Source organism: Oceanobacillus jordanicus, from assembly GCF_022095695.1.
Classification (GTDB): domain Bacteria; phylum Bacillota; class Bacilli; order Bacillales; family Amphibacillaceae; genus Oceanobacillus_B; species Oceanobacillus_B jordanicus.
Window position 1 is genome coordinate 173,014 of record NZ_JAIFZM010000007.1, and the last position, 43,759, is coordinate 216,772.

The window sequence follows — 43,759 nt, forward strand, 5'->3', positions numbered from 1 at the left end:
GCATACCATAGGGAAAGCAGAAAATTAAAGCAAAACAAGCTAAGTAGCCAGTACGGCTTGATGTTTCGATAAGCAGCAAGCGCGAAAGCAAAGCCAATAACAGGCAAAATAATGAGAAACTGCTCAGCCAGATCATGCGTATGTCCATACAGGAAATTTTCCAAGGTCAGTTCCATGCTTCGTTCAAAGGAGTTATGGCCAAGGTCCAGTGCATTACGATGTGACGTAAAACCGGACTCGAAAAACATAGAAAATATTAGTAAGTAATTTTTCACGATATAAATGGTAGCCATCATCGCTATGGCCGAAAAGAATACCCAATTGCTTCGCTTATTCCTAATCCAGTCAATAAGCCAAACAAGACCCATAACTGCTAGGAAAAACACAAACGACAAAACAAAGTTGGAGAAAAAGGGAATAAGACCAAGCGTTATCCAGTAATAGATCTTTGCACTTTTTCCTTCTCTCCGAATCATGAGAAAACAATGCAGCGCTAAGGGAAGTCCAGCAATTGACAGCATGCCAGAAGGCCAAAAGGGGAGTAAGGCAAATGCTAACGCGGCCCCAATGCAAACCACCTGTTGTTTATCAGAGCGAATCGCATGATGCTTTAACAAGAAGTACATACCGAAAAAAGCGGCTAGTCGCATGAGTGTTTGGCCAATTGCATAAGCTGTCATCGGATCAAATAAAGCGTACATCCATACCATTGCATCAAATCCTGAAGGCAGCGCACTTCTTGGCAGTCCGTTAATGACATTGGGCAAATGGGTGTCCGTTAGAGTGAAAATCTGGCCACTTTCAGCTAACAGTTTATACCAGACAATGTTTGAGTCCATGTTGTCGTGGACCCGAATGTGGGCATCCTCGCCAAGTAAAAAGTATGGCGCCACATAAGCAGCGATGATCAATAGTGCTATCCCTATAAGTACCTTATTTAAAATCGAAAAATTGTTGAATGGCTTTGACCACATAGGCGACGTCCTCTTCTTTTAATCCATAATATAGCGGCAAACGCAAAAGTTTTGCACTTTCAACGCTTGTGTATGTATCTTCTCCAATAAACTTGCCGTACTTATTACCAGCAACAGAGGAATGGAGCGGTACATAGTGACTGACTGCCATAATCTCCTGATCTCTTAAATAGTCCATTAGTTCATTACGTGTCGCTTCACTGTCTGCTTTTATATAAAACATATGGGCATTATGAACATGCTCGTCGGGGATATGTGGTAAAACAATTTCGCCGTCCTCCATCAGTGGCTTTAGTGCCTGATTATAATCCTCCCATCTGGCAAGGCGCTGCTCATTTATCTCTTCTGCATGGTCAAGCTGGACAGAAAGATAGGCGGCATTGAGCTCGCTCAATAGATAAGAGGACCCGACATCGCGCCATGTATATTTATCCACCTGGCCACGAATGAATTGCGAGCGGTTCGTTCCTTTTTCCTGGAGAATTTCCGCTCGCTCAATTAATTCCGAATCATTTAACAGCAGAGCCCCACCTTCTCCGCATGTGTAGTTTTTCGTTTCATGGAAGCTAATGGTTCCCATGTGACCAATTGTTCCGAGCGCTTTTCCTTTATATGTACTCATCAGCCCTTGGGCAGCATCTTCAATAAGAAAAATATCGTGTTCCTCTGCAATCTGCAAAATATGGTCCATATCACAAGCAACGCCAGCATAATGGACAACCACGATGGCTTTCGTCTTGTCGGTAATCGCTGCTTCTACTGCCACTGGGTCTATATTCATTGTAGTTGGATCAATATCAACGAAGCGAATTGTTGCTCCTCGTAATGCGAAAGCGTTCGCTGTCGAGACAAAGGTATAGGATGGCATGATGACTTCATCTCCTGGCCCAACGTTTGCCAGGATTGCTGTCATTTCTAAGGCAGCAGTACACGATGGTGTTAGCATAGCGCGCTCGCATGACAGGTTTTTTTCTAGCCAAGTACAGGATTTATTTCCGAACGACCCATTGCCGGATAGTTTTTGTGCGGTTATGGCTTGTTGGATGGCGACAGATTCTTTTCCTGTCACACATGGAATATTAAATGGAATCATTTTACATCACCTCATCACAATAATGCCTAGAATTATGAAAGAAAAACCGATGACTTTTTGCATGGAGACCGGTTCTTGAAATAGAAATGCAGAGAGAATAAATACAAGGACAAATGAAAGGCTCATAAATGGATAAGCATAACTAATATCAAATTTTGTCATGGCTGCCATCCAACATAATGCTGCTAAGAAGGCTGATAGAAAGCCGGATATGATCCATGGATTTAGCAGCAGCTGGAGCAATGTCGTGAATTTTTCCACGAAGGAGTCGGGTAATTCACCGACTTGATCCATCTTCCACTTCAAAATGAGTTGACCATATACCGTAAAGGAAATGGTGCCGAGTATATAAAGATAGCCCATATCTAGACACCTACTGGCAGTGAACCATTTAGTTTATGATAGATATCCACCGCGCCTCTCATCTTAAACCCTAGTGATAAAAAGAGATTTAAGGATGCTAGATTGGAAGGAGAAATGGAAGTTCGAATCGTTTCAAGTTCACTGAAACGGAAATGCTCCTGGACGGCAAGACTTGTAAACGCCTTTGTTAATCCTTTACCGCGAAATGCTTGATGGATACCGAGCAACAGCACCTTGTCATCCTGGTAGGCATAAAACCCCGCTAGCTCATTTTGATAATAAAGAGCAATGATCTTATCTTCGTCAATTAAGTCCTTTACCCAATTTCGGTAACGGTTATCTGCCATGAAATTTGGAATTTCCGGATCGCGGTGAAACCGTCCTCCTGAAAAAGCCTCTCCGCTTATTGCAATGACCTCATCAGTAGGAAAGGTTCTAGACAATTCAATCCCTTCCTTTTCCACTACCCGTAAATCGTCCTTTTTGCAAACTGGTTCAATTAATGTATCTACATAGTAAAAACCATACTTACGAAGATTTTCTTTGTTGGCAAGCGGATCCGTTTTTAAGGTGAAATGGCCCTCGGTTTCATTTGTCTGCTTTAACGCTTCCTCTGTTAAAGAGGTTACTTCATATGTTTCAACATGAAAATTTCGTTTATCCCATGGGGTAGGCTGCAAATAGTTTTCCATCATTTCAACTCCGTTTCCTTGTCTGTATATTTACATCTAGCTCCGAACGCCAAAAACTAGGCAACTTCCCGAAGCGCCCTGTAATAAAGAAGACTTGCCGACTGGTTATAACCAGAGGCCTAGTCGCACTTATACCCGGAGGGTGAAAGTCATCATCGATTCGTACCTCATCGTGATTCCTTTATCTCGTAAGGGGATTGCTCCATTAAAACAGCCACTTTGCGTGGCAACTTGGAGCTACCTGGCATGGCCAGGCGCAGTCGCTACGTTTTTAAGCGGCGTTCTCCGCTTTTGTTTTCAGTAGTGTCGCGTATGAGATATAGTGGTCGATCTTTTGCTTCGTTGAATACTTTCCCGATATAAAGGCCAAGGATGCCGAGATTACAGAACATTAGCCCTCCAATAAAGTAGATGGACACCATGACACTGGTCCAGCCTTGCACGGGCTCTGCTAGGAAAAAGTAGCGAAAGAACAAGTAAAGCCCATATAAAAATGAAATACTGGCAATAAAGAAGCCAAATTGAATCGATAACCGCAGCGGTTTATTTGATTGCGAGATAATACCGTCTGTAGCCAAACGGACCAGTTTTTTTATATTATAGGAGGATTTTCCCGCTTTCCGCTCATTATGTTCTACCTCAATCGAGACAGATGGGTAGCCCATCCATTGAATAAATAGCGGGAAAAAGCGGCTCTGCTCGCGCATGCTTTTAAACCCTTCTACCACCTTTTTGGAATTGATGCTGAAATTGGCCACCGTATGGTCAGATGTATGACCTGTAATATAATCATAAACCCGGTAAAAGAGTTTGGAGGACGCTTTTTTTAGCAGTCCGTCATGACGCTGAACTCTTCGTCCGAAAACGACATCATAGCCTTCAAGTGCTTTTTCATATAGCTTCGGAATTTCTTCTGGACGATCCTGTAAATCACAGTCCATCACCACTACCCAGTCACCCTTTGCATGGTCGAGTCCTGCTGTGATGGCATGGTGTTGCCCGAAATTACGTGCAAGGTCAATCCCTTTAATGTGGGGATTCTTTTCATGTAGCTCACTTATTTTCATCCACGCCCCATCAGGACTTGCATCATTTACAAAAATGATTTCATAGTCGACTGGGATTGTTGCAAAGGTCGATGCAAGCCGGCTGCTTAGTTCGTCAAGACAGGTTTTACAGCCATAGACGGGGATGACAACCGAAATCATGGCGATGCTACACTTTCCCATTGGTTCACATACCATTGAACCGTTTTACGTAATCCAGTGGACAATGCTTCCTTTGGCTCCCAGCCTAACTCTTTGCGCAGCTTGGAATCGTCCACGGCATATCTGCGATCATGACCAAGTCGATCATTTGTATGTGTAATTAAATCTTGAAAACTAGCAAGCTTTGTTTCTTTTAAAAGCTCTGGCTTTATGTCATCTAGGATACTGCAAATTTCTTTTGCAATATCGATGTTCCGTATTTCATTGCCGCCTCCAATGTTATAAGTGGAGAAGGAGGGAGCTTGATGGAAAATAAGATCTAAAGCGCGGCAATGATCGTCTACATAGAGCCAATCGCGGACATTTTTCCCGTCTCCATAAATCGGTATCTGTTCAATCTGTAGTGCTTTAGAAATAATGGTTGGTATCAACTTTTCTGTATGTTGTCTTGGCCCGTAATTATTAGAACTGCTTGAAATAACGACATTCATGTTATACGTATGACCAAAGCTCCTGACCATTAAATTTGCCCCAGCCTTAGACGCACTATAGGGATTTCGCGGATCATATGGTGTTTCTTCAGAGAATTCCCCTGTTTCACCAAGGGAGCCATAAACTTCGTCTGTTGATATTTGGTGAAAACGCTTTTCTTGTAGAACGCCCTTTTTCTCCCAATTTTGTTTAGCTGCCTGCAAGAGAACGAGAGTGCCTAGGACATTGGTCTCGACAAATTGCTTGGAATCTTCAATAGAGCGATCTACATGGGACTCTGCTGCAAAGTGAATGACACCGTGAATATCATACTGATCAAAAAGGCGTTGGACCAAGTGTTCATCCGCGATATCTCCCTCTATCAACGTGTAGGTGGGAGAGGCTTCAAGCCCATTTAGATTCGTAGTATTCCCAGCATACGTAAGTTTATCTAAGTTTAATAGATGGTAATCTGGATAGGTTTCGTGCATATAACGTATGAAATTGGAGCCAATGAATCCAGCTCCTCCCGTTATAAGCAGTACAGGTTTTTGTTTGTTCATTCGACCAGCCCCAGCATAGGATTTCGATCAATTGAATCCCAGTATTGTTGTGTGTGTTTTCGAGCGGCAATTTCTAGTAAGTATTGCCCGTAGTCATTCTTTTCCATGGACTTCCCTTTCTTATAAAGTTGCTCTTGTGAGATATATCCAAGGTAATATGCTATTTCCTCCAAGCAAGCAAGCTTAAACCCTTGACGTTGCTGGGTAATCTTCACAAATTCAGAAGCCTCGAATAGGGATTCATGTGTCCCGGCGTCCATCCAGGCAAAACCTCTCCCCAGTAGCTCCACATCTAACTGGCCACGCTTTAAGTATTCTTTATTTAAATCGGTAATCTCAAGTTCTCCTCGAGCAGAAGGCTTGAGCTTTTTCGCTAGCTGAACCGCTTTATTGTCATATATATATAGACCTGTCACAGCAAAGTCAGACTTTGGATTACTTGGCTTCTCTTCTAGCGAAATTGCTTTTTGTTTGTGATCAAACTCAACTACACCGAAACGACGAGCATCTTTAACACGGTAGCCAAAAACGGTTGCATGCCGGTGATGCTTGATTGCATTTCGTAACAGGGTTGTGAAACCTTGCCCATAAAAAATATTATCTGCAAGCATTAAGGTTACAGGGTCCTTACCAATGAATTCCTCGGCAATTGTCAAAGCCTCAGGTATCCCTTTCGGATCCTGCTGTTCCTTATATTTCAGTGTTATACCAAGGGAAGAACCATCACCAAGAAGCTCCTCAAATCGGGAAGTATCTTCAGGTGTACTGATAATCATGATTTCTTTTATTCCACCAAGCATTAAAACAGATAACGGATAATAAATCATCGGCTTGTCATATACTGCAAGCAAATGCTTATTGATGCTGTCCGTACTGGGAGATAAACGCGTCCCACTTCCTCCGGCTAAGATGATACCTTTCATGTTTTCCACCCCTTTGGCTAAATTTATATACCTGTGTTAAATGAACATAGTAAATCTTGTATACTATTACCTCTTTTGAAGAAAGTTAATCTTACAGTTAGATTGCAAATTTGTTGCAGAGGGTTGTTTACTATTTTGGAAGGGAGGGGGACGGCATCGGCTGTGGAGCCGTGAACATCAGCTTAGAGCGAGCTAACATCCCCCGAGAACTAGCAGGCATCGCTCGAGAAAGCAAAATCGCCACACCACCCATCCACAAAAAAACACCTCTGATCCGCAACGCAAACCAGAGGGGCTACAACAAAACTATTCGTTTTCTTTTATGCTTTTATCTGCCAACTGCATGATTGTCATATCATCCATTGGCGGGTTATGAAGGCCTGCTCTTACATCGCGATAATAGCGTTGCAGCGGATTTTTCCGTGAGAGACTCCTTGCGCCTGCAACACGCATTGCCAAATCAACTGCTTCAAGTGCTTTATTCACTACAGAAAGCTTTACGGCACCAAGTGTCGGTTTCATTTGGTTTCGAGTATCGTCACTAGCAGAGTCCCATTCCTGCGCCACAGCCTGTAAGAAATAAGTGCTCTCCATCAATGCTAGCTCGATGTCACCGAGTTTCTGTTTTACATTAGGCAAGTCAGAAATGGTTCCTTCTACACTATTAGGAGAATAACTAGTAGCAAATTCAATTGCATGGCGTTGAGCTGCACGTGCTATTCCTAAGTAGCAGGCAGGTATATGAAGAAGCCACCCTGCTGCAGGTTTTTTGCCTGGTGTTAGATTTTCTACCAAGTCATCCTTATTAATAGGGACATTCTCTAGAATTAAGTCGTGACTACCAGTGCCTCTCATGGCAATAGAATCCCATGTTTCCTCAACCTGAACACCAGGTAAATCACGTCTAACAAGAAAATTAGCTACCTTGTCTTGGTCCTTGATAGAAGCGCTGACCACAATATAATCCAAAACAGGGGCTAGCGTAGTGAAGGTTTTACGTCCGTTCAGTACCCAGCCATCAGCTGTCAATGTTGCAGTGGTTTCCGGCTTGCCGCCTCGAGTTGGGCTGCCTGTTGCCGGTTCAGAGGCAGCATTATTGATTAAGGCGCCAGTTTTGACGACATCTTCAGCGAAACGGCGATATGTTGCTTCGTCCCAGACATTATTTTCTCCGAGATGCTTCGTAATCCCCATATGCCACCCAACTGCAAGTGCAGTGGAGCCATCCACTTCTGCGATAAGCTGTTGAAGGGACAACAACTCAGACAACGAAATACCTGCACCACCATACTTTTGTGGAACAGTAAGTGCCGTGTAGCGTGCATTCTTGAGCTCTTGAAAATTCTCAAACGGAAAACTTGCTTCTTCATCGTGTTTGGCAGCTCTTTCTTTAAAGGGCTTAATTATCTCTAATAATGCTTTTTGGCGTGCTTCCTTTGTTTGTAAATCAAGTAAATTCAATTTATTTCCTCCTAATGTCTATAAAAATACTTGGGATTATATATATTATTCCATTCAGTGCGAAAATTTACAAAAGAAATAGCCTATTAAGAGAGAGGGGAAGAATAGTAGAGAAAATGGGGTAAAATTCACTAAAAATCGACGTATATAACGCTTTTTCTACAATACTAGCATGTTTAACTTACTAGATAAAAGTCCTCACAAATGACAGGATTCCACAAAATCTAGAAATTTATACCTAGAAATTGTATGAGAAGCTATTGCTTTTTTGGAAATATTCACTTATAATCACATATAATCTATTAAGTTTTTATTAAGAATTTATTTCTTACACATACTTTAACAACTTTTATAGATTTCAAAGGTAAATAAAACAATGCTGATTTGAAGTGAGTGAGCATATGGGATAATAAAACGTCGAGAGTACACCTTTAATGTTTTAAATTTTCAGAAGAATAGAAAAAACGGCGAAAATGGAAATATAGGCAATATAACCGTATTTTTTTACCTTAAATATTCAGAACGTTCATTCGATAACCAAAATTAGCACGAGTTACTGGCTACACCAGGCCAATATATAAAACTATAGAAATATTTGTAGGGGGATTAATTTGAGTAAAGAGTTGTTAGAAATTAAAAACCTAAAGACCTCATTTAGAATAAAAGATGACTATTATGCAGCAGTGGATGATGTAACGTTGACACTGAATAAGAATGAAGTACTCGGAATCGTAGGTGAATCTGGTTCCGGTAAAAGTGCACTTGCATTTTCAGTTATGGGATTACATAATCGCGCCAAAATTGAAGGGAATATTCATTTTAAGGATGCAGATATTGCCAATATTTCACCTGCTAAACTAAATAAGTTACGCGGTGATGACATGGCCATGATTTTCCAAGATCCCTTAACCGCATTAAACCCATTGATGCCAGTTGGAGATCAGATTGCAGAGGCAATTCTTCTCCATAAGAAAGATATGTCAACAAAACAGCGTAGAAATAAGGTAGTTGATTTACTCAATAAAGTAGGTATTCCTCGTCCGGAGCATACCTATGATCAGTTTCCACACGAGCTTTCTGGTGGAATGCGACAACGGATAATCATTGCGACCGCTATCGCCAACCAGCCGGAGCTCCTTATAGCAGACGAGCCAACAACTGCGCTAGATGTAACGATTCAAGCACAGATACTGGACTTGATTCGTGACTTAAAAGAAGACATGAATGCCGGAATTATTCTCATTACACACGATCTTGGTGTCGTTGCGGAAATGGCTGACAGGGTTGCAGTTATGTACGCAGGCCAAATCGTAGAAATTGCAGAAGTAGGGGCATTGTTTGATAACCCTCTTCACCCGTACACAAGATCGTTGTTAAATTCCATGCCATCTGAGGATGAAGCACAGGACAAATTACATGTAATTCAAGGAATTGTACCATCATTGCAAAATCTGCCACGTAAAGGCTGCCGATTTGCTGCACGTATTCCATGGGTTGAAGAATCAGCCCATGAAGAAAACCCGGAATTACATGAAGTAACGCCAGGTCACTTTGTTCGCTGTACATGTCATAACCATTTTTACTTCCCAGATGAGAGCAAGGAGGAGCAAGCAAATGGCGTTTCTTAAAGTAGAAGATTTAAAAGTACATTTCCCTATCAAAGGTGGACTATTTAATCGCACAATTGGTGCAATCAAAGCTGTTGATGGTGTGTCCTTTGAAATCGAGCAAGGTAAAACGTATGGTCTAGTTGGTGAATCCGGATCAGGGAAAACGACAACAGGTAGAGCAATTGTCGGATTAAACGAGATTACCGAAGGCAAAATCACATATGAAGGCGAAGAGTTAAATATAAAAGGAAAGGCGATTGATCCACGAAGAGACATTCAAATGATCTTTCAGGATCCATATTCTTCCTTGAATCCAAAAAAACGCGTACTCGATATCGTTGCAGAGCCATTACGAAATTATGAAAAGCTCTCAAGAAAAGAAGAACGACAACGTGTTCATGAACTATTAGAACAAGTTGGACTAAGTCCAGAGAGTATTTTGAAGTATCCACATGAGTTTTCCGGTGGGCAAAGGCAACGGATTGGGGTTGCAAGAGCAATTGCCTTGAAACCAAAACTAATCATTGCCGATGAACCAGTTTCTGCACTAGATGTTTCTGTACAAGCACAGGTACTGAACTTTATGCAGGATATACAAAAGGAACTAAATTTAACCTATTTATTTATTAGTCATGACCTAGGGATTGTAAAACATATGTGTGACGAGATCGGCATTATGTATAAAGGCCGTTATGTAGAATCAGGCACAAAGCAAGATATTTTCAACAGTCCACAACATATATACACGAAACGTTTGGTTGCTGCGATTCCGGATATTGACCCGAAAAAACGGGAAGAGAAGAAGCAATTTAGGCAGGAAGTACAAACGGAATACGAGCAATCATATAATGACTATTTTGATAACGAGGGCTTGGCTTACGGCTTACAATCCGTATCCGATACACACTTAGTAGCTTTGCCGGAGAAAGGTTGAATAGAACATGTGGAAATTCATAGTTAGACGACTTTTTATAACACTACCTCAAGTTATTCTGTTGAGTGTCTTAATATTTTTAATGGCACAAATGATGCCAGGTGATGCACTATCTGGACTTATTGATCCAAATATTGATCCTGCGGCGATTGAGCAACAAAGGGAAAACCTAGGGTTAAATAATCCATGGTATGTACAATACACAGACTGGATAACTGGAGCATTACAGGGAGATCTTGGCCAGTCATTCCGATATAAAATGCCTGTAACAGAATTAGTGGAACAACGTTTAATTAACACTTTCTGGCTCTCTGTTGCCACATTACTTATTACTTATATCATTGCTATTCCGCTAGGTATCACTAGCGGTCGGTACAATGATTCTTGGGCAGACCAAATGATAACTGGTTATACTTATATAGGATTTGCAACACCGTTATTTATCTTCGCACTTGTAATGCTATGGGTGTTTGGATATCAGTTAGGTTGGTTCCCAACGGGCGGAAGTGTAGCTCCAGGTTTAGAACCAGGATCGTTTGATTATGTACTAAGTAAATTGCAGCATCTTTTACTGCCTGCCATTTCAATGGCACTCATCACTACAGTAAACACAGTGCAATATTTGCGAAGTGAAATTATAGACACCAAACAGAAAGACTTTATTATTACAGCAAGAGCAAAAGGTGCTTCTGAATCTAGAGTCTATAATCGACATATCTTAAGAAACTCACTATTACCGATTGCAGCATTTTTCGGTTTCGAAATTACTGGGCTCATTGGTGGGACCGTGTTTGTGGAGAATATATTCGGATATCCGGGTATGGGGGATCTATTTATCCAATCCATTTTGCTACGTGACTATAGTGTAGTAACAGCAGTCGTGTTACTGTTCGGTATTGCTTCGATTTTAGGGGCATTGATCTCCGATATAATCTTAAGTCTTGTAGACCCACGTATACGTATTAAATAGAAATCGATTGACTCTGAGGTGAAAAAAATGGAATCAAAAGAAATAAAACTTGATGATACACAGCATGTGGCAACGAAAAGTCCATCTGGTTTTAGCATCATCTGGCGAGAGATTGTCCGAGACAAAATAGCATTAGTCTCCTTAATCCTATTGGTTTTAATAACAAGCTTTGTATATGGTATATCCTTATTTCTAAATCAAGACGAAATTGTAACGGTAGATTTGTTTGCAATACATGAACCACCTGGTGAAGATTTCCTTCTCGGAACCGATTATGGCGGTAGAGATATTTTCGGTCAGCTAATTATTGGGACGCGAAACTCATTATCTATTGGGATCTTAGTTACCTTGATGACAGGTGTTATCGGTGTACTATATGGTTTGGTATCAGGCTACTTCGGAGGAACGATTGATAATATCATGATGCGTATAGTTGACTTCTTCTTAATCCTGCCATTCCTAATGATTGTTATCGTATTCGTTGCAATTGTTCCTAAATATAGTGTTCTGTCTTTCTCGCTTATTATGACAGCATTTCTATGGATGGGTATTGCAAGGCTTATACGCTCAAAAGCTTTACAGGAAAAAGAATTGGATTATGCACAAGCTTCTAAAACATTGGGATCCTCCAATTTAAAAATAATGTTAACGCAAGTATTACCAAACTTGAGCTCATTAATTATTGTAACCATGACCTTAAACCTTGCAGCAAATATTGGCTTGGAATCAGGTTTATCCTTTTTAGGATTTGGCTTTCCTGAAAGCACACCGAGCTTAGGAACATTGCTAAGTTATGCTAGAAATCCACAAACGTTGGAATATCGATGGTGGATTTGGGTTCCAGCTGCTGTATTGATATTAGTTTTAATGTTAAGTGTAAACAATGTCGGGCAGGCTTTAAAACGCGCCACCGATGCAAGGCAACGAAGAGGGTAATATAGTTAGCTCTACCCTCTATGCGCAACATTTAATCATTGTTACCCGCATTTCTATGACTAAACGTAGAAATGTTGAGTATATATTGTAACGGTCCGATTTATCCTATCGGTTCTGTTACACAAAAGAAAGGCAAAAAAAGGGAGGTTATTAGGATGACGAAAGCAAGTTGGAGTAAGGCGCTATTCGCACTTATGCTTGTTTTGTTGCTTGCGCTTGCAGCGTGTAACAGTGGGGGAGATTCTGAGGAAAGCAAAGGCTCTGACTCAGAAGGAAGTAGTGAAAAAGATGGGGATAAAGAAAAGGAATCAGAAGATGGATTATACTCTATCGATGATTTTAACGCTGCTAAGACAAATGAAGGAGACGCAATTGAAGGTGGAGAACTGAACTTTGGTTTAGTTAGTGATACTGCCTTCGAAGGAACGCTAAACTGGAATTTCTATTCAGGAGCTCCTGATGCAGAAGTAATCAATTGGTTTGACGAACCAATGTTGTATAATGATGAAAACTTCCTATATACCAATGATGGTCCAGCTTCCTATGTAGTGGATGATTCAGGAAAAGTATTTACTTTTACTATTAAGGACAATGTAAACTGGCACGATGGCGAACCAGTTAAAGCTGAAGACTGGGCATACTCTTTTGAAGTAATCGGAGATGCAGCGTACACTGGCGTTCGTTATGGTTCTGATTTTACAAACATTGAAGGTATGGAAGAGTACCATGCTGGAGAAGCAGACTCTATTTCAGGTATTGAAGTTGTAGATGAAAAAACACTTAAAATCACGTTTAAAGAATCTACACCATCACTACTAACCGGTGGAATCTGGCCATATGCAATGCCTAAACATATCTTTAAAGATATCGCTGTAGCTGACATGGCTGAATCGCCAGAGGTACGCGAAAACCCAATCGGAATGGGACCATTTAAAGTAGATAGCCTCGTTCCTGGGGAGTCTGTAACATATGTGAAAAACGAAGACTATTGGCAAGGAGAAGTAAACCTTGACAAAGTTACACTAAAAGTTATTAACCCAAGTACAGTCGTTCAGGCTCTAGAAACAGGCGAAGTAGATTTAGTTGATAGTTTCCCTGTTGATCAGTTCCCTGATAATGCAGATATGTCAAATGTTGAATTTTTGGGTATGACTGATTTAGCCTACACATATATTGGATTTAAATTAGGAACATGGGATAAAGAAGCTAAGGAAGTAAAACCAGATGATAGTATGAAAATGGCAGACGTTAACTTGCGTAAAGCAATGTGGCATGCCGTTGATAATAATGCAGTAGGAGAAAAATTCTATAACGGGCTGCGCTGGAATGCAACTACATTGATTCCACCATCACATCCTGAGTTCCATGATGCTGAAAACCCTGGTGTTGAATATGATCCAGAAAAAGCGAAACAAATTCTTGATGAAGCTGGATACGAAGATGTTGATGGCGATGGCATGCGTGAAAACCCTGAAGGCGAAGAGTTAGTAATTAACTTTGCATCTATGTCAGGTGGAGACACTGCAGAACCACTAGCTAACTACTACATTCAGTCTTGGGAACAAGTTGGTTTAAATGTACAATTACTTGATGGACGTCTACAAGAGTTCAACACATTCTACGATCGTGTAGGGCAAAGTGGCGATGACGATCCAGCTGTAGATATTTTCCAAGGTGCATGGAGCGTTGGCTATGATGTGAACCCTGATGGACTTTATGGGCGTGATGCATTATTTAACTTCCCACGTTATGCCAGTGAAGAAAATGACAAATTATTGGAAGCAGGCGTATCAGCTGATTCCTTTGATGTAGAGAAACGTAAAAAAGTTTACAATGAATGGCAACAGTTAATGGTAGATGAAATTCCAGTATTCCCTACACTATATCGTTCAGTATTAGTACCGGTAAATAACCGTGTACAAAACTACTCTATTGCTGTAGACTGGTTTGACAGATACAACCTAGCTGTTACTGCTGAAGAAGCACCAACAGCTGAATAAGCATAAAAAAAGAAGATCCTTTACGGGTCTTCTTTTTTTGCACATTGAGAAAGTATAAAATTTCAGCAAGGAAGTAAAGTCGACGTAGTTGAAATTTTGGGGTACCAAGTATAAGAAAAACATACACGTTCGCTAAAGGGCGAGAGAATGCGAGTTTTTCTAAACGAATTTTTACATATTTGCATATTTCGTAACTGTATCTACATAGCATGTTAACTTAAGGGCGCGCATACTTTTTTGCCCACATGCATAGGATGGTCTGTATAGATTTTTGCAACGAGAAAGGATGACGCACTATGTGTGGGATTGCCGGCTATGTAGATTGGCATACATTTGCACGTTCAGATAAAACCATCATAGAAAATATGACAGATACCCTGTCACTTAGAGGACCGGATGATACGCAGTATTGGTTCCATCCTCACGCTGCCTTTGGACATAAACGTTTGTCTGTAGTAGATTTAGAAGGCGGCGTACAGCCGATGACCAGAAAGGCGAACGGCTACCAATTTACAATTGTTTATAATGGAGAGCTATATAATACGGAAGAATTGAGAACCGACTTAATTAAACAAGGGTATCAGTTTAAGACTACATCTGATACAGAGGTTCTACTTACGGCCTACATTGCTTGGCGAGAAAAGTGTGTAGACCACTTAAATGGAATATATGCTTTTGGGGTTTGGGATGAAGAGAAAAATCAACTTTTTATGAGTCGTGATCGTCTTGGTGTAAAACCGCTTTTTTACTATGAGGCAGAAGGGAAATTTGTGTTTGGGTCAGAATTGAAGGCTATTTTGGCACATGTTGATGTAAAACCAGAAGTAGATAATTCAGGTCTTGCAGAAGTATTTGGACTAGGACCATCACGAACACCAGGTCATGGCCTATTTAAAAGCTGTAAGGAATTGCGAGCAGGACATTCTTTGACCTATTCCAAGCAAGGATTACAGGTATGGCGCTATTGGAATGTAGCGAGTAAACAGCATACCGATTCATTGGACGAAACAGCAGAAAAAGTAAGACATTTATTCGTTGATGCAGTGCAACGTCAGCTCGTTGCAGATGTACCCGTATCAACCTTTTTATCAGGTGGGTTAGACTCCAGCGCGATTACAGCAATCGCTGCAGAGCATTTTGAAAAACTGAGACAAGAACAGCTTACAACTTTTTCAATAGATTATGAGGGAAACGACGAGCATTTTGTTGCAAGTAAGTTCCAACCATCTAGTGATCAACCGTGGATAAAGAAAATGGTTGCTTATAGTAAAACAGATCACCATGATGAAGTGATAAGCGGAAAGGAACTTGCGGACCACTTGAAGGAGTCTGTTTATTTGCGTGACCAGCCTGGTATGGCAGATATTGATTCATCAATGCTATGGTTTTGCCGGAAAATTAAAGAGCATACAACGGTGAGTTTATCAGGAGAATGTGCTGATGAGATCTTTGGTGGCTACCCATGGTTTCATAACCCTCCAAGTAGTGAAGAAGCAAGCTTTCCTTGGATGCGCTCCCTTGATTCGAGGGTGGATTTATTACTCCCAGAATGGCAGGAAAAGCTGGATCTTAAAGTATATGTAGAAAATCGCTATCAGGAAACGATCGCAGAGACCCCGCGCTTGGAGGGAGAGACGGAAGAGGATGCACGTCGTAGAGAACTCTTTTACTTGAACATGCACTGGTTCATGGCACAGCTGCTTGATCGTAAGGACAGGATGAGCATGGGCGCCAGTCTTGAGGTCCGAGTACCCTTTGCAGATCATAAGCTTGTAGAATACGTTTGGAACATTCCATGGGATATAAAAATGGTTGGAGATAGAGAAAAAGGGATCTTACGAAAAGCAATGGAGGGCATATTACCTGATGAAGTGCTATATCGCAAAAAAAGCCCATATCCTAAAACATTTCAACCAGAGTACACGAAGGCAGTCGTTACCTGGATGGAAGAAATTTTAGATGATGAAAATGCCCGGCTTTTTGAATTTATGGATAGAGAGAAAGTAAAAGCTATTTTGGAAAGTGAAGGAAAAGAATTTAAGGATCCGTGGTATGGCCAGCTTATGAAAGGGCCGCAACTCATTGCTCATTTATGCCAAATTGACTATTGGCTGCGGAAGTATAATGTGACCGTATCCGAATAAGTACCTGCAAATTGAGCAGAAATTGGCTGGTGTGAACAAGGGATTGATCCCTAACTCACGCCAGCCAATTTTGCTCTTATAATGACCTTTTTACTATGGATTATCGGATCGCAAGCTCTTGATTAGTTGCTGCCACTTAACTTCAGGTATATACTTCTATTCAATTTTCTCCTCGTTCTATTTCAACCGAAGATATCCCCGTAACTCTCACGACTTGTCCCTCTTTCAATTCAATTTCACTTTCTGTTGAGACGGACCGGCTGCCGATCATTTCAAATACCTGTGTTTCCCCATTTGGATCGAGAATAATAACATGCCCAAAACCGCCTGCAGCGCTTATCGTATAGCTACCAGGTTCAATGTCGGTTCCGACGTGCCAGATCCCAGCGTCCAGTTCAGTGGAAGTTTCCTTTTCCCATCCTAGGAAAGCAGAGGCAGTTTCCAGTCCATCAATTTTAATGGTATGAGATTCATTCACATCTGCAAAAAAACCTAATACACCAGGATATCCGATGATTTCATGAATTAGAAGCTGCCCCTCTTCATCATAGATAAAGATGTTTCCGGAGATTTCACCGGTAAACCAGTACCTTCCAGCTGGTAGTGTAAATTCTTCTTTATTCACAACATCAAAAGAATTGTCCGCTTCCATTTCCTCGTCTGTCTTGTCCCGATCGCTTATTTCAAATATCGTTTCACTTATATTCATTTCTTCCAGCATTTCTTCTTTTTCATCTCCAATAATCTCATGATTTTCCTGGTAGCTCTTTGCTTCTTCAGAAGGTGCGGCTTGGGAAACAGGAGATGTGCAGCCGGATAAAAATAGCAAACTAATGAAAAGAAACATAATTAACCATAAAACACGCAATACGTTCAAACCTCCTCCACTTTTCCTTATGCTAATAGAATCTAACTATGAAAATATTTTTCATAGTATTCGATGGTTCCAAGTGGCCCAATCGTAATTTCCCGGTTAAATGGAAGGAGCCGATTCATCCATTCTGCTTGACTATCCATGACCATATCTTTAATTGGAATACATAGTAAATGATTCGCAATGAAGTGATAATCATCAGGCAGACTGTATGTATTTTTAATATGCTGATACTGCTCCTTTTCCAGTGAAATTTTAATAAACGCATCACCGTCTCCATGAAAATGCTGTTCGTGAATAATTTTGCCGTCTTTTAAAAACAACACCCGATCCGCATATAAATCCAAGTTCTCTAACAAATGGGAAGCTACAAAAATCAATTTTTCCTTTTTTTTCAAGTCATTTAACCGTTGAGATATTAATGCCACGTTGGACAAGTCAAGTCCATTCATGACTTCATCCATAAGCATCATCGGTGTGTCAGCAGCTTCCATCATGGCAAAACACAGTCGTTGACGCATCCCGAGAGAGTACGTACGCACCTTCTTTTTTACATAACCTGTCATATGTAATGCTTCTACGATGGAAGGGACATGCTTTGTTGTTTTCTGCCACATATTTGCATACAATTTCAGATGGTCAATCCCAGATAATTCCTCAAATAAATCACTTTGATCAGGGAATGTTGCCAGCTGTTTATGAATACGTATTTCTTCTTTTTCCGATCTGTAGGAATGTTTTTCGTGAAAGCTTACCGTCCCGCTATTTGGTTTTAAAAAATTGGCAATGACATTAAACAAGGTGGTTTTCCCTGTCCCATTTGGTGCGACTAAACCGATAACTTCACCTTGCTCCGCTGTCAATGAGAGCTTATCAAGTACTTTTTTATCTTTATAAGCTACAGATACATCTTTTAATTTAAGCATGTCGCTTCTCCTCCCGTATTCTGATGCTTCCTTTATCCCGGTGCAACCGTCCATAAGACTCCCACTTCAAAACATGGGGTGAAACAGTGATGTTTAAGTGGAAGTAAACGGACGTTAACACCCCGATTCGTTCAACTAACAATCAGTGGGGGAAGAATGAACCTCCACTGATTGAAGTTTCACTTTATATGAACGCCACTGTATGAGTTTCAGAACACCAGCAATCATTATCGCGAAAACAGCGAGCCAAAGCATCGCATAGCCATAATCTATCTGTTCATTCCCGAATTGGACAGCGATATTACCTGAGAGAACCCCTGCAATATCAAGAACTTTAATCGGGTGCAACCAAACTGTATTCCATCCAATCATTAAGGATAGATCAGGGATGTAAAAAATAACTAGTGCTAGCAATACAGTGGCATACGCACTCTTGAAAATCGTATTAAAGAGGGCGGCAGTATAATAAAGTACGATGACAATAAGGGCAATTGCGAGAAGTATATACATATAATATTGCAATGCAGGTATCGCCACATAGTCATTGTTCATGAAAATCATAACAGGGTAGGATAAGTTTCCAAGACCTGCCTCCCGAGCAGCGATATAACCTCCTACTATAATCCCAGCTGTCAAAAAGACCATCATATACAAAAAGTGAATGATTACTTTTGCGTGTATTTTATTCATAAAAGAGAGTGGGAAGCCCTTCATTACGGTCTGATGTTTTTCTTCATACAAAAGTATTTCGCTGCCGCTGATCATCATAAATAATAGAAAAAACAATCCGCTAAGTATACTAAATGCATGAATGAGATAATTTGTTGCCACAAAAGGATCCGGCTCAAGCTGGATTTGATTTTCCAGCGCATATTGCAAAAATGCATTACTTTGTAAAACTTCTTCTTTCGGAATTATATATTGCGGAGGGATTCCCTGGTTGTCCAACTCATGGGTACGCAATCGTAATTCATTTAACTGGAGACCGTTTTCTATATATTCTTCATTCGTTTCATCCAACCCAACGAAGGCTAAATAGTAGAGCTGATAATTGACTAAAGAAGACTGCTCCAGGTAAATTTCATGAATCTCTGCTCCTTCAGGTGTTTCTTCCTGTGACATAGGAAATGAATCAAAAGTGGCCTCAATCATCGCCTGCTCACTTCTTTTTTCACTTTCTATTGTTTCTACTTCCGTGTCACTGTAATAAAAAAAGAAAATGGGAAAAAAGAGTGCGAGAAGCGCACCCAAAAATAAATTCTTACGGTTGCGTACCATTAATTTAGTTTCAAAAAGAAAATACTTCCAGAACATAATATTTCCATCCTTATATATGGCTTCAATGTAGGGCTAAGCGTAAAACCTACGTTTATTGATTAGCTTTGATACGAAAAACAACGTGATTTCTAGCAGAATAAGTGTGATTAATAGTACTGTAATTCCTTTTGTATACGTGATTGTATCGAGATTAAGTAGGAAGGTTTTTTCCCCTGTTACAACATTACCAAATTCAAAATAGGTTTGCGGAAAGTTGCTGACATCCATTCCGAATAGGTTTCTTGTAGATCTGGAATAGTAGAATCGCTCGGAAAATAATACAATCGTTCCGATAAACAGGACAATCCACTGATTTTTGAATAGTAGGCTAAGTAATGTGCTTAATCGAGTGAAAAGGTAAATCAGAATAACCACCAGACTACATGCTTTCAGTAAAAATTCACCGAAAGCAATAAACGCATAATTTTCCCTCATAATGTTTCCTGCGGCTGTTACAACAGGAATGGAAATGTTAAAAAAACCAACCCCGTTTATAAATGTTATGATCCCTAATCCGGTGAGCATTAATAGGAATAAGACAGCTAAAGTATACGTGAAAGAGGTAAACGATTTTACATTTAACATCCGATACCATGACATAGGAAGGCCTTGCAGCAAAGTTCTGTAACTACGATTCTGTGTTACGATATCACTGCTGAAAAAAATGACTGTAAATAAAATAAGATACGTGACTGGACTCAAAAGTGCATGTTGCAACGTTTGTACAGCTGTTTTTTGTTCAATCATAGGGTAAGTTATCCGCTCATCCTGTTCTAAATGAGCCTCATAATTAAACAATGTTTGATGAAATAAATGCATCTGGTCTTTCACTGGGGAAGGAGACATGGCAAACTGAGGTGCCACATCGTCAAGGAAGCTGCTGAAACCTGATTCATGGGAATACATGAGCAGATGTAAAAACCTTGTAAAGTCTCCATCTTCGTAGGCATGTTTCATCTTGTTATGTAAATGGTAGTTATATGCTGTTGTTGCATATATCGAATTACCGGTAAAATTACCAAACCCCGTTGAGCCTCTGGCCATCCTCGCTTCTTGCTGTATGGCCATCAGTTCTAGCTCCTGGTCTTCAAGATTGGGGTTAAAAGAATCTACGGTTTCCTGATTGGGCTGAATAATAAAACAGAAGGCAAGCAGCAATATAAATAGAAAACCAATAAAAATATTATTTTTCCTGCTTTTTAGCATGAGCATAAATTCATGTTTAAATAAAGATCGAATCATTTCATTTCCCCTTTTTATCCCGGTGCAACCGGACGTAAGACTCCCACTTCAAAACATGAAGTGAAACAGTTAGTTTTTAGTGGGAGCAAACGGACGCTAACACCCGATTCGTTCAACTAACAATCAGTAGGGGAAGAATGAAAACCCCCACTAATTGAAGTTTCACTTTATGCAAAGATATTCTCTGCTGTGCCGCACTTTAGTTTTACTTGTTCTTTCCATGAAAATGGTATTTTGCTAGGCTTTAATACTATGATGAGAAATTTTCTATGTATAATTCCCTAATATTTTCATACTATTCCTAATTTATTATATTATAGCTGTAAAGTAAACAGAAAAAAAGAATTATATTAAATTGTTCATAACTGTATTGGTAGTAATACATTAGGTTATGGTACACCGAAAAATGAATCTATCACAGAGGAAGTAAGGGGTTATTAATCAAAGTAGGCGGTCTATATTTAACAGTATGGCTAACTGTAAAACCATGTTTCATTGTTAAAATTGTATATCAAACATATAGCATTTCCAGTCGACCAAACACCGGAATGAGCAGGATTATTCTAAATTATGGCGAATAAGCTATATCATAGAGAAAATTTAATTGGGGGAATGACGGTGGAGGCACAAAGTATAGAAGTAATCCAAGAAACAAAAAAGAAAAAATGGAGAAAGCGAGTCCTGATAACTACTGGCATAATCATAATTATTCTACTTATCACCTTATTTTTTGTAAACGCATACATAAACCGTTCTCTGGCACAAGTTGATGGAGAAATTGACCTGGCAGGATTACAGAATGAGGTAACAGTCGTGACAGATGAACAAGGAGTGCCACATATTAGCGCAACCACAGAGCATGACTTATATATGGCTCAAGGATATGTGCAGGCTCAACAACGGATTTTTCAAATGGAAATGTCGCGTCGCCAAGCTTCAGGAACATTAAGTGAAATCGTAGGTACAGCAGCAGTGGACAATGATAAATACTTCCGTACTTTGGGTCTAAGAAGAGCGGCTGAGAAATCATATGAGCTATATACCGACGAATCCAAAGCTGTTCTGCAGAGCTTTGCAGATGGCGTTAATGCCTATATTAAAGAAGCAACTGAAGAAAACAGTTTACCAATTGAGTTTACGTTGATGGGGTCCAAGCCAGCTGAATGGACACCATTGGACTCCCTAACGATTGGAAAGTATATGGCATTCGATTTAGGCGGACATTGGGAAAGCCAAGCCTTTAATCACTACCTATTAGAAACATTTGAGGAGGAGAAGGCATTAGAACTTTTCCCAGCATACCCGAAAGATAAGCCGACTATTATCGGGGAAGGGGAACTGGATATTGCTAGTAGTTTTGAGAAGGCAGTCATCCCTCATACGTTTAATGGGAGCAATAACTGGGTGGTTAGCGGTGATAAAACAGCTTCAGGCATGCCCCTGCTTGCGGATGACCCGCATTTGGGATTAGCAACTCCTTCGATTTGGATTCAAATGCATTTACAAGCAGAGGAAATGAATGTAAGTGGCGTTATTTTCGCTGGAGTACCGGGAATTATTCTTGGCCATAACGAGGATATAGCCTGGGGCGTAACCAATACAGGGCCGGACGTGCAACAGCTATATGTCGAAAAGCGTAGCCCGGAAAACGACACAGCATTTCTTTATGAAGATAGCTGGGAAGAAGCAAATGTTATTGAAGAACCAATTAAAGTAAAAGATGAAGAAACAATCGATTATGACGTGATCGAAACAAGGCATGGTCCAATTATTTCCGAATTTGCTGAGGACACAGGCAAAGATACCGTTCTTTCTTTAAGATGGACAGCCTTGGATGCGACAACAGAGCTGGAAGCGATTTTGTCTATTAATAAAGCAGCTGATTGGGAGCAATTCGAAACAGGTCTAGAGAAGTTTCTTGCCCCAGCACAGAATTTTGTGTTTGCCGATAAGTATGGCACCATTGCCTATAAGGCTAACGGGAATATTCCCATTTATGAGAATGGGGAAGATGCTTTGCTTCCATTAGCTGGATGGGAAGCAGAAAATGAATGGAAAGGATTTATTCCGTTTGATGAGCTGCCTCGTGTAGTGAATCCGGAAAAAGGCTATATTGCCACAGCGAACAATAAAATTACTGGAGACAGTTATCCGTACCATATAAGCAACGTTTGGGCACAACCTTACAGGTATGAACGTATTTCTGAAGTGTTAGAAGCAGGAACAAACCTAACAGCAGAAGACATGATGGCATTACAGATGGATATTAAAAATTTACGAGCAAGAGAATTTGTCCCGCTTTTCGCAGAGACTTTAAGTGGAACAGATCTTACGGACACTGAGCAACAGGCTATCCAGCTGTTACGAAAATGGGACTATGAAGATGATGTCGAAAGTTCCCAAGCCCTCCTTTATCACCACTGGATGGAGGAGATCGAAAACCGATTATATAAAGATATACCACGCAACATGATGGGCATGTTTTCTGGTAAAGGACAAACAACAGATGAATTGTTACGAACCGCGCTTCGTGGTGATACTTCTATTTGGGTCGAGGAAGAAGGCGGGATAGAAGGGCTATTGGGAGAAACATTTAGTAAAACGATAGAGAAGCTACAGGAAGAGTATGGGGACGCGATAAATGAATGGCGATGGGGAGACTATCACCAGATTCAATTTGTCCATCCACTCTCTGGAATTAATCCTGTCCTGGCCTTTTTCTTCAATAATGAAAAGCCGATGGAAGTCGGGGGAAGTAGTGTTACACCAATGGCAGCAAGCTATGAGAAAAAGACAGGGATGGTCGATCACGGGGCATCCTGGCGATTTGTGATTGATTCCAATGACATGGAGAAAGGCTATCATATCGTCGGTCCAGGGCAATCCGGGCATTTTAAAAGTGACTGGTATGATGACCAGTTGGAGGATTGGGTGTACGGAAACTATCATGAAACAAATCTTAAGTCATTCAATGGCGAGGAACTTACTTTGAAGCCGAAATAATTCCACTTGCCATGTGGCGAGAAAAACGACAAAATAAGAGATATGCTAGAAATAGAAAGGGAGAACATAATGAATTACTATGCGGCATCGTTGCCAATGAAAGACGAGGAAAAAAGTAAAAAGTATCGTCATGACCATTTAGCCTATTTGGAAGAGATGGAGGAACAGGGAAAGGTATTTGCCAAAGGTAGATTTACAGACGGTGCTGGTGGACTTGTCATTTACCAGGCTGATAGTCTAGAAGAAGCAGAAGCATTAGTTAAAGCAGATCCGTATGTTGAAAAAGGTGCACGAAATTATGAAGTGCATGAATGGACAATGGTGCTTGTAGGGGACAAACCACAATCATAATTGCATTGACAGTGTTATGGCCAATCGATATAATATGTCAGGTAACAATGCGAGAGGTTCTTAGCTTAAACCCTCTATAAAAAACTAAGGACAGATGATGCGAATCGAGCCATGTGCCTTAGTAGGTACATGGCTTTTTTGATGTGAAAAATAGTAAGAGGAGGTAAATACGATGAAAGAACAAGATCTTTCCGAACTAACACTGCTTGGAAGTCAGGGAACAACTTATGCGTTTGACTATAATCCTGATGTGCTAGAAATCTTTGAAAACAACCATCAGGACAGAGACTACTTTGTGAAATTTAATTGTCCTGAATTTACGACGCTTTGTCCGATGACAGGACAGCCAGATTTCGCTACCTTATACATAAGCTATATTCCCGATGTGAAAATGGTAGAAAGTAAGGCTCTAAAACTGTATTTGTTTAGCTTTCGTAACCATGGTGGGTTTCATGAGGACAGTATTAATGTGATCATGAACGATTTGATTAACTTAATGGATCCTAGGTATATCGAAGTGTGGGGTAAATTCACCCCTCGTGGTGGCATCTCGATCGATCCCTATTGTAACTATGGGAAGCCTGGAACAAAGTATGAAAAAATGGCAGAGCAACGACTAATGAATCATGATCTTTATCCAGAAAAAGTAGACAATCGATAATAGAGGGTTGCTAAGTTCTTCTCATTAGAGAGGAGAGAAAAAAATGTATTTATATCTAAATGCTTTATTTGCAGGACTATTAATAGTATCTAATATTCTAGGTGTAAAACTCTTTGCAATCGGAGAGTTTATTTTACCGGCAGCGGTTATCGTATATGTAATTACTTTTATCATCACGGATGTTATTGGGGAGGTATACGGGAAGCAAGCTGCAAGGAAAACAGTTCAGGCAGGCTTTCTGACACAAATCCTCGTACTCGTTTTTGTATTTATTGCAATCGAGTTACCAGCGGCACCAGTCTTTACAGTACAGACAGAATTCGAAATCATTCTAGGTGGTAGCTTCCGTGTGATGCTAGCAAGTCTATTATCATATTTGGCCAGTCAGCACTTGGATGTCAGCTTGTTTCATCGCCTAAAAAAGAAGCATGGTAATAGTAAGCTATGGCTACGTAACAATCTCTCCACCATGACGAGTCAGCTGGTGGATACGAGCATCTTTATCACCATTGCATTCTGGGGAACAGTGCCAACTGCCGTTTTACTTGGAATGATTGCCACACAATATTGTTTTAAACTGCTTGTTGCCATTGTAGATACTCCTATTGTGTATCTTCTTGTCAGACTAGCTAAGCGTGACAAAGATAAAGCCGAAACGAGCGATTTACTTGTAAACCATTCCTAACATTGGAATGGTTTTTTTATGCCTTGGAGCATAGACAATCTAGGAAACTTGCACTACAAAACAGTTTCATTTCCCGGGAAATATATGTCGTTATTTGCGGGGAAACACCACTTAAAGCATGAGATAGCTACGGTATTATTTTTAATCTAGTTACATAAACTAATAACGCTTGTACCTTATTTGAGATAGAAGGGGGGCAATCCATGTGAGACTTTCTGCTTGTAAAGACTGGTATACGGTACAAAGGTATGAGGCTAGTAAGAAAGAAATCTAATAATCTAGGAATAATTTATTAAATTCAATTGACACCGCTTTCAGTTTGGTTTATGATGAAAGCACAAGTTAATTATGTGGCGGAGATATGGAGACCCACACTTTAATAGATATTCCTTGCTAGGAGTATGTCTGTTAAAGTGTGGGTCTTTAACCGTTGGCGATTAACTATTAATGAACATAAAGGGGTGTTTTACATGTCCGAGTTTTTAGCAGAACTTATTGGTACGATGATTTTAATCATTTTTGGTGGCGGTGTAGTAGGTGGCGTTGTCTTGAAGAAAACCAAAGCAGAAGGTGCTGGCTGGGTAGTCATTACAATAGGCTGGGGGCTTGCCGTTGCTTTAGGTGTTTATGCCGTTGGGAATTTTTCAGGAGCACATTTAAACCCTGCCGTAACGCTCGGGTTTGCCGCAATTGGTGAATTTCCGTGGGCGGACGTACCATTATACATTACAGCACAATTAATTGGTGCCATGATTGGGGCAGCAATCGTATTCTTTAATTACTTACCACATTGGAAAGAGACAGAAGATCAAGGTGCAAAGCTGGCCGTGTTTGCTACAGATCCAGCAATTCGTAGCCCATTCTCGAATCTAATTAGTGAGATGGTTGGAACCTTCGCTTTATTAATGGGACTTTTATTCATCGGTGCAAACGAATTCACAGAAGGTTTGAACCCAATTATCGTTGGTGCTCTTATCATTGCAATCGGGATGTCACTCGGTGGAGCTACAGGTTATGCGATTAACCCTGCAAGGGATTTGGGTCCACGTATCGCGCATGCGCTTCTTCCTATACCAGGAAAAGGCGGTTCTGACTGGGGGTATTCTTGGATTCCGGTTGTAGGACCAATTCTTGGAGGTATCTACGGAGCAGTATTCTATAATGCTATGTTTCTAGGAAACTTCGGTGCTCTCTTCTGGATAATGAGCGCATTGGTAGCAATCCTATTCATTGGTGCAGCGAATGCTGAATTGAAAAAAGGAAAAAGCACAGCAAATAAAGTAGAACAAAAAATTTCTTAAGGGGGAATTATAATGAGTAAAAAATATATCTTATCCATTGATCAAGGGACAACGAGTTCACGAGCCATTTTATTTAATCATGACGGAGAAATCGTAGAAACAGCACAAAAGGAATTTCAGCAGTTTTTCCCACAGCCAGGTTGGGTAGAGCATGATGCAAATGAAATCTGGACTTCCGTACTTGCCTGTATCGCGGACGTGCTTCGTAAAGCAGATGCTGAACCAACAGATATAGCTGGTATCGGAATCACGAACCAACGTGAAACAGCTGTTGTCTGGAATAAAAACACAGGGAAGCCGATTTATCAGGCGATTGTCTGGCAATCAAGACAAACAGAAGGTATTTGTCGAGAGCTAAGAGAAGCAGGACACAATGAACTTTTCAATAAGAAAACAGGTTTACTACTTGATCCATATTTCTCTGGAACAAAAGTGAAATGGATTTTGGATAATGTAGCAGGTGCAAGAGAGAAAGCAGATAATGGTGATCTGTTATTTGGAACAATTGACAGCTGGCTTGTTTACAAGCTTTCCGGTGGAAAAACACATATCACCGATTACTCTAATGCATCAAGAACCCTTATGTTTAATATCTATGATTTAAAATGGGACGATGAATTGCTTGATATTCTAACTGTACCGAAAAGCATGCTACCAGAGGTGAAGCAATCGTCTGAAGTGTACGCGAATACCGCTTCTTATCATTTCTTTGGCCATGAAGTGCCAATTGCAGGTATCGCAGGAGACCAACAGGCAGCATTATTTGGTCAGGCGTGTTTTGAAAAAGGCATGGCTAAAAACACATATGGAACTGGTTGTTTCATGCTCATGAATACTGGCGAAGAAGGCGTTAAATCTGAGCATGGATTGTTAACAACACTTGCTTGGGGTGTTGATGGAAAAGTCGAGTATGCATTAGAAGGTAGTATTTTTGTTGCCGGCTCTGCGATTCAATGGTTACGTGATGGCTTGAAAGTAATTGAAAGCGCACCACAAAGTGAGCAGCTTGCTACCAATGTAGATTCTACAGATGGTGTGTACATGGTACCGGCATTCGTTGGACTTGGCACACCGTATTGGGATAGTGATGCAAGGGGCGCTATGTTCGGGCTTACTCGTGGGACTACAAAGGACCACATTGTCCGCGCAACGTTAGAATCACTTGCATATCAAACAAAAGATGTATTGGATGCGATGATTAAAGACTCTGAAATTGATTTAAAAACCTTGCGTGTAGATGGTGGAGCTGTGAAAAATGATTTCCTTATGCAATTCCAAAGTGACATGCTAGATGTACCTGTTGAACGCCCAGTTGTCCAGGAGACAACTGCACTTGGATCTGCTTATTTAGCTGGATTGGCAGTAGGGTATTGGAAAGATAAAGAGGAAATTGCGAAACAGTGGAATATCGAAAAAACGTTTGAACCTGATATGGAAGAAGAGAAGCGTAACAGCCTTTATTCTGGTTGGGAAAAAGCAGTGGAGTCTACAAGAACGTTTAAATAGAAACCCGTAAAGGGAAAGGAAAGGGGAAGCTCCATTTATCTTTATAAACAAAGGTAAGTAGAGACTTCCTCTTTCTCATATACAATGGAAAATGACAGAGTAAAAGAAATCGAAAAGAAGCACATTAATAGCTAACGTGCATGATTGCTTGATTCATTGCAAACTTTAATGGAAGAGGAGAGAAGATAATGAAAAAAATTATTAACGATCCAAATCAAGTTGTACAAGACATGGTGCAAGGAATGGTAGCAGCCTACCCAGAAGCACTAAAGCAAGTACCTGAGACAATGGTTCTTGCTAGAAAAGATTCACCAGTCCAAGGAAAAGTAGGGATTGTCAGTGGTGGAGGAAGCGGCCATGAGCCAGCACATGCTGGCTATGTTGGAAAAGGAATGCTTGATGCTGCAGTAGCAGGTGAAGTGTTTACCTCGCCAACACCAGATCAAGTATTGGAAGCGATCAAGGCAGTAGATGGTGGGTCGGGCGTATTTCTTGTTATAAAGAATTATACAGGAGACGTTATAAACTTTGAAATGGCGGCAGAACTAGCAGAAGCTGAAGGTATTGATGTTCAGTATGTCGTCGTCAATGATGATGTTGCAGTAGAAGATAGTTCGTTTACGACTGGCCGACGAGGTATTGCAGGAACAGTCTTTGTCCATAAAATTACAGGCGCAAAAGCAGAGTCTGGTGGATCTTTAACAGAAGTGAAACAGGTTGGAGAAAAAGTGGTTGCCAACGTCCGCTCCATGGGGATGGCATTAAAACCATGTACTGTCCCGGCAGCTGGGAGTCCAAGCTTTGAATTGAAAGACGATGAAATGGAGATCGGCATTGGAATTCATGGCGAGCCTGGGATAGAGCGGAAGGAAATAGCCAGCGCAGACCAAATAGCAGAGGAATTAACCGCAAAAGTATTACAAGATCTTGATTATACTACAGGCGAAGATGTTGCTGTGATGATTAATGGTCTTGGTTCTACACCAGAAATGGAGCTGTACATTGTAAATAAACGGGTACAGGAAATACTGAAAGAGAAAGGTATTACCGTGTACAAGACATTTGTCGGAGAGTACATGACAGCACTTGAGATGACAGGATGTTCTGTCACCTTACTCAAGCTGGATGATGAGCTAAAAACATTGCTGGATGCCGATTCAGATGCTCCTGCTTTTCGTAGCTAATATTGGTCAACAAAGAAAGGAGAATTCGCAATGGGATTAGACGTACAACTCATAGTAGACTGGATGAAAAAAACAAATGAAAAAATGCAGGAAAACAAACCTTATTTAACGACATTGGATCAACCGATAGGGGACGGCGACCATGGGATTAATATGGCAAGGGGCTTTCAAGAAGTCGAAAATAAGGTAACAAAGGAAACCTATGAGACACCTGCAGATGTGCTAAAAGATGTTGCCATGACGCTCATGTCAAAAGTGGGTGGTGCGTCTGGCCCATTATTTGGAACAGCCTTTTTAAAACTCTCGACTGCCGTGAAAGGTGCCGAAACGGTCTCATATGAGGCTTTTGTTAACGGGATAGAACAGGCAGTCGCAGGGGTAAAACAACGTGGTAAGGCAGAAGCTGGAGAAAAAACCATGGTTGATGTGTGGTACCCGGTTTCCGAAGCGCTCACGGAAGAGCAAGATTTTACAGCAGAGGTTTTATCAGAGACAGCAAAGCAGGCAATGGAGAATACGAAGGATATGCTGGCCACAAAAGGGCGTGCCGCTTATTTTAAAGACAAGTCACAGGGACATATTGATCCAGGTTCTGCCTCTTCCTTCTATTTATTTGAAGCATTAAGTGATGTACTAAAGGAGCGTGCATAATCGATGAGTTCTTATGTAGGTATTGTCCTGATTTCTCATAGCCCTAAAATAGCGGAAGGTCTCAAAGATCTAATTCGTCAGGTAATGACAGACGTACCAATTGAAACAGCCGGTGGTACAGATGACGGTGAGATTGGTACTAGTATTGAGAAAATCACAAGCGCGATAGCGGAAGCAGACAAGGGAGAAGGCGTGCTGTTATTTTATGATATCGGTAGCGCCAAGATGAATGCGGAAATGGCAATCGAAATGAACGAGACAGAGAAGGCTCTCCTTGTTGAAGGTCCTTTAGTTGAAGGGGCTTATGTAGCAGCAGTGGAGTCAGGCATGGGGAAAACCTTGCAGGAAGTGCATGACGCTGTAAAGAAAGCATTTTAAAATAGAATAGAGAAACAGCCTTAGGGGAGAAAATCCTTGAGGCTGTTTTTTTGATAAGATGGTGGATTAGCGAAGGAAAAAAAGAGGATGTGAAATTCACCTTACTTCATAAACCTTCTAACCTGGATACCATTTATAACGGTTATGCTAGCCATAACTACTAGCCAAATATAGAGAAGTTTTGGGTCTAGTTCAAGCGTTTCTATCAAATATAAGATATTGGCACGAACAGGAAAATAAACCCGTTAAGGATGGCTTGTTTTCCTTGCTGTTTCATATATGCCTCTTTATCCTTTATGTTTTTTGACTTCCCGGTGATACGCCAAAGAAGCAGGTCTTCTGCTTTGTTATTCAAGTAAGCATAACCGAGGATGAATAAAAAGGTAGACATGATAATTAAAACGATGCCTAAAAGTACAAGCAAATAAAAAATCCTTTCCCAAAAATGACATGTTTCTTATTGGATCCTATCCGATTCAGGAATCTCTCTGTTTCAACACTATCGCGTGCATATTTAGATAAATTGCATAAATCCCGACTAACAGAATAATGACTTGTCAATTAGATTAATACCAAGCCAGTAATTAAATACAAATAGTAACAAAGCAGAAATTACTACAATAGCCAGCACATTTTTAAAATACTTATTCATTATTGATCCCTCTTATTTCAATTTTTTCATATACCAAGCATCCATTGCATCATGATCAGATCCCTCTAGTGCTTGATCAAGCAGCTCAAAGCCTAATTTATTGTATAAGGAATTTGCTACCTTGAGCTTGTCTAATGTTTCTAAGTAACAATATGAGTAATGTTCCTTCGCGTATGTAAGAGCCACATTCATCAGCTTTTTTGACAGTCCTATTCCTTGAACTTCTGGTGCGATGTAAAGCTTTTGAAGTTCACACACGTCTGCGGACTGTCCATATGGACCAATGCCAACACCACCGACGACCACGTCTTGTTCATTGACAGCAACCCAATAATTAGCCGTTGCCAGTTGCTGGTAAAATTGCGCCAAGCTTGCTAGTTGCGGATCAAAGTATGCTGTTCCCGGAATGTCTAAATTAAATGATTCTAATGAAAGTTTGATAATATGTTCTATTCTTTGGTTATCTTTTACTTCTATTTCTCGAATAATCATGAAAATGCTCCCCCAGCGTATGCAATTTATAGTATTATTCTATTCACTTTCTTTCTACAATTCAATTTAATTGAAGGATATCGTGTAGTTTTTCTAACAGAAGTGTATATCACCCAACCAGATACATGTTATAGGACTCGAGTTTAATAGTTAAAGATTAGGAGATAAAGGACACAACATCCAGCGGAGGAAAATTTGTAGACTCCTAGGGGAGAAAAGGCCTAGATAAGGCCCCGTAGTGCGTAAAGCACGAGGAGACTTAGCAGCCGCCCCTGGAAAGCGTAAAATTTTCCGTAGCGATGATTTAAACACTTTCCTCATCATTAGCATTTCTGGAGGATAACACTTCATCACTCATCCTCGATTCTTAGAAAAACTTTCTAATTCTCTCTCAATCTCTTCATCACTCACCTCAACTTTTTCCTCTTTTAAATCAAGATGTTTACTAATCATTGTTAGTTTTTCTTTAATAGATAGTAACTGGCTAATACCATAGAATAGCGACCCTGCGATAATGCCAAATGCAATTACGATACCAAAAACATTAAAATGGAGTAGGATATACCCTAAAATGCTACTAAAAAAGATAGCTCCAAATAATTTCATTGATTTAACTCCTCCTTAGAAAAAAATCCCTAATGCCATGATACCATTTTGTCACTGCTTGTTAAGATCGTATTTGATAATGTGATATGATAAGCTAAGAATTTATTTTACGGATGTTTAGTGAGGTGCGAGCATTGATTGATTTACTCATAACGATGCTAGAGCGAATTGGTATTTTGGTAGCAGTTGCTTTTGTGCTGACACGTTTTCGCTTTTTCCAGGACATGATTCATCAAGATCAGCTAAATAATAGAAAGCAGTTTACTGCCATTCTCTTTTTTGGGTTATTTGGCATTATGGGAACGTATTATGGTGTGGCCCTTAACACAGGGACTCTACTATTTGATAGTGTCACAATGGATCTCGCTGCAGAGGAAGCAATCGCCAATTCTCGTGTGATAGGGGTAGTCATTGCTGGCCTTTTAGGAGGCTATCGAGTAGGAATAGGAGCTGGACTTATAGCAGGGATCCACCGCCTAACGCTCGGCGGTTTTACTGCTATTTCCTGTAGTTTAGCCAGTGTCATTGCTGGCGCTATGGCTGGTTACTTCAGAAAGAAAGGGAAATATTTAAAGCTCCCAACAGCATTTTTGATTGGCGCACTTGCAGAGTCGGTTCAAATGCTCATTATCTTAATTCTTTCCAAACCATTTGAGATGGCGTGGACACTAGTACAGATCATTGGAATTCCCATGATATTGGCAAACGGCCTTGGGACAGCAATTTTCTTGTTAATTGTGCAAAATGTTGTAAAAGAAAAAGAAAATGCAAGCGCCGAGCAGGCTCAAAAAACGTTGCGCATTGCTGAGCAGACGATCGGTTACTTGAGGCAGGGGATGACCAACCAATCGGCATTAGCTGTCTGTTCGATTTTATATAAAGAAATAAATCCGAGTGCCGTTGCGATTACCGACAAGGAACTTATTTTGGCGCATGTCGGACTGGCAAGTGATCACCATGTAGCAAATACACCAATTCGCACGAAACTCACAAAAGAGGTAATTCAGCATGGGAAACTTGTCGTCGCCAATGATGAAACAATTCATTGCAGTGTGGAAGGTTGTCCGCTCGGTGCGGTCGTCATGGCGCCATTAAAAAGCCGTAATGAAGTTATCGGAACACTGAAGGTCTATTTCCAGTCGGAAAAACACATCACCAATGTAAATTTGGAGCTTATCTCTGGTCTCAGCTCCTTGTTAAGTACACAGGTAGAGCTAGCAGACACCGAAAAAGCTTACCAGTTAGCAAAAGAGGCAGAAATTAAAGCATTACAGGCGCAAATTAGCCCACATTTCCTGTTTAATTCCTTAAATATCATTGTATCCTTAATTCGTACCGATCCAAAAAAGGCACGAAAGCTTTTAATGTCTCTTTCCCATTTCTTTAGGCAAAACCTAGCTGGAACGACCGCTGAGATTGTTTCCTTAAGACAAGAACTGGAGCATGTGAAGGCATACCTGGAAATCGAATCATCGAGGTTTGTAGACAAATTACACGTCACCTATGACATCGACGAATCGGTACTTGATAACAATATTCCACCTTTAGCACTGCAGCCACTAGTCGAAAATGCGGTCAAGCATGGAATTAAGGAAATGGAAAAAGACGCACTTGTCCATATCTCCATTAAGCGAGAAAAGGACAGGATCGTCATTATAGTTGAAGACAATGGGGTAGGGATTAAAGAGAGCAAGTTAAAGAACTTAGGCGAAACACAGCTTGAATCCGAAACAGGGACAGGTATTGGTTTGTATAATGTCAACAGACGATTAACGATGACGTTTGGGTTGCGGGCAGGCATTCAAATAGATAGCAAGCCAGGTCATGGTACTAGAATTAGCTTAAATCTGCCAATTGGAATGGGGGGAATGAATGAATGAAACAAATTGATGTACTCGTTGTGGATGATGAGCGCTACGCACGCGAGGAACTAGTCCACCTGTTAGGTGACTTTGAACATATTCGCGTAGTAGGGGAGGCGGAATCGGGAGAGGATGCGATTGTGAAGAGTCTTACCTTGAAGCCAGACGTTGTTTTTCTAGATATCGAGATGCCGAAAATGAACGGGATGGAAGCGGCCAAAGTATTACAGGAATTAAAGAAAGCACCGCTCATCATTTTTGCAACAGCATACCCACAGTTTGCGGCAGACGCTTTTCGCCTTGAGGCGCTTGATTATCTATTAAAACCCTATGAAGAAGAGCAGCTACAGGAAACGATTTCCCGTGTGGAAAAGCGGTTGTTTACTGCCGATGAGCAGACCATAGTAGCGAAAGGAAAGCTGTCGATTGAAACGAATGGGGAAATTCATTATCTTAATCCAGACGATATTCTTTATTTGTCCCGTGAAGAAAAGTTTACCAAGATCTTAACAGATGATAAGGAATACCACGTTCGTACCACCTTAAAAGATTTGGAAGCAAGGCTTGCTGGCTTTGAATTTTTTCGTATACATAAAAGCTATGTGGTGAACCTTTCCTATGTAAAAATGCTGACACCATGGTTTAATGGTGCCTACCAATTAAAATTAGAAGGGAAAGAAGAAGCATTAGCGGTGAGTCGTAACTATGTCAAAGCACTTCGCAGTAAGCTGGAACTGTGAGACTAGCTCTAGCTGTGCATCTTGATTGTCCGCTAATGCATTTCAATCTCCCTTTGCAACATCTTACGCTAAATAAAGCCTTTTCATTGGTTTATGTCTTACACTGTATGTAATCGCATACATCGGAAGAGAGGGTAATATTATGTATACATTTTTAGCTGGTATTTTACTTTTAATTATAGGGTACTTCACGTATGGAAAAATAGTAGAAAAGATATTTGGAGTGAGAGAGGAGAGGGTAACACCTGCTTACACAAGTGGTGATGGTGTAGACTATATGCCAATGAGTACACCGCGAAACTCTTTGATTCAATTATTAAATATAGCTGGTGTTGGTCCGATTTTTGGTCCAATAATGGGCGCATTATACGGACCAGTTGCTTTCATATGGATCGTGGTGGGCTGTATTTTTGCCGGAGCTGTACATGATTACTTAACAGGAATGATTTCCATCCGAAACAGGGGAGCCCATTTACCTGAGCTTGCTGGAAAATTTCTAGGTAGATTTATGAAACATATTGTAAACGGTTTCGCTGTGTTGTTGCTATTATTAGTTGCTACTGTTTTTGTAACCGCACCAGCAGATTTACTTTATAATCTAATGAATGGCTGGGTTGCACTAGGATATATTATCGGCGCCATTTTTGTTTATTATTTACTGGCAACCCTGCTACCAATTGATAAAATTATCGGACGAGTTTACCCAATCTTTGGTGCCTTGCTCGTAATTAGTGCAATCGGCGTGGCAGTTGGAATGATTGTAAGAGGTGCTCCAATCCCGGAACTTACATTGGCAAATTTCCATCCGGATAATGCACCAATCTTTCCATTGTTATTCTTAACCATCTCATGTGGAGCTATCTCTGGATTCCATGCAACACAAACGCCAATCATTTCTCGTACCACAAAAGGGGAGAAGCAAGGTCGTAAAATTTTCTACGGCATGATGATCGCAGAAGGAATCATCGCCATGATTTGGGCAGCAGCAGCCATGAGTCTTTTCGACGGACCAGTTGGCCTAAACGAACTGCTTGCAAATGGCGGAACAGCAGCTGTTGTAAGTGAAGCTTCTACCTTAATGCTTGGTGCTATTGGTGGTACGTTGGCAGTACTTGGAGTTATTATCCTGCCAATCACGTCAGGAGATACAGCATTCCGCAGCGCACGTATGATTATTGCAGATTATATTCGTTTCCCACAGAAAAAAATAATCAATCGTCTGTGGATCGCACTTCCATTATTCGCTATATCGATTGCCCTTACCCAAATTGATTTTAACCTGTTATGGCGCTATTTCTCTTGGGCAAACCAGTCAACAGCAGTAATCGCCTTGTTTGTCGGATCCATGTATTTGTTCATTGCCAAGAAGAATTATTGGATTGCCTTAATTCCAGGTACGTTTATGCTAATGGCAACCATGACCTATATACTAAATGCTCCAATAGGCTTCCGCTTACCGATGAATATTTCATATATCGGCGCAACGATTATTACGATCGCACTTGTCATAACCTTCTTCTTTGCAGCAGTAAAGGCTCGGAGAAACAACATACCATTAGAAGAAGATATTACAAGCTGGAAAAAGTCAGCATAATGAAAAGGTATCAGGGAGACCTGATACCTTTTTTTAGATAAGAAAGCAATTCTCTAAAAAATTCCTCGTTCCCAGCCAATACTACCAGACTATTTTTCTTTAAAATAGTCTCTTTTCAGTACACATTTACCATGATATGATAAAGCGATTACATAGATGAATTGCAAGTAGATATAGATTCATAGAAAGGGGAATGTCTATGCCTCGGTTTTCTCTCCAAACAAAGGTCCTAGTGCTTATTACCACTTTGATTATGTTGGTCACACTTTTGTTGACCGCGATCAATGCCTATTTTGAATCCAAAGATGTGGAGGAGCAAGTAGGAGAGCGTGCGCTACAAGTTGCTACTACTCTTTCTTTTATGCCTTCCGTCAAAGCTGCATTTGCTAACGAAAACCCCGCGAACATTATCCAACCCATAGCAGAAGAAATTAGGAAGTTTATTGGGGCAGAGTTTATCGTGGTCGGGGATAAAGAAAGTGTCCGCGTCGCTCATCCTGATATCGAAAAGATTGGCAAAAAAATGGTCGGGGGCGATAATGACCGGGCCTTAATAGATGCAGAGTATTATACCTCAAAAGCAATAGGAAGTCTTGGTCCATCATTAAGGGGAAAAGCACCGATCTTTAATGACGAGGGAGAAGTTGTAGGAATTGTTTCAGTTGGCTTTATGGTGGAGGATATTCGTTCCATGATAGTTAGCAAATTGGTGAAAATAAGCGGAGCTTCTCTCTTCGTCGTTCTCATTGGTATAGGTGGAGGTATCGCGCTAGCTCGAAACATAAGAAAGGATACGCTAGGACTGGAGCCACATCAAATTGCCTCCTTGTACCGAGATAGAACTGCAATTCTTTCCAGTATTAGAGAAGGGATTATTGCAATGGATAAGACAGGGAAAATAAGCTTAATGAATGGATCAGCAAGGAAAATACTAGGTTTACAAGCAGACACGGAGAGTAGGCAAATTGAGGATGTTTTCCCAAATACCAAAATGTATGATGTGTTGCTTTCCAAGAATACGGGGCAAGATGAAGAATTTGTACTGAATAACCGGCAGGTCATTGTTAACCGCACCCCTATCATGGATGGAGATGAGGTGGTAGGAGTAGTTTCCAGTTTTCGGGATAAGACCGAATTAAATGAGATGATTAATACATTATCAGAAGTCAGACAATACTCTGAAGATCTTCGTGCGCAAACCCATGAATATACTAACAAATTATATGTTATATCAGGATTGTTACAGCTTGGTCACTACCAGGACGCAATTGAACTTATTCAAAAAGAGTCACAGCTTGCTGCAAACCAGCATAAAGTACTGCTTGACCAGATAAATGATCGTACCGTACAAGCCATAATACTTGGGAAAATTGGAAAAGCTTCAGAGAAAAAGGTAACGTTTGAAATCGATGAAAACAGTTATCTCGAACCATTGCCCGAAAAGTTGGATATTGCTAAGCTTATAACCATATTGGGAAACCTAATCGATAACGCCCTAGAGGCAGTAGCAGATCAGCCGGAAAAACACATCGTTTTCTTTGCAACCGATTTGGGAGAGGACATTGTATTTGAAATTGCGGATAATGGACCAGGTCTTCCTGAAGAAAATATAGACCGTATCTTTAAGCAGGGCTACACTACAAAAACACATCATGAACAGGCACATGGATATGGGCTAGCCATCGTAAAAGAAACAGTAGAAGACTTGGGAGGGCATTTGGAAGTGCACACGCAACCGAATGGGGGAGCGGTATTTACTGTGTTCATTCCTAGTGTTCACCATTGAAAAAAGGGGGGAGCCGTATGATACATGTACTTATTGTGGAAGATGACTACCGGATTGCCGGTATCCATGAAGAATTTTTAGAGAAAGTAGAGGGGGTACAAGTAGTCGAAAAAGTGCTAAATGGGAAAGAAGCCTTAGAAATCATAGAAAGAGAGAAAATAGATCTTGTACTGCTAGATATTTATATGCCTGATATTTTAGGGTCAGAACTGCTACAAACCATTCGATCCTTAAACAAACAATTGGACATTATTATGATTTCTGCCGCTACCGAAGCGAAAATCGTAGGGGAAGTGTTACGCAACGGGGTATTTGACTATATTATGAAACCCGTAAAACTGGAGCGATTCATGGAGACAATGGAACGGTACAAAGAAGTAAAGGGGAAACTTGCAGCACAAAAGGAGTTGGACCAGAGTTTTCTTGATGATTATTTCGGCTATGGAAGTAGCGTGTCAATTATGGAAAAGCAAACACCAAAAGGTATTGACCCTCTTACACTAGAAAAGATAAAGCAACGCATACATACTTTAAACAACGGGGTAACTGCAGAAGAAATGGGTATGGAAATTGGCACTTCCCGAACGACTGCAAGGCGCTATCTCGAATACCTTATCACCGAGGGAGAGATCAAAGCAGAATTGGAATATGGCGTAGTAGGAAGGCCAGAAAGAAAATATCATGTTAAAAAGTAGTCATTAGAAAGGAACAATCATCACGCCGAAGAATATTTACCTTACCACTCAAATTAATTAACAGTCCGTTGGAAGCTTATTATATTGGCTGGCTTAATTATGCTAACCCTAAAGCGAATACTATCGTGTTCGCTTTTTTTATGTTGCATCACAAGGACTTATTTTTCCCTCACAGACCCATGAACAAAATGACCAAAACGTATAGAAAAAACTTATTACCCATTATTTTGGAAACGGTTACATTAGGATCATCCTACTTTATAGTGAGTGGTAAGTAATAATTATGTGAATTTTTTGATTAAAAGAGGAGGAAATTTTATGAAGAAGGTTTTTATAGGCGTCGTATTTGTCGTGTTACTTATCTTTTCAGCAGCCTGTTCTGGAGGCGATGAAGAGGCAAGTGGAACAGAGGGGTCCAAAGAATGGAAACCTGAGAAGCCAATTGAGATAGTCGCACCTGCTGGGGCAGGTGGGGGCTGGGATACTACAGCCAGAATGGCAGCAAAGGTCTTTACGGAAGAAGAAATCATAGACAGTGATATTGGTGTGGTTAACAAAGCCGGTGGTGGCGGTGCAGTCGGTTGGGCTTATGTAGCTGGGCAAGAGGGAAGTCCATACAATATGTTTGTTGCTTCCCCGCCACTTCTCTTTATCCCGTTAAATGGACAATCGGAATATGGTCATGAAGACTTTACTCCGATTGCTAACGTGATAGCCGATTATGCAGCATTCGCAGTAGCGGCAGATGCCAAATGGGACAACTTAAATGAACTATTTGATGATATGAAGAAAGACCCTTCCAGTATAACAGTGGTTGGAACTTCGTCACCAGGAAGTATGGATCACATTCAGTTTGTTCAAATTGCCAAGGCAGCAGGGGTTGACGTGACAAAAATTAAATACGTATCAGATCAAGATGGAGTCGGTTTGACTCAACTTTTAAATGGAAGTGTGGATGTTTTCTCCACTGGGGTTTCTGAAACAGTAGAGCAAGTTAAAGCGGGGACAATCAAAGTTCTTGGGGTAACCTCAGAGGAAAGGCTGGAAGGTGAAGTATTGGAAGACTTCCCAACAGCTAAAGAACAGGGGATTGATGCGACGTTTGTTAACTGGCGAGGATTCTTTGGACCACCAAACATGGATGAAGAGGCGGTAGCCTACTATGAAGAAAAGTTTAAAGAATTGAGCGATTCAGAGGCCTTTGCAGATATACGCAAACAGTTCGGGTGGGACGAAATGTACATGAATAGTGAGGAATACCAGCAATTCCTTGATGAAAAAAAGGGAGAAATACAATCATTACTTGATGAATTAGGACTTGGCGAATAGCAATTCATATTAAGGGAGGTCAGTGATCATCTTTAGATCATTGACTTCTATCTATTTTACAAACCAGGTGGTGTAAGCATGTTAAAAACAGTGAATCAACGAATTAGTTTAGTTTTAATTGTCGTTGGGATTGGTTATTTGATCCTCGCATTTCAGCTTCCTTCGTATGCCTATGTGCCAGTCGATGCCGATATAGTCCCCATCACACTTGGCATTCTTTTAATCCTATTGGCATCTTGTCTCTATTTTTCGAAAGACTCGGAAACAGAAGAGCAGAAGGCGAGAAGAAAAATCCCTAAGAAAGATATTGGAGCACTACTTGCTGTCTTTTCCTTTATTTTTGTGTATATTCTTTTTTTGGAATTAATGGGATTCGTCTTAATGACAATGTTGTTTATTTTCTTTTGTTCGTGGTTTCTAGGATATAAAAAGCATCTAAGCAATGCCCTTGTGTCTATCCTATTTCCGTTATGTATGTATGGGATGTTTACAGAGTTTCTTAATATAAGTCTGCCACAAGGATTATGGCCGTTTTAAGGAGGAATCAAGATGGGTTCATTAGAAGGAATTATAGCAGGGTTTCAAGTGGCTTTCAGTTTGGAAGGCTTGTTGTTTGTTATGATTGGTGTTTTTGTAGGTACTTTTATTGGAATGATGCCGGGGTTGGGCCCCATAAGTGCCATCGCGGTCATGATCCCAATTACGTTTGGAATGGATCCAGCGCCTGCGTTAGTTATGATGGCAGGTGTATACTATGGCGCTATATTTGGCGGATCAACATCCTCGATTTTATTAAATGCCCCAGGTGTGTCTGGTGCAGTGGCAACCGCATTTGATGGTTATCCGATGGCACAACAGGGGAAAGCCGGGAAAGCATTGGCCATAGCGGCGATCAGTTCGTTTATTGGTGGTACGGTTAGTGTTATTCTGCTTATGCTACTAGCTCCCATGCTTTCAAGTGTTGCAATTTCGTTTGGTCCTCCTGCCTATTTCGCCTTAATGCTGATGGGCCTTACAGCTATTTCAAGTTTGTCTGAAGGTAGTACGATTAAAGCACTTATTTCTGCTGTGGCGGGATTTATGATTGTCACAATTGGTATTGATGCTCAAACAGGAACACAGCGGTTTACGTTTGGGAATGTAAACCTATTAGAAGGAATTGACTTTTTAGTCATTGCACTCGGACTTTTCGCACTTGCGGAAGTTTGTACGCTTATTATTAAGCGAAAAGATCTTTCACAGGAAAATGCACATAAGTTGGGAAGTATGCGTCTCAGTAAACAGGACTTCAAAGACATGAGCGGACCGGTAACACGCCATTCTTTCCTTGGATTTATTCTTGGTGTGTTGCCAGGTGCTGGTGCTACGATTGCATCTTTTATCTCTTATATTACGGAGAAAAAGCTATCAAAGAATCCTGAGGAATTTGGTAAAGGGTCCGTCAAAGGGCTGGCCGCCCCTGAGACGGCCAATAATGCGGCAACCAGTGGAGCGTTTGTTCCGTTATTGAGCTTGGGGATTCCTGGGTCTGGGACAACTGCAGTGATGCTCGGTGCCTTTCTTGTGCTAGGTGTACAGCCAGGTCCGCTGTTAATGACGGATAGGCCGGAGATTTTCTGGGGTATTATTGCAAGTATGTACATAGGGAATGTCTTCTTGCTGATCTTAAATTTGCCTCTCATTCCGTATTTCGCAAAGATATTAAAAATACCACGGCCGTTATTGATATCCCTTGTGATCATGTTTAGTATCATCGGCGTTTATGCCATTAGCTTTAATACATTTGATCTTTATATGTTATTGCTCTTTGGGGTCGTCGGCTTTGTAATGAGATTGTTTTCATTTCCGGCACCACCGTTTATTCTCGCGTTTATTCTTGGTGGCATGATGGAGCAGGCATTTAGGCAGTCCCTAACCATTTCCAATGGTAGTCTTACGGTATTCGTCCAAGATCCAATTGCGTTAACATTGTTAATTGTTGCCTTGCTTTCTTTCGTTTTTCCATTGATTCGTGTTATCCGAAGTAGAAGAGCGTAAGTATATGCGGGTACGAGAAATGCTATTGTTCAAAAATATCGTTCGTTACAGTTTGTTTTGCATCACCGCGATTGCCCTGTTCGGCTTGTGGAATGCAGGGATATGGAGAGAGTTCACCCCAGAACAACTGCGAACATTGTTACTGCTTCTGTTAGCCATTTATTTATGGGGCGCAGCTCCGATCCCGACAGGCGCCAGCAGTATCCTTATTCTCGCCATGCTACTATTACTCGGCTTGGTCGATACCATGGAAGAAGCCGTAATCGGATTTCTTTCACCTGCGCTGTATTTTATTTTCATGCTATCGTTGATCAGCAAGTCTCTTGTAAAAGTAGGAATGGATCGTGTTATTGCGGGATTTTTGTTAAAAGTCAGCAGAGGAGGGCCGGCATTTGTCATTATTGGAATGCCACTGTTCATTTCAGTTTTGCCTATTTTTCTGCCCTCAGCAGTAGCCCGCTTTAAGATGCTGCTGCCAGTAACGGTAAGCTTAAATCGCTTTTACGGATTCAGAGAAAAGAGTGTTTTCCAGAAGTATTGTATTTATGTAATAGGCATGATGAATCAGAACGCTACCATGATCATTTATACTGGTGGTGGCTTTCCAATTCTGGCCTCACAGTTAATTCGAGATTATCAAATTGCGAACCTTGGGTGGATGGACTGGTTTCTACTTATTGCACCTCCATTATGGATTGGGGCATTTATCCTTGCATTTTTAGTTTGGAACTACTTAAAGAGGGTTGGAAATACAGAAGATAAGGAACCAATACCCAAGCACGAAGAAATAGAGACCCAGGGAATTAATAGTACATTCTGGATTGTGACAGGTGCATTTGTACTTATGATCCTGACATGGATTGTAACCGATCAAAATCGAGTTCCCCTGTTACTTCCACCTATGTTGCTAATTGTGTTTTATTCGTTGCCTAGGATAGGGCTGATCACCAATCGTACAATACGAAGCTTTGATTGGGAAAATTTTTTACTACTCGGTGCTTCCTTTTCGCTGGGCTACATTCTTGAGGCAAATGGTACTGCTCAGCAGCTGGCAGGGATGCTGGTTGAACTGATTCCTGATAATGCGGGGATTGTTATAAAGGTAGTGATCATTGCACTCATTGTATTTGTACTTCGTTTTTTCTTTGTCGTCCCATCGTCTGCAGTAATTGTGATTTTCCCGATCGTCATGTCGTACTCGGAGCTGATCGGATTGCCGCCAATTCAACTTGCGTTTCTTATCATTTTAATCATTGGCAGCATGATGGTTCTGCCAATACATACGACAACAACCTATTTGGCTTATGACACAGGTATTCTTCGTAAAAAGGAACACTACACCATTAGTATATTTTCTAGCCTTTTTTTCATGGGGATCGCTATTCTTTCTACACTCTATTATTGGTAAAAAACCAGCTGAATGCTGGTTTTTTAAATGTCAGGACAGAAAGTCGCGTGTCAGCGGAGCCAAGTCGCGCACCAGCACAAGAAAGTCGCGTGAGAGCGAAGCCGAGTCGCGTACCAGTACAAGAAAGTCGCGTGAGA

The 43,759-nt window shown here is 40.8% G+C and carries 39 protein-coding genes and 1 riboswitch (1 of these 40 cut by a window edge); of the genes, 24 read left to right on the top strand and 15 right to left on the bottom strand.

The window, feature by feature from the left end; genetic code table 11:
- The 8 genes from K3T81_RS10295 to K3T81_RS10330 all read right to left on the bottom strand — a co-directional run.
- On the bottom strand, positions 1–974 hold the 5' portion of the coding sequence (locus K3T81_RS10295) for a DUF6044 family protein (protein ID WP_238019824.1). 724 nt of this gene lie to the left of the window's left edge; only the first 974 of its 1,698 coding nucleotides appear in the window; it begins with the start codon at positions 972–974; its stop codon lies beyond the left edge, outside the window.
- Positions 934–2,067: a dTDP-4-amino-4,6-dideoxygalactose transaminase gene (gene rffA / locus K3T81_RS10300; RefSeq protein ID WP_238019826.1), complete on the bottom strand. Its 1,134-nt coding sequence runs from the start codon at positions 2,065–2,067 to the stop codon at positions 934–936. Before rffA ends, K3T81_RS10295 begins: the two co-directional genes overlap by 41 nt.
- Positions 2,068–2,073: 6 nt before the next feature.
- The gene (locus tag K3T81_RS10305) at positions 2,074–2,430 is read right to left on the bottom strand and encodes an EamA family transporter (RefSeq protein ID WP_036575453.1); all 357 of its coding nucleotides are present in this window, start codon (positions 2,428–2,430) and stop codon (positions 2,074–2,076) included.
- Between the two features lie 2 nt (positions 2,431–2,432).
- Positions 2,433–3,122 (bottom strand): GNAT family N-acetyltransferase, encoded by a 690-nt coding sequence (locus K3T81_RS10310; RefSeq protein ID WP_238019828.1) that lies wholly within the window; start codon positions 3,120–3,122, stop codon positions 2,433–2,435.
- Between the two features lie 263 nt (positions 3,123–3,385).
- The gene (locus K3T81_RS10315) at positions 3,386–4,351 is read right to left on the bottom strand and encodes a glycosyltransferase family 2 protein (protein WP_238019830.1); all 966 of its coding nucleotides are present in this window, start codon (positions 4,349–4,351) and stop codon (positions 3,386–3,388) included.
- Positions 4,327–5,364 carry a dTDP-glucose 4,6-dehydratase gene (rfbB, locus tag K3T81_RS10320; RefSeq protein WP_238019831.1) on the bottom strand — a complete coding sequence of 346 codons (1,038 nt, stop codon included), beginning with the start codon at positions 5,362–5,364 and terminating at the stop codon, positions 4,327–4,329. Before rfbB ends, K3T81_RS10315 begins: the two co-directional genes overlap by 25 nt.
- A complete protein-coding gene (rfbA, locus tag K3T81_RS10325; protein WP_238019833.1) occupies positions 5,361–6,287 on the bottom strand; it encodes a glucose-1-phosphate thymidylyltransferase RfbA in 927 nt (308 codons plus the stop codon). Before rfbA ends, rfbB begins: the two co-directional genes overlap by 4 nt.
- A gap of 306 nt (positions 6,288–6,593) precedes the next feature.
- Entirely contained in the window at positions 6,594–7,748 is a 1,155-nt protein-coding gene (locus K3T81_RS10330; RefSeq protein ID WP_238019835.1) for an acyl-CoA dehydrogenase family protein, read from the bottom strand.
- Between the two features lie 611 nt (positions 7,749–8,359).
- On the opposite strand from K3T81_RS10330, the gene K3T81_RS10335 reads away from it, so the two are divergent.
- The 6 genes from K3T81_RS10335 to asnB all read left to right on the top strand — a co-directional run bounded on the left by K3T81_RS10335 (position 8,360) and on the right by asnB (position 16,342).
- Positions 8,360–9,376 carry an ABC transporter ATP-binding protein gene (locus tag K3T81_RS10335; protein ID WP_238019837.1) on the top strand — a complete coding sequence of 339 codons (1,017 nt, stop codon included), beginning with the start codon at positions 8,360–8,362 and terminating at the stop codon, positions 9,374–9,376.
- Positions 9,363–10,292 (top strand): ABC transporter ATP-binding protein, encoded by a 930-nt coding sequence (locus K3T81_RS10340; RefSeq protein ID WP_238019839.1) that lies wholly within the window; start codon positions 9,363–9,365, stop codon positions 10,290–10,292. Before K3T81_RS10335 ends, K3T81_RS10340 begins: the two co-directional genes overlap by 14 nt.
- A gap of 7 nt (positions 10,293–10,299) precedes the next feature.
- Positions 10,300–11,262 carry an oligopeptide ABC transporter permease gene (gene opp4B, locus K3T81_RS10345; RefSeq protein WP_036575438.1) on the top strand — a complete coding sequence of 321 codons (963 nt, stop codon included), beginning with the start codon at positions 10,300–10,302 and terminating at the stop codon, positions 11,260–11,262.
- Positions 11,263–11,289: 27 nt separating this feature from the next.
- On the top strand, positions 11,290–12,198 hold the full coding sequence (locus K3T81_RS10350) for an ABC transporter permease (RefSeq protein ID WP_238019841.1): 909 nt from the start codon (positions 11,290–11,292) through the stop codon (positions 12,196–12,198).
- Between the two features lie 155 nt (positions 12,199–12,353).
- Positions 12,354–14,198 carry an oligopeptide ABC transporter substrate-binding protein gene (gene opp4A, locus K3T81_RS10355; RefSeq protein WP_238019842.1) on the top strand — a complete coding sequence of 615 codons (1,845 nt, stop codon included), beginning with the start codon at positions 12,354–12,356 and terminating at the stop codon, positions 14,196–14,198.
- A 296-nt stretch (positions 14,199–14,494) separates the two neighbouring features.
- On the top strand, positions 14,495–16,342 hold the full coding sequence (gene asnB, locus K3T81_RS10360) for an asparagine synthase (glutamine-hydrolyzing) (RefSeq protein WP_238019847.1): 1,848 nt from the start codon (positions 14,495–14,497) through the stop codon (positions 16,340–16,342).
- Between the two features lie 160 nt (positions 16,343–16,502).
- On the opposite strand, the gene K3T81_RS10365 is transcribed toward asnB, so the two are convergent.
- The 4 genes from K3T81_RS10365 to K3T81_RS10380 form a co-directional block, all read right to left on the bottom strand.
- Positions 16,503–17,210, bottom strand: a complete 708-nt coding sequence (locus K3T81_RS10365; protein WP_238019855.1) for a hypothetical protein — start codon at positions 17,208–17,210, stop codon at positions 16,503–16,505.
- A gap of 41 nt (positions 17,211–17,251) precedes the next feature.
- Entirely contained in the window at positions 17,252–18,142 is an 891-nt protein-coding gene (locus K3T81_RS10370) for an ABC transporter ATP-binding protein (RefSeq protein ID WP_238019857.1), read from the bottom strand.
- Positions 18,143–18,277: 135 nt separating this feature from the next.
- Positions 18,278–19,456 carry a hypothetical protein gene (locus K3T81_RS10375; RefSeq protein ID WP_238019859.1) on the bottom strand — a complete coding sequence of 393 codons (1,179 nt, stop codon included), beginning with the start codon at positions 19,454–19,456 and terminating at the stop codon, positions 18,278–18,280.
- Between the two features lie 36 nt (positions 19,457–19,492).
- A complete protein-coding gene (locus tag K3T81_RS10380) occupies positions 19,493–20,701 on the bottom strand; it encodes a hypothetical protein (protein WP_238019861.1) in 1,209 nt (402 codons plus the stop codon).
- Positions 20,702–21,271: 570 nt separating this feature from the next.
- On the opposite strand from K3T81_RS10380, the gene K3T81_RS10385 reads away from it, so the two are divergent.
- The 9 genes from K3T81_RS10385 (at position 21,272) to dhaM (ending at position 30,421) form a co-directional block, all read left to right on the top strand.
- Positions 21,272–23,704 (top strand): penicillin acylase family protein, encoded by a 2,433-nt coding sequence (locus tag K3T81_RS10385; protein ID WP_420830821.1) that lies wholly within the window; start codon positions 21,272–21,274, stop codon positions 23,702–23,704.
- A 69-nt stretch (positions 23,705–23,773) separates the two neighbouring features.
- Entirely contained in the window at positions 23,774–24,055 is a 282-nt protein-coding gene (locus K3T81_RS10390; RefSeq protein WP_238019864.1) for a YciI family protein, read from the top strand.
- A gap of 47 nt (positions 24,056–24,102) precedes the next feature.
- Positions 24,103–24,149: riboswitch (PreQ1 riboswitch) on the top strand.
- Positions 24,150–24,227: 78 nt separating this feature from the next.
- Positions 24,228–24,716 (top strand): preQ(1) synthase, encoded by a 489-nt coding sequence (gene queF / locus K3T81_RS10395; protein WP_238019872.1) that lies wholly within the window; start codon positions 24,228–24,230, stop codon positions 24,714–24,716.
- 43 nt (positions 24,717–24,759) lie between these two features.
- Positions 24,760–25,401, top strand: a complete 642-nt coding sequence (locus tag K3T81_RS10400; RefSeq protein WP_238019875.1) for a queuosine precursor transporter — start codon at positions 24,760–24,762, stop codon at positions 25,399–25,401.
- 470 nt (positions 25,402–25,871) lie between these two features.
- Entirely contained in the window at positions 25,872–26,702 is an 831-nt protein-coding gene (locus K3T81_RS10405) for an MIP/aquaporin family protein (protein ID WP_238019876.1), read from the top strand.
- Between the two features lie 12 nt (positions 26,703–26,714).
- Complete coding sequence (gene glpK, locus K3T81_RS10410) at positions 26,715–28,208, top strand: glycerol kinase GlpK (protein WP_238019883.1); 1,494 nt, start codon at positions 26,715–26,717, stop codon at positions 28,206–28,208.
- 188 nt (positions 28,209–28,396) lie between these two features.
- Entirely contained in the window at positions 28,397–29,392 is a 996-nt protein-coding gene (dhaK, locus tag K3T81_RS10415; RefSeq protein ID WP_161464657.1) for a dihydroxyacetone kinase subunit DhaK, read from the top strand.
- Positions 29,393–29,422: 30 nt separating this feature from the next.
- Entirely contained in the window at positions 29,423–30,043 is a 621-nt protein-coding gene (gene dhaL / locus K3T81_RS10420) for a dihydroxyacetone kinase subunit DhaL (protein ID WP_238019885.1), read from the top strand.
- Between the two features lie 3 nt (positions 30,044–30,046).
- Complete coding sequence (gene dhaM, locus K3T81_RS10425; RefSeq protein ID WP_106897477.1) at positions 30,047–30,421, top strand: dihydroxyacetone kinase phosphoryl donor subunit DhaM; 375 nt, start codon at positions 30,047–30,049, stop codon at positions 30,419–30,421.
- 205 nt (positions 30,422–30,626) lie between these two features.
- Here the strand turns inward: dhaM and K3T81_RS10430 are convergent, their stop codons facing one another.
- From K3T81_RS10430 to K3T81_RS10440, 3 genes are all read right to left on the bottom strand, one after another.
- The gene (locus K3T81_RS10430) at positions 30,627–30,845 is read right to left on the bottom strand and encodes a hypothetical protein (protein WP_238019887.1); all 219 of its coding nucleotides are present in this window, start codon (positions 30,843–30,845) and stop codon (positions 30,627–30,629) included.
- 240 nt (positions 30,846–31,085) lie between these two features.
- Positions 31,086–31,565: a GNAT family N-acetyltransferase gene (locus tag K3T81_RS10435; protein ID WP_238019889.1), complete on the bottom strand. Its 480-nt coding sequence runs from the start codon at positions 31,563–31,565 to the stop codon at positions 31,086–31,088.
- A 354-nt stretch (positions 31,566–31,919) separates the two neighbouring features.
- Positions 31,920–32,171 (bottom strand): hypothetical protein, encoded by a 252-nt coding sequence (locus K3T81_RS10440; RefSeq protein ID WP_106897474.1) that lies wholly within the window; start codon positions 32,169–32,171, stop codon positions 31,920–31,922.
- Positions 32,172–32,305: 134 nt separating this feature from the next.
- Between K3T81_RS10440 and K3T81_RS10445 the strand changes: the two genes are divergently transcribed.
- The 9 genes from K3T81_RS10445 (at position 32,306) to K3T81_RS10485 (ending at position 43,622) form a co-directional block, all read left to right on the top strand.
- Positions 32,306–34,051 carry a sensor histidine kinase gene (locus K3T81_RS10445; protein WP_106897473.1) on the top strand — a complete coding sequence of 582 codons (1,746 nt, stop codon included), beginning with the start codon at positions 32,306–32,308 and terminating at the stop codon, positions 34,049–34,051.
- A complete protein-coding gene (locus K3T81_RS10450; RefSeq protein ID WP_238019891.1) occupies positions 34,048–34,773 on the top strand; it encodes a LytR/AlgR family response regulator transcription factor in 726 nt (241 codons plus the stop codon). Before K3T81_RS10445 ends, K3T81_RS10450 begins: the two co-directional genes overlap by 4 nt.
- Before the next feature lie 142 nt (positions 34,774–34,915).
- Positions 34,916–36,367, top strand: a complete 1,452-nt coding sequence (locus tag K3T81_RS10455; RefSeq protein ID WP_238019893.1) for a carbon starvation CstA family protein — start codon at positions 34,916–34,918, stop codon at positions 36,365–36,367.
- A 199-nt stretch (positions 36,368–36,566) separates the two neighbouring features.
- A complete protein-coding gene (locus K3T81_RS10460; protein ID WP_238019895.1) occupies positions 36,567–38,153 on the top strand; it encodes an ATP-binding protein in 1,587 nt (528 codons plus the stop codon).
- Positions 38,154–38,170: 17 nt separating this feature from the next.
- On the top strand, positions 38,171–38,848 hold the full coding sequence (locus K3T81_RS10465; protein ID WP_058949198.1) for a response regulator: 678 nt from the start codon (positions 38,171–38,173) through the stop codon (positions 38,846–38,848).
- A 318-nt stretch (positions 38,849–39,166) separates the two neighbouring features.
- Positions 39,167–40,177: a tripartite tricarboxylate transporter substrate binding protein gene (locus K3T81_RS10470; RefSeq protein WP_238019897.1), complete on the top strand. Its 1,011-nt coding sequence runs from the start codon at positions 39,167–39,169 to the stop codon at positions 40,175–40,177.
- A 78-nt stretch (positions 40,178–40,255) separates the two neighbouring features.
- Positions 40,256–40,714, top strand: coding sequence for a tripartite tricarboxylate transporter TctB family protein (locus K3T81_RS10475; RefSeq protein ID WP_238019899.1), 459 nt, complete (start codon positions 40,256–40,258; stop codon positions 40,712–40,714).
- A 12-nt stretch (positions 40,715–40,726) separates the two neighbouring features.
- Positions 40,727–42,214, top strand: coding sequence for a tripartite tricarboxylate transporter permease (locus K3T81_RS10480; RefSeq protein WP_161464221.1), 1,488 nt, complete (start codon positions 40,727–40,729; stop codon positions 42,212–42,214).
- A 4-nt stretch (positions 42,215–42,218) separates the two neighbouring features.
- Positions 42,219–43,622: an SLC13 family permease gene (locus K3T81_RS10485; protein ID WP_238019901.1), complete on the top strand. Its 1,404-nt coding sequence runs from the start codon at positions 42,219–42,221 to the stop codon at positions 43,620–43,622.
- The last annotated feature ends 137 nt before the right edge of the window (positions 43,623–43,759 follow it).

Bases quoted from the DNA above. Each gene is read 5' to 3' on its own strand.
- rffA (WP_238019826.1), bottom strand. From the start codon at position 2,067: ATGATTCCATTTAATATTCCATGTGTGACAGGAAAAGAATCTGTCGCC.
- K3T81_RS10305 (WP_036575453.1), bottom strand. From the start codon at position 2,430: ATGGGCTATCTTTATATACTCGGCACCATTTCCTTTACGGTATATGGT.
- K3T81_RS10310 (WP_238019828.1), bottom strand. From the start codon at position 3,122: ATGGAAAACTATTTGCAGCCTACCCCATGGGATAAACGAAATTTTCAT.
- K3T81_RS10315 (WP_238019830.1), bottom strand. From the start codon at position 4,351: ATGGGAAAGTGTAGCATCGCCATGATTTCGGTTGTCATCCCCGTCTAT.
- rfbB (WP_238019831.1), bottom strand. From the start codon at position 5,364: ATGAACAAACAAAAACCTGTACTGCTTATAACGGGAGGAGCTGGATTC.
- rfbA (WP_238019833.1), bottom strand. From the start codon at position 6,287: ATGAAAGGTATCATCTTAGCCGGAGGAAGTGGGACGCGTTTATCTCCC.
- K3T81_RS10340 (WP_238019839.1), top strand. From the start codon at position 9,363: ATGGCGTTTCTTAAAGTAGAAGATTTAAAAGTACATTTCCCTATCAAA.
- opp4B (WP_036575438.1), top strand. From the start codon at position 10,300: ATGTGGAAATTCATAGTTAGACGACTTTTTATAACACTACCTCAAGTT.
- K3T81_RS10350 (WP_238019841.1), top strand. From the start codon at position 11,290: ATGGAATCAAAAGAAATAAAACTTGATGATACACAGCATGTGGCAACG.
- opp4A (WP_238019842.1), top strand. From the start codon at position 12,354: ATGACGAAAGCAAGTTGGAGTAAGGCGCTATTCGCACTTATGCTTGTT.
- asnB (WP_238019847.1), top strand. From the start codon at position 14,495: ATGTGTGGGATTGCCGGCTATGTAGATTGGCATACATTTGCACGTTCA.
- K3T81_RS10370 (WP_238019857.1), bottom strand. From the start codon at position 18,142: ATGCTTAAATTAAAAGATGTATCTGTAGCTTATAAAGATAAAAAAGTA.
- K3T81_RS10375 (WP_238019859.1), bottom strand. From the start codon at position 19,456: ATGTTCTGGAAGTATTTTCTTTTTGAAACTAAATTAATGGTACGCAAC.
- K3T81_RS10380 (WP_238019861.1), bottom strand. From the start codon at position 20,701: ATGATTCGATCTTTATTTAAACATGAATTTATGCTCATGCTAAAAAGC.
- K3T81_RS10385 (WP_420830821.1), top strand. From the start codon at position 21,272: ATGGCGAATAAGCTATATCATAGAGAAAATTTAATTGGGGGAATGACG.
- K3T81_RS10390 (WP_238019864.1), top strand. From the start codon at position 23,774: ATGAATTACTATGCGGCATCGTTGCCAATGAAAGACGAGGAAAAAAGT.
- queF (WP_238019872.1), top strand. From the start codon at position 24,228: ATGAAAGAACAAGATCTTTCCGAACTAACACTGCTTGGAAGTCAGGGA.
- K3T81_RS10400 (WP_238019875.1), top strand. From the start codon at position 24,760: ATGTATTTATATCTAAATGCTTTATTTGCAGGACTATTAATAGTATCT.
- K3T81_RS10405 (WP_238019876.1), top strand. From the start codon at position 25,872: ATGTCCGAGTTTTTAGCAGAACTTATTGGTACGATGATTTTAATCATT.
- glpK (WP_238019883.1), top strand. From the start codon at position 26,715: ATGAGTAAAAAATATATCTTATCCATTGATCAAGGGACAACGAGTTCA.
- dhaK (WP_161464657.1), top strand. From the start codon at position 28,397: ATGAAAAAAATTATTAACGATCCAAATCAAGTTGTACAAGACATGGTG.
- dhaL (WP_238019885.1), top strand. From the start codon at position 29,423: ATGGGATTAGACGTACAACTCATAGTAGACTGGATGAAAAAAACAAAT.
- dhaM (WP_106897477.1), top strand. From the start codon at position 30,047: ATGAGTTCTTATGTAGGTATTGTCCTGATTTCTCATAGCCCTAAAATA.
- K3T81_RS10435 (WP_238019889.1), bottom strand. From the start codon at position 31,565: ATGATTATTCGAGAAATAGAAGTAAAAGATAACCAAAGAATAGAACAT.
- K3T81_RS10440 (WP_106897474.1), bottom strand. From the start codon at position 32,171: ATGAAATTATTTGGAGCTATCTTTTTTAGTAGCATTTTAGGGTATATC.
- K3T81_RS10450 (WP_238019891.1), top strand. From the start codon at position 34,048: ATGAAACAAATTGATGTACTCGTTGTGGATGATGAGCGCTACGCACGC.
- K3T81_RS10455 (WP_238019893.1), top strand. From the start codon at position 34,916: ATGTATACATTTTTAGCTGGTATTTTACTTTTAATTATAGGGTACTTC.
- K3T81_RS10460 (WP_238019895.1), top strand. From the start codon at position 36,567: ATGCCTCGGTTTTCTCTCCAAACAAAGGTCCTAGTGCTTATTACCACT.
- K3T81_RS10465 (WP_058949198.1), top strand. From the start codon at position 38,171: ATGATACATGTACTTATTGTGGAAGATGACTACCGGATTGCCGGTATC.
- K3T81_RS10470 (WP_238019897.1), top strand. From the start codon at position 39,167: ATGAAGAAGGTTTTTATAGGCGTCGTATTTGTCGTGTTACTTATCTTT.
- K3T81_RS10475 (WP_238019899.1), top strand. From the start codon at position 40,256: ATGTTAAAAACAGTGAATCAACGAATTAGTTTAGTTTTAATTGTCGTT.
- K3T81_RS10480 (WP_161464221.1), top strand. From the start codon at position 40,727: ATGGGTTCATTAGAAGGAATTATAGCAGGGTTTCAAGTGGCTTTCAGT.
- K3T81_RS10485 (WP_238019901.1), top strand. From the start codon at position 42,219: ATGCGGGTACGAGAAATGCTATTGTTCAAAAATATCGTTCGTTACAGT.